Annotated in this window: 44 protein-coding genes (2 of these 44 cut by a window edge); 23 read left to right on the top strand and 21 right to left on the bottom strand. The window is 42.8% G+C overall.

Annotated features, from left to right (window positions below):
* Positions 1–408 carry the 5' portion of a SatD family protein gene (locus LZG71_RS13800; RefSeq protein WP_233821233.1) on the bottom strand. It extends 228 nt beyond the left edge of the window, so 408 of the gene's 636 nt are visible here — the first part of the coding sequence; it begins with the start codon at positions 406–408; its stop codon lies off the left edge, out of view.
* A 248-nt stretch (positions 409–656) separates the two neighbouring features.
* On the opposite strand from LZG71_RS13800, the gene LZG71_RS13795 reads away from it, so the two are divergent.
* Both LZG71_RS13795 and LZG71_RS13790 read left to right on the top strand, forming a co-directional pair.
* Positions 657–1,595 (top strand): ring-cleaving dioxygenase, encoded by a 939-nt coding sequence (locus LZG71_RS13795; protein WP_233821232.1) that lies wholly within the window; start codon positions 657–659, stop codon positions 1,593–1,595.
* 61 nt (positions 1,596–1,656) lie between these two features.
* Positions 1,657–2,280, top strand: coding sequence for an alpha/beta hydrolase (locus tag LZG71_RS13790; RefSeq protein WP_233821231.1), 624 nt, complete (start codon positions 1,657–1,659; stop codon positions 2,278–2,280).
* Positions 2,281–2,310: 30 nt separating this feature from the next.
* Here LZG71_RS13790 and LZG71_RS13785 read toward each other — a convergent pair whose 3' ends face one another.
* Positions 2,311–3,507: a hypothetical protein gene (locus LZG71_RS13785; protein WP_233821230.1), complete on the bottom strand. Its 1,197-nt coding sequence runs from the start codon at positions 3,505–3,507 to the stop codon at positions 2,311–2,313.
* A gap of 226 nt (positions 3,508–3,733) precedes the next feature.
* Here LZG71_RS13785 and LZG71_RS13780 point away from each other — a divergent pair, with 226 nt between their 5' ends.
* Positions 3,734–4,312 carry a Crp/Fnr family transcriptional regulator gene (locus tag LZG71_RS13780; protein WP_233821229.1) on the top strand — a complete coding sequence of 193 codons (579 nt, stop codon included), beginning with the start codon at positions 3,734–3,736 and terminating at the stop codon, positions 4,310–4,312.
* 53 nt (positions 4,313–4,365) lie between these two features.
* A complete protein-coding gene (locus LZG71_RS13775; protein ID WP_233821228.1) occupies positions 4,366–4,755 on the top strand; it encodes a DUF2958 domain-containing protein in 390 nt (129 codons plus the stop codon).
* A gap of 67 nt (positions 4,756–4,822) precedes the next feature.
* Here LZG71_RS13775 and LZG71_RS13770 read toward each other — a convergent pair whose 3' ends face one another.
* Complete coding sequence (locus tag LZG71_RS13770; protein WP_233821226.1) at positions 4,823–5,608, bottom strand: tryptophan-rich sensory protein; 786 nt, start codon at positions 5,606–5,608, stop codon at positions 4,823–4,825.
* 259 nt (positions 5,609–5,867) lie between these two features.
* Here LZG71_RS13770 and LZG71_RS13765 point away from each other — a divergent pair, with 259 nt between their 5' ends.
* Genes LZG71_RS13765 through LZG71_RS13755 form a run of 3 tightly spaced genes read left to right on the top strand, consistent with a single transcriptional unit; the run spans position 5,868 to position 8,531 of the window.
* Positions 5,868–7,037: a glycosyltransferase family 87 protein gene (locus tag LZG71_RS13765; protein ID WP_233821224.1), complete on the top strand. Its 1,170-nt coding sequence runs from the start codon at positions 5,868–5,870 to the stop codon at positions 7,035–7,037.
* Positions 7,030–7,743, top strand: coding sequence for a glycosyltransferase family 2 protein (locus LZG71_RS13760; RefSeq protein ID WP_233821222.1), 714 nt, complete (start codon positions 7,030–7,032; stop codon positions 7,741–7,743). Before LZG71_RS13765 ends, LZG71_RS13760 begins: the two co-directional genes overlap by 8 nt.
* Positions 7,728–8,531: a polysaccharide deacetylase family protein gene (locus tag LZG71_RS13755; protein WP_233821220.1), complete on the top strand. Its 804-nt coding sequence runs from the start codon at positions 7,728–7,730 to the stop codon at positions 8,529–8,531. The genes LZG71_RS13760 and LZG71_RS13755 overlap by 16 nt, the downstream gene beginning before the upstream one ends.
* 72 nt (positions 8,532–8,603) lie before the next feature.
* Here LZG71_RS13755 and LZG71_RS13750 read toward each other — a convergent pair whose 3' ends face one another.
* Complete coding sequence (locus tag LZG71_RS13750) at positions 8,604–10,829, bottom strand: S41 family peptidase (protein WP_233821218.1); 2,226 nt, start codon at positions 10,827–10,829, stop codon at positions 8,604–8,606.
* 426 nt (positions 10,830–11,255) lie between these two features.
* On the opposite strand from LZG71_RS13750, the gene LZG71_RS13745 reads away from it, so the two are divergent.
* From LZG71_RS13745 to LZG71_RS13715, 7 genes are all read left to right on the top strand, one after another.
* Complete coding sequence (locus tag LZG71_RS13745; protein WP_233821216.1) at positions 11,256–11,852, top strand: RNA polymerase sigma factor; 597 nt, start codon at positions 11,256–11,258, stop codon at positions 11,850–11,852.
* 173 nt (positions 11,853–12,025) lie between these two features.
* The gene (locus tag LZG71_RS13740) at positions 12,026–12,976 is read left to right on the top strand and encodes a FecR family protein (RefSeq protein ID WP_233821214.1); all 951 of its coding nucleotides are present in this window, start codon (positions 12,026–12,028) and stop codon (positions 12,974–12,976) included.
* Positions 12,977–13,011: 35 nt separating this feature from the next.
* Positions 13,012–16,551, top strand: coding sequence for a SusC/RagA family TonB-linked outer membrane protein (locus LZG71_RS13735; RefSeq protein WP_233821212.1), 3,540 nt, complete (start codon positions 13,012–13,014; stop codon positions 16,549–16,551).
* Between the two features lie 22 nt (positions 16,552–16,573).
* On the top strand, positions 16,574–18,178 hold the full coding sequence (locus LZG71_RS13730; protein WP_233821210.1) for a SusD/RagB family nutrient-binding outer membrane lipoprotein: 1,605 nt from the start codon (positions 16,574–16,576) through the stop codon (positions 18,176–18,178).
* A 44-nt stretch (positions 18,179–18,222) separates the two neighbouring features.
* Positions 18,223–18,846, top strand: a complete 624-nt coding sequence (locus LZG71_RS13725) for a hypothetical protein (RefSeq protein WP_233821208.1) — start codon at positions 18,223–18,225, stop codon at positions 18,844–18,846.
* A gap of 191 nt (positions 18,847–19,037) precedes the next feature.
* Positions 19,038–21,818, top strand: coding sequence for a M14 metallopeptidase family protein (locus LZG71_RS13720; protein WP_233821206.1), 2,781 nt, complete (start codon positions 19,038–19,040; stop codon positions 21,816–21,818).
* Positions 21,815–24,571: a M14 metallopeptidase family protein gene (locus LZG71_RS13715; protein WP_233821204.1), complete on the top strand. Its 2,757-nt coding sequence runs from the start codon at positions 21,815–21,817 to the stop codon at positions 24,569–24,571. The genes LZG71_RS13720 and LZG71_RS13715 overlap by 4 nt, the downstream gene beginning before the upstream one ends.
* Positions 24,572–24,679: 108 nt before the next feature.
* On the opposite strand, the gene LZG71_RS13710 is transcribed toward LZG71_RS13715, so the two are convergent.
* Both LZG71_RS13710 and LZG71_RS13705 read right to left on the bottom strand, forming a co-directional pair.
* Complete coding sequence (locus LZG71_RS13710; RefSeq protein ID WP_233821202.1) at positions 24,680–26,689, bottom strand: thioredoxin domain-containing protein; 2,010 nt, start codon at positions 26,687–26,689, stop codon at positions 24,680–24,682.
* A gap of 49 nt (positions 26,690–26,738) precedes the next feature.
* Positions 26,739–28,352, bottom strand: a complete 1,614-nt coding sequence (locus LZG71_RS13705; protein ID WP_233821200.1) for a T9SS type A sorting domain-containing protein — start codon at positions 28,350–28,352, stop codon at positions 26,739–26,741.
* Positions 28,353–28,513: 161 nt separating this feature from the next.
* Here LZG71_RS13705 and LZG71_RS13700 point away from each other — a divergent pair, with 161 nt between their 5' ends.
* Both LZG71_RS13700 and LZG71_RS13695 read left to right on the top strand, forming a co-directional pair.
* The gene (locus tag LZG71_RS13700; protein ID WP_233821198.1) at positions 28,514–28,969 is read left to right on the top strand and encodes a hypothetical protein; all 456 of its coding nucleotides are present in this window, start codon (positions 28,514–28,516) and stop codon (positions 28,967–28,969) included.
* 90 nt (positions 28,970–29,059) lie between these two features.
* A complete protein-coding gene (locus LZG71_RS13695; RefSeq protein ID WP_233821195.1) occupies positions 29,060–30,373 on the top strand; it encodes an MFS transporter in 1,314 nt (437 codons plus the stop codon).
* Between the two features lie 31 nt (positions 30,374–30,404).
* Here the strand turns inward: LZG71_RS13695 and LZG71_RS13690 are convergent, their stop codons facing one another.
* The 4 genes from LZG71_RS13690 to rimP form a co-directional block, all read right to left on the bottom strand.
* Positions 30,405–30,803 (bottom strand): response regulator, encoded by a 399-nt coding sequence (locus LZG71_RS13690; RefSeq protein WP_233821194.1) that lies wholly within the window; start codon positions 30,801–30,803, stop codon positions 30,405–30,407.
* 220 nt (positions 30,804–31,023) lie between these two features.
* Positions 31,024–34,164 (bottom strand): translation initiation factor IF-2, encoded by a 3,141-nt coding sequence (infB, locus tag LZG71_RS13685; protein ID WP_233821193.1) that lies wholly within the window; start codon positions 34,162–34,164, stop codon positions 31,024–31,026.
* A 70-nt stretch (positions 34,165–34,234) separates the two neighbouring features.
* A complete protein-coding gene (nusA, locus tag LZG71_RS13680; RefSeq protein WP_233821192.1) occupies positions 34,235–35,476 on the bottom strand; it encodes a transcription termination factor NusA in 1,242 nt (413 codons plus the stop codon).
* A gap of 87 nt (positions 35,477–35,563) precedes the next feature.
* Positions 35,564–36,046: a ribosome maturation factor RimP gene (gene rimP, locus LZG71_RS13675; RefSeq protein WP_233821191.1), complete on the bottom strand. Its 483-nt coding sequence runs from the start codon at positions 36,044–36,046 to the stop codon at positions 35,564–35,566.
* A gap of 162 nt (positions 36,047–36,208) precedes the next feature.
* On the opposite strand from rimP, the gene LZG71_RS13670 reads away from it, so the two are divergent.
* A complete protein-coding gene (locus tag LZG71_RS13670; protein ID WP_233821190.1) occupies positions 36,209–37,309 on the top strand; it encodes an endonuclease/exonuclease/phosphatase family protein in 1,101 nt (366 codons plus the stop codon).
* Between the two features lie 49 nt (positions 37,310–37,358).
* Here the strand turns inward: LZG71_RS13670 and LZG71_RS13665 are convergent, their stop codons facing one another.
* Together LZG71_RS13665 and LZG71_RS13660 are read right to left on the bottom strand one after the other, a co-directional pair.
* Complete coding sequence (locus LZG71_RS13665; RefSeq protein ID WP_233821189.1) at positions 37,359–37,718, bottom strand: DUF4907 domain-containing protein; 360 nt, start codon at positions 37,716–37,718, stop codon at positions 37,359–37,361.
* 6 nt (positions 37,719–37,724) lie between these two features.
* A complete protein-coding gene (locus LZG71_RS13660) occupies positions 37,725–38,741 on the bottom strand; it encodes a kelch repeat-containing protein (protein ID WP_233821188.1) in 1,017 nt (338 codons plus the stop codon).
* Between the two features lie 566 nt (positions 38,742–39,307).
* Between LZG71_RS13660 and LZG71_RS13655 the strand changes: the two genes are divergently transcribed.
* Positions 39,308–40,753, top strand: coding sequence for a DUF4270 family protein (locus LZG71_RS13655; protein ID WP_233821187.1), 1,446 nt, complete (start codon positions 39,308–39,310; stop codon positions 40,751–40,753).
* A gap of 66 nt (positions 40,754–40,819) precedes the next feature.
* Here LZG71_RS13655 and LZG71_RS13650 read toward each other — a convergent pair whose 3' ends face one another.
* The 7 genes from LZG71_RS13650 to LZG71_RS13620 form a co-directional block, all read right to left on the bottom strand.
* On the bottom strand, positions 40,820–41,722 hold the full coding sequence (locus LZG71_RS13650) for a bestrophin family protein (RefSeq protein WP_233821186.1): 903 nt from the start codon (positions 41,720–41,722) through the stop codon (positions 40,820–40,822).
* Between the two features lie 131 nt (positions 41,723–41,853).
* Positions 41,854–45,012 (bottom strand): efflux RND transporter permease subunit, encoded by a 3,159-nt coding sequence (locus tag LZG71_RS13645; protein WP_233821185.1) that lies wholly within the window; start codon positions 45,010–45,012, stop codon positions 41,854–41,856.
* Positions 45,013–45,073: 61 nt separating this feature from the next.
* Positions 45,074–46,213 carry an efflux RND transporter periplasmic adaptor subunit gene (locus LZG71_RS13640; RefSeq protein ID WP_233821184.1) on the bottom strand — a complete coding sequence of 380 codons (1,140 nt, stop codon included), beginning with the start codon at positions 46,211–46,213 and terminating at the stop codon, positions 45,074–45,076.
* A gap of 22 nt (positions 46,214–46,235) precedes the next feature.
* Positions 46,236–47,603 carry a TolC family protein gene (locus tag LZG71_RS13635; protein ID WP_233821182.1) on the bottom strand — a complete coding sequence of 456 codons (1,368 nt, stop codon included), beginning with the start codon at positions 47,601–47,603 and terminating at the stop codon, positions 46,236–46,238.
* Positions 47,604–47,674: 71 nt separating this feature from the next.
* Positions 47,675–48,328, bottom strand: coding sequence for a TetR/AcrR family transcriptional regulator (locus LZG71_RS13630; protein ID WP_233821180.1), 654 nt, complete (start codon positions 48,326–48,328; stop codon positions 47,675–47,677).
* 163 nt (positions 48,329–48,491) lie between these two features.
* Positions 48,492–50,195 carry a sodium:solute symporter gene (locus tag LZG71_RS13625; RefSeq protein ID WP_233821179.1) on the bottom strand — a complete coding sequence of 568 codons (1,704 nt, stop codon included), beginning with the start codon at positions 50,193–50,195 and terminating at the stop codon, positions 48,492–48,494.
* Positions 50,192–50,335: a hypothetical protein gene (locus LZG71_RS13620; protein WP_233821177.1), complete on the bottom strand. Its 144-nt coding sequence runs from the start codon at positions 50,333–50,335 to the stop codon at positions 50,192–50,194. Before LZG71_RS13620 ends, LZG71_RS13625 begins: the two co-directional genes overlap by 4 nt.
* A gap of 239 nt (positions 50,336–50,574) precedes the next feature.
* Here LZG71_RS13620 and LZG71_RS13615 point away from each other — a divergent pair, with 239 nt between their 5' ends.
* Positions 50,575–52,302 carry an alpha-L-rhamnosidase C-terminal domain-containing protein gene (locus LZG71_RS13615; protein WP_233821176.1) on the top strand — a complete coding sequence of 576 codons (1,728 nt, stop codon included), beginning with the start codon at positions 50,575–50,577 and terminating at the stop codon, positions 52,300–52,302.
* A gap of 31 nt (positions 52,303–52,333) precedes the next feature.
* Complete coding sequence (locus tag LZG71_RS13610; RefSeq protein ID WP_233821175.1) at positions 52,334–53,266, top strand: glycerophosphodiester phosphodiesterase family protein; 933 nt, start codon at positions 52,334–52,336, stop codon at positions 53,264–53,266.
* Positions 53,267–53,332: 66 nt separating this feature from the next.
* On the opposite strand, the gene LZG71_RS13605 is transcribed toward LZG71_RS13610, so the two are convergent.
* Together LZG71_RS13605 and LZG71_RS13600 are read right to left on the bottom strand one after the other, a co-directional pair.
* Positions 53,333–54,496 (bottom strand): sensor histidine kinase, encoded by a 1,164-nt coding sequence (locus LZG71_RS13605; RefSeq protein WP_233821174.1) that lies wholly within the window; start codon positions 54,494–54,496, stop codon positions 53,333–53,335.
* A 4-nt stretch (positions 54,497–54,500) separates the two neighbouring features.
* Complete coding sequence (locus LZG71_RS13600) at positions 54,501–55,259, bottom strand: LytTR family DNA-binding domain-containing protein (RefSeq protein WP_233821173.1); 759 nt, start codon at positions 55,257–55,259, stop codon at positions 54,501–54,503.
* A gap of 157 nt (positions 55,260–55,416) precedes the next feature.
* On the opposite strand from LZG71_RS13600, the gene LZG71_RS13595 reads away from it, so the two are divergent.
* From LZG71_RS13595 to LZG71_RS13585, 3 genes are all read left to right on the top strand, one after another.
* Positions 55,417–55,956, top strand: a complete 540-nt coding sequence (locus tag LZG71_RS13595) for a DUF3267 domain-containing protein (protein WP_233821172.1) — start codon at positions 55,417–55,419, stop codon at positions 55,954–55,956.
* Positions 55,957–56,308: 352 nt separating this feature from the next.
* Positions 56,309–57,214, top strand: a complete 906-nt coding sequence (locus LZG71_RS13590; RefSeq protein WP_233821171.1) for an ABC transporter ATP-binding protein — start codon at positions 56,309–56,311, stop codon at positions 57,212–57,214.
* 39 nt (positions 57,215–57,253) lie between these two features.
* Positions 57,254–57,671: the 5' end (the start) of a M1 family aminopeptidase gene (locus tag LZG71_RS13585; RefSeq protein ID WP_233821170.1), read on the top strand. Its footprint extends 3,179 nt past the window's final position; only the first 418 of its 3,597 coding nucleotides appear in the window; it begins with the start codon at positions 57,254–57,256; its stop codon lies off the right edge, out of view.

Genomic DNA, 57,671 nt, shown 5'->3' with positions numbered 1-57,671 from the left:
CTCATTGTCTTTCAGGATAATATGGTAACGGTTCTTGGTTAGTTTAGCTTCTTGCAAAGCCTTTCGTGCATTGGTCAGGCCTTCTCCCAGCATTCCGTAAGCAATTTTATCATTGATGGGTGTATCAATTTGTCCTTCCATTAACACATACCGCAATTTAAATCCTGCTCCTTTGAGAAGAATTTCCTCATCCAGACTGAAAATAAGCTGTAAAGCCGCGTTAACGTCTTTTGCTATGCCCTGAAATTCATCTCCCAAGGTAATAGTCAGAGGTGATTTCAGCTTTTTGCTGTGTTTGCGGTTTACAACCTCTGTTATTGTTTTAAAGTCCTCCATAAGTTGTTTCTGATCTTTTGATCGGCTTGAAACAACATCCGCCATAAGAATGTAATGCTCTTTTTTGCTCATAAATCTGTTTCATAAAAAGTGAAATAATATCATCTATGTCAAATATACTGAAATAAACTGTTTTGTTTCAGTATTAATGAAACAAATATATAGGTACAAATAAATAATTTACTGTATGTGAGTATGTTAACGTTATTTTTTAAATATTTATCCATTTTTTATTTTCTTGTCCTAGTTCAATGTTTTGCCCTGTGGTGGGGTAGTACATTTGTATCATTAAAATTGATAACAGCTAAACAAACAAGACAATGGAAAATACAATCAATGGCATCCACCACATCACCGCCATCGCTGGTGACGCTAAAAAAAATTATGATTTCTATACCCGGGTTCTGGGATTAAGGATGGTAAAAAAAACCGTCAATTTCGATGATCCTAACACCTATCATTTTTATTACGGTGATGAAAATGGTACACCTGGCACGATACTAACATTTTTTCCATGGGGTGATCAAATACCTGCTGGCAGAAGAGGAACTCGTCAGGTAACGGAAATCGGATATTCAGTACCGGAAGGAAGTCTTGATTTTTGGTTGAAAAGGTTGCACGACAATAAAGTGACTTACAACAAAGTTTCTGAAAAATTCGGTGAACAGTATCTTACTTTTCTTGATCCTGATGGCTTGAAATTCGAACTGACAGTACCTAAAACGGCTGACAACCGAAAACCTTACGAAACTGCCGAAGTGAGTGCTGAGTATGCAACCAGAGGTTTTCACCACATTACGATCACAAGTAACAAAATAGAGGAAACAGCTAAAATTCTGACTGATATTTTTGGCTATAAAATGGTGGAACAACATGTAAACAGGTTCAGATTTATAACCGATGCTGTTGAAACCGCCGCTATTGTGGATCTTGTGGAAGCTCCCGGCGAACGCGCCGGACATGTGGCAGGAGGTTCCGTTCACCACGTTGCATTCCGGGTCGCGAACGACGATATATTGATGGAATTCCGTAAAAAAATCGTTGAGGCAGGACATCAGATTACGGATAAGATTGACAGAAATTATTTCTATTCACTCTATTTCCGTGAACCAGGTGGTGTATTGTTTGAGATTGCGAGCGATAACCCTGGCTTTGCTACCGACGAAACGGTTGAGTTTTTAGGATCTGGTCTGATGTTGCCTGCTCAATATGAGCCACGGAGAGCACAAATTGAAAAAGTGTTGCCTTCATTAGTTTAATTTCTTTTTGAAGCGGACCACAACAGGTCCGCTTCAAAATTTTATCAAAATCACTGAAAAGATGTACCAACATACAAAAAGTGTAACAACTGCCGGAGCTGATTTAAATACCGCAAAAAAAGCGATTATCATGCTTCATGGCAGAGGAGCCGCGCCACGCGATATCATTTCACTGCAACGCTATCTGAACTTGGAAGGAGTGGCAATCCTTGCTCCGGAGGCTACGAACAACAGCTGGTACCCATATAGTTTTACGGCACCTGTAAGTCAGAATCAACCTGCGCTGGATTCGGCACTGGAAATTATCGACGGGATTGTGAACGATATTGAAGCCGCAGGAATAAGCAGCGAAAACATATACTTTGCCGGCTTTTCTCAGGGAGCCTGTCTCACGCTGGAATATACCGCCCGTCATGCCAAAAAGTATGCAGGAATTATAGCACTAACCGGCGGTCTGGTTGGTCAGGAATTGATAGAAGCCAATTACACGGGAGATTTTGCAGGTACGCCGGTTTTTATATCCACCGGTGATCCGGATCCACATGTTCCCGTCAGCAGGGTGAACGAAAGTATCGCGATTTTTGAAAAACTAAATGCAAAAGTGACTTCCGCAATATACCCCGGACGACCACATACAATTTCGGGTGAGGAAATAGAAATAGTGAATAAGGAAATATTAGGCTGAGGTAATTCAAGATGCGCTGACTAGTTTATCTCATTTAATGGTTATTGTACTTTTTTGCACAGTACCATTATAGTCACTAATTCGTATCAGGTAATCCCCGGGAGGTAGAATGAGCGACTTTTCACTAAGGTCGCTTACTTCTATCTGATCAATCGGAACACTATCAGCATTACCTTCTTCTTTTACCGCATATGCCGAGACAATACAAGGGAATTTGAAATTGAGTTTTATGCCATCCAAGTTATATAACTTCCAGGTATTGCCACGTAACAACCAACTAGGGCGCTTCGATATATACTGGGTACGGGGATGAGCAATCTTCAAATCAACCAAACTTGAATCTTTTCTGAGATTGTATGGATTACCGGCAGAGTCGATAAACACTGCGGGATAGCCCGTTTGAGTAAATTGATAGTAACGTGATTCATATTCCAAGCTACTTCTTTCTGTCCAATCTACCTGATCAATGGAATAGGGGTTAATGCCGCAAAGTTTTTTTAATGCGCCGGCCATTCTCAGTGGCTCTGCATTGTAATCTTCAAGCAAATGACCAAACCCACAATGTATTAGAATTTTGGCCTTATTATCTTTATCAAGTATCTTCTTAATGTTTTTTGCTTCTCCAATTTCTCTTCCCTCCGGATCATTCAATGCTTCATAACAAAATAGTGTAAACCCGATTTCCAAAGCTTTACGGATCATATTGCCATATTGAGGCTCTCGGGAATAATATCCATCATTCACTAAGGGCCATTTTCGAATGTTAAGCAACGAATCTTCAGCAAGGGTTTCTAAACCCAAGTAGCGATATCCGTTTTTGTAAAGTCCGTCCAACAATGACCCTGTAAATACACGATGTACAGGTTGATGATGAGCTTCATTAATTATGATAATCCTTTCCTTTCTACTTTGCTCAATTACGTAATCGGTGGCTGATCTCGCCTTGTATGAAGCCAAAACATTTTGATCTGAATAAGTAGGCTCTATTCCCCCGGACTTATCATAGACTTTCAGTGCTTTTTGATAGTCACCAATAAAGGAGTACGCCCATGCGGCAAATTGATACTTTGGTGCACCATCATTTAAATAGTCTTGCTGAATTTGCTTGCTATTTTTGTAAATTACCTCATCTTGTGCTTGTGCCAGGTGTGTTAAGGAAAAAGTGACAATTAGCACTAAAACTAATTTGCTATGGCATAGTTCCATTTTTAGAATATGGTTTTTCATTAGTTTTTATGATGATGTGTGACGCAATATACGACAAGTTATTTTTCAAACTAAATTTTTAGTTTATATTAAATTTTTGTTCTGTTGCAAGTGGTAATACGAGCCACAACTTTGATAATCCCGGTGTTTACAACTACCTTTAAAAAGTAAAAACATCCTTCTGCATCATTTTGCAGGAGGATGTTTTTTGTTTATTGATGGCAGTCAGATAGAAGAGACAATTGATATGTTTGAAAAAATTAACGCTTATGCAAAAAGGTGCCTTCCCTTTACGGACGAAGAGCTGGCACATTTCGATTCATTACTTCAATATAAAAAACAACCCAAAAAAACGTTCTTATTGCTGGAAGGCGAGGTTTGCCAGTTCGAGGCTTTCATCCTTAAAGGTTGTATCAGAACCTACCACATTGACCAGTCGGGAGCGGAGGTGACGCTGCAATTCGCGATCGAAGACTGGTGGGTGAGTGACATTACCAGTTTCACGGAGCAAAAGCCGAGTCTGGTTTACATTGAGACGCTGGAAGATTGCGAATTATTGATTCTGACACCAGAAACGAAAGAAAAGCTGTTAACCGCAGTGCCTGGTTTCGAGCGTATGTTCAGGCTCATGGTGCAACGGAATCTGGCGCAGTTACAGGAGCGCCTGTTTAGGACTATTTCCACAACGGCAGTTGAAAAATACCTTGATTTCCTGAATAGATATCCGGCCATTCCGCAACGTGTAGCACAACATTACATCGCATCCTATCTTGGATTTTCACCGGAGTTTTTGAGTAAGGTCAGGAAAAAGCTTAGCGCGCAGTAAATAACCTGGTTGTCAAAACCGCATCGTTCGAGTATCTTTGCCCTATGTCAAAAATGATCCCTGAGAATCTTAGAGAAATAATGATCCACAATGCCATGGAAGTTCAGAACGAACTGGGCAAAGATCATGAACCGGTTGTGAAGCTGCATTCCAAATATGGCAAAGCAATATGGCTATTGTCAGAACTGGATTCTACCAATAATATCGCTTTTGGTGTTTGCGATCTTGGTCAGGGGAAACCGGAGTTGAGTTACGTATCCATCAACGATCTTGAAAGTATTAAACACGCACGATTGAAGGTTCCAATGGTAGAAATAGATCCGAATTTTGATGGTAAATATGCAATGAGTGTTTATTTTGAAGCAGCCAAACTCAATAACAGAATTACCGAAGACGATGATTTACTAAAACTGGCACAAGCCAAATTGTCGAAGACGAAATAATTTTTAGGTTTTTATATAAAAGAGCAGATGGGGTTATGCCTATCTGCTCTTTTTGCTTGTTAGCCTATCAATTTAATTGATGTTGTTTATTAAAATCGTTAAGTATTAGTCCTGCAACCGACGCTGCTAATCCGGCAGCAAGTAGGCTGATCTCCCTGTTTTTATCCTTCTGTTTAACCGCAATTCCTGCAAGTGCGGCGGCAACAGGTAATAAACTAACAGGGTCGTTCAATTGCCGTGAAACCAATACTCCTGCGCCACTGGCAACGGGAAGTAAGGCGCTGGTCCATTGTTTAGTATCAGTGTTTTTTCTCAAATAACCAAACTCGTGAGCAAGCGTAGTAGCACTCACTGCCGATGCTGCGGTAAGCCAGCCTGCATAAATACTGATGAATTTTCCGAGCGTTTTTTCAGGTTCGGAAAGGTCAGCATTTTCGTCAATTTCCAGTGAACGATGCAGACCAATTGCCGCAGGCAACATACCGATGGTTGTCACAGCAGCAGCGATCCTGCTTTTCTTATCTGATTTTGAAAAGAAATAGCCAAACACCATCGTCATGATGTAATTGATCCTGAACCACCATTGCGCCTTCTGATATCTTGGATTGGAAAGCTGGGACGGGAGCGCCTGGTGAACAGCCAAAGCCAATGTACCGGCATAAATTACCGACCACACGATGCCAAAAGTTGCATTTGCAGGCGTCATCAGGTTCCTGTCAATCTTTTTTTGTTGTATGCGATCAAGACGGGTTTTTACGATTCCCTTTTTTGGTCGACTTAAAAACCAGGTTCCAATTATACCTCCGATGACAATGGCGGCTGTGGTATATCTTTCGATTTTTCTGTTTTTCATGGTTTCCATGGAATGGTGGAAAAAATAAGAAATGCTATAAATATTGTTCCGGGGCCGAACCATGTTCAGACTGAAACTTTCTTTCCACAATGTTGTGAGTTGCTGAAGTTCGCTATTGAGGATATTAGAGAAAGATTATAAGAGTTAGGAGTTATTAGGAAAAAATTAGAAAATAGATTGTAGCCAATTCCAACGATTCGTATACATTTCTTGTCACTAACTTTGAGGTTAAAATTTACCCCCTAACAATCATTATTTCATGAAGCGTTTTTATGCATTCTTCTCTCGGGAAAATGTGATCTTATCAGTGTATGTACTGCTCAGTGTGGTTATTGGTGTTCAGCATTATGTAGGTGGCCCACTGAAATACAACAACTTCGTTATTTTCAGGCAGTCGCTGTTCCATCTTTTAGATAAAACAAATCTGCACATCGGCTATCCCGCGGAGTACTTTGATATCTTTCTTTATCATCCCACTTTTTGCATTTTATTTAGTCCGTTCAGTCTGCTTCCCGTGCCGGTAAGCCTGATATTATGGTTGATAACCTGTTCGCTCGTGGTATTTTACGGGATCAAGAGCTTACCATTAACTCAAAGTCAAAAAGTTTTCTTCTGGTGGTTTATTCTCATCGAACTTGTGACTTCGCTCCACAATCAGCAGACAAATCCGATCATTGGTGCACTGGGGCTATTCACATTTTCTTTTCTGGAAAGAGGAAAGTTAAAATGGGCTTCACTGTTCCCAATTCTGGCATTTTGTATCAAAGGTTACGGGCTTATTTTCGCTGCCTTGTTTTTGTTTTATCCCAAAAAAGGTCAGTATATAATGTACTCGGTTTTGTGGCTTGTCGTACTTGCTTTTGTTCCGTTTCCATTCGCGGGCAGTGACCACTTCATCCAGCTTTATAAAGACTGGTTCGCCTGTCTGGTTCAGGATCATAAGGTGAATTTTGGCTTTTCAATTATGGGACTTATTAAGGTTTGGCGGCCATCTTTTACAGACCACGATGTAAGTCTGATCCAATATGCGGGTCTTTTCTTATTCGGACTAACCTGGCTTTGGACATTGATACGCAACCAATACCAGTCGCTGAACAACCGTCTATTGTTGCTGGGTTATGCTTCCCTTTGGGTTATTATGTTTAACCATGCAGCTGAATCTTCAACCTATGTAATTGCTATACAGGGAGTTGTTTTGTGGTATCTGGTTTCGCGCGATGCACTATACCCATGGGCCAAAATCCTGATTTTTGCGGTATTCTTTTTTAGTATTCTTGCGCCAACCGATGTTTATCCACCATCGTGGCGACGGGAGTTTATACAGCCCAACCTGATCAAGGTCATTCCTTGTTTCATAGTGTGGTTATTGTTGCAGATTCAATTATTTAGCCCTGAAAAATCAGTTAATTCTTCGTTATCAAATGATTAGTGTAGTGTTGCCCTGTTATAATCCTGTGGATGGCTGGTGTCAGACGCTACTTCAAAATGTGCATGAGTTGAATGCCGCATTGCCTCAGTATCAGATAGAATATATCGTCTCGAATGATGGTTCTACCCGTCTCAACAGAGGCGTTTTGCCTGAAATAACGGCAACCTCGGGAATACTGTTTGTCGATAATTTGATTAACGAGGGGAAAGGCTCGGCAATCAGAAAAGGTACTATGCATGCAAAAGGTGATATTGTCATCTACACCGACATTGATTTTCCTTTTGGTACACAGCCAATTGTGGAGATGATAAATATTTTCGCAACGGATCCGCAATGCTGGTTCGTTTACGGAAACCGGAACGTGGAGTATTTTCGTAAGTTGCCATTTAAAAGACAGGTAGTGTCCAAAGCGTTGCAACTGTTGAATAAACTTTTCCTTTCCAGGCATGTGACAGATACGCAGGCGGGGATAAAGGGTTTCAGGCGTGAAATACTTCCTGAGATTCTTCAAACCAAAACCAACACTTTTGTATTTGAAATAGAGCTGATCAGAAAGCTGATCAAAAAGAAAATTGAAATCCGTTCTATTGATGTCGCAGCCAAGCCAACGATTGTTTTCAGTGATTTTAGTTATAAGGTTTTGTTCAGAGAAACGATAAGTTTGTGGCGTATAATCTTTATGAGTAGTGTATGGGGCGATATTTAGTAAATCTGACTTTCGATCTCGAAGAGTTTGACATTCCTGAGGAGTATGGTCAGAAGGTATCTGAGCGTGATCAAATGGAAGTAACACTTGCCGGAATGAAGCGTATATTGCCGGTGTTAGACAAACACAATGTAGCGGTTACGTTTTTCACAACGGGCCATTTTGCTCAGAAGAATCCTGAATTGATACGTTTGCTGTCTGACAAACATGAAATAGCCTCCCACGCGCTTTATCATGCTCCGAATCACGACTTTCAGGAGCAGGATATATTGGTTTCGAAGCAAATACTTGAATTCATAACCGGGAAGTTCGTTAATGGTTTTCGTATGCCAAGGTTAAGACCATTTGACGAAGCCAATCTTGCCAAATGGGGCTTTCGTTACGACTCGTCTGTGAACCCGACTTACTTGCCGGGGAGATACAATTTGTTGCATAAAAGTCCTTTACCATACCATGAAAGTGGGATGTGGGAGCTTCCTTGTTCCACCATGCCATGGCTGCGCTTTCCGTTGTTTTGGTTATCGTTTAAAAATCTGCCGGCAGGTATTTATTCCGAAATGTGCCGTTTGACGCTTCGAAAAAGGAAGAGTCTGATGCTGTACTTTCATCCGTGGGAGTTTGCTGATATAGGGGATTACAAGTTGCCGGGTTATGTTAAAAGTCCGGATGGGCAGGCACTGACGGACAAGCTTGATAAATTGATAAGTTATTTAATCAAGCATAAGGGGGAGTTTATCACATGTCAGCAATTGTGCGATACGCTTGATGCCGACAAAGAGAAGATTTAAGATAGCGAACACAAAAAAAACCTCCGATAGGACGATTGTCTTTCCGGAGGTTTTTTTGATGAAAGAAGGAATTTACTTTCCGTCAATAATTGCCAGCGCTTTTTCGAGCAGCTCATCACGACCTTCTCTGATTCCTTTGATGGTCGGCTTCACTTCAATATCCGGGACAATCCCGATCCGTTGGGTTTCACGACCATCCGGATAATAGACGCCGATACCACTGATCATTGTATTAACGTTACCAGGCAGGACGATGCCTGAGACATTCCCGTCGGCTGCGGCCGTGGTACTTCCTATAACATTCACATTGGGTGCTGTGGAAAAGGCCATTGCAGTATATTCCGCTTGACTTTGCGACTGTTCATTCACGATGATTACGATTTTCCCCTTGTAGTAGTTTTCATTGACACTTCCATTTTTAACTGATGATCCTAATGTGAAAGTGCCAGGTCTGGCCAGACTCCCAACTGAGAACTTTGCAAAACCAGTCGGTTCTGGAAGCAAGTAATTAGCCAAAGAAAATACAATGAAATCAGAAGGATAACACCGCAAGTCAATGACAAACCCTTTGCTTTTTAAAAGCTCGGGACTGATGGATGGTAAATAGCTATTCTTTATTTTACCAGGGAACAGGTATGAAACATCCGGACGAATCATTTTAAAACTTGTATCCCTGCTGTTGTAATTGGCATAAATGTTGATCGTTTTCTTGTCATATGCCTTTATTTTCAACTGCTCTGGTTTGTTATCACGGATGTAGGTTATTGTCAACAGCGAATCATTTGTTCGGAGGAGATCCCGGGCGATATTTCTCAGCTGTGTAGGATAGTTGGATGCAGGTGTAAGCGGCATCTTTTCCTGTATAATCTGCTGAATCTTTTTTCCGTTGATGGTCTCAATTACATCACCAATTTTCAATCCGGATTTTTCGCCCAAAACCTGATGAAAGTAATTGGTTACAACAGGTTTGTCTTCCACGAAAGTGAGCTCGACCGGAGCGTATTGGTTTCCGAAAAACTTTTCAAGCGTAGGATCCTGGTAGATATTGGCGTGCGTATCATGGATTCTTGCAATGAGTGCCAGGGCAGCCAGTTTATATTCAGTTTCGTTGGTGGCATTAATGAATTTCGGCACGAATTCTGGTAAGACTTTTTGCCAATCCTGTCCGATCAGATACTTATATGGGAAATAATACTCAATCATATTCCAGTATCTGAACAGAGACAAAAGGCGGTAACCCGCATCCGGATATTTCATAGTTGCGTACGGATTTTCATTTTTGAATTCCGGATTTCCCACATGGGCAGTCAGACCAATATAATAGTGATCATCTATACGCTCAGCCTTTTTGACCGAATCGAGCCTTGACAGCAATTTACTGCTGTAATTGTCTTCATTGATCCAGGAAAAGTCGGGCTCCATTTTATCAACGCCATCCTCAAATTTTTCAACTTCATTAGCCTTGAATGTGCCCAGTTTCGAAGTCCATGTATAAATTGCTTGTTGCTTTTCTTCCTTTGATTTAGTATTGATTATTTTAGGTAAAATTCGGAACAGCTCGTAATCCCAATTGTGTTTCCCGGCGGCAATCGCAGGATGGTAGTATTTCAAAAATCCCCACAACCTTCCGATTTCAGCGAGATCTGTTATTTGCTGAGCAGTAAGCTGGTTCAGTGCAATTCCTGATCCCTGATCGAATTCCTTATCGAGCTCGGCAGCCAAAGGCTGTTTCATGGCAGCTTCCCTAAGTGGTTTTCCATCAACAAACAGTTCCAGGTTATCAACCCACATTTTTCCATCACCGGTAAGCAAAGCGCCTACGTTGATCACTTTCGCACTTTGAGAATATGGCAACTTAATGCTGTATTGTGTCCAATCGGATGTTCCTTGTATATGCTTCTGCTCCATATTGTCGAACTGAAGCATACCAGAGACGCCATCAATACGCATAAGCAAGCCCGCAGATCCGTTCTTTACGTTTTCAAGTTTCAGATAACCGCGTAATTCAATTTCTTTGCCTTCGTAAATGGCGGGGATTTTTGTCGCTACACATCCGAAGGTATCTGTCTTTCTGTCGGCTGGAGATTGAATCAGCATAGATCGTTTTCCTTCATTTGCCTGGGTACTGTCTACCGAGAGCGAATAACCAGCGCCCCACTGAAACCAGTTTTTAGGAAACTGTGAGCCCTTTTGATGATCTTCGAAGCTAAGGTTAGGGTCTGTTGGTTGAGTCGTTGTCTGAGCAGTCAAAATAGAGAGCTGGCAACACAAAGCGAGGGTAAAAAGGATTTGCTTCATAGTTAGATTGGTTGTTTGTCGCCGTCAAAGGACTAAAAAATAGAATTTAGTTCTCAATTAATAAAAGTTAATTTTTCAAATCGTCGATAACCTCATGCACATCATTTTATAAGAGAAATAAAGGAATCAGGACGTCTGTAAAAACAACGGATCAGTATATTTTGTAAAAGAGATTCATTCCAAAAATACCTGTTTTAGTCTTAATTCAATATTAAACTATAACTTTTGTATAATATTTGTCATAAGTTCAAAAAAGCGATATAATTGTTAAGTTCATTTGCTTAAATGCGATATAAAAATTGCTGTTATTTTATAATGTGCAATTATATTGTGGTCTTTAAGCGATGGCGCTTCCCGCCGCAGGAAAGTTAAGTATGGTCTTTAACACGCATCATAAATGTTGATACTTTACAATTCCTAAACATCATGGGTCTTTATTATGACGAAAGATCGTCCATCAGGCAAATCGCTCTGGGTGACCAGAAGGCATTTTCTGAAATGTATGATCGATACAGGCCAGTATTATACCGGTTTGTATTCAATATCCTTAAATCGGATGACCTGACCGACGATTCCTGTCAGGAAGTCTTTATCAAGATTTGGGAAGACAGAAGCAGGCTCCTGGAAGTTGTTTCTTTCCGGTATTATCTTCTCACAGTAGGTAAAAATCACAGCCTCAACATTCTTAGGAAAATACTATCCGAAGAAAAAAATGTGTCTGACTTTATAAGCTCTTATAGTGAGATATCCAATGATCTTGAAGAGTGTGTTCAATCTAATGAATATCAATGTTTTATTGCTTCTGTGCTGAATTCACTGACTCCACAGACTCAACGTGTTTTTAAGCTTTGCCGGCAACAGGGCCTGTCGTATGACGAGGCCGCCGAATCCATGGGAGTTTCGAAAAGTATTATCAAAAAGCATATGGTTAGGTCTATGAAAGTTTTCCGTCTCGCTATGGAAAAAGACCTTGGAATAGCATTCAGCACACTACTTATTACTTCCATATTGTTTAACATCTGATTACTGGTGCCAATCCATTCCGGAAGAGAGTTTGCATATTTTACACCAGCCTGGTGATACAATGGTAATATAACGAGTCATTGTATAAACTTTCTATAAATATTGATTTATTTATAAAATTGGGGGACCCTCCAACGCTTCGAATTTTGTCTTAACAGTAACACTCCGAAATTATGACTGACCCAAAATTGCTGAGCAGGCTTGTGGAAAGGTATTATACCAATCAGGCTACACCGGACGAGCTGGCAGTGTTCATTCATTTACAGAAATCGGGGATGTTGGATGAAGCGCTTGAAGCATTTCTTAGCCATCAGATCCAAAAGGAAACGGAAAATTCGAGTGAAAGAAAGCAGCGGTTTCACTGGTGGCATGGGAAGACAAAATGGGCTGCATCTGTTAGCATACTGATTCTGAGTGGCTATCTGCTTTTCCATTACTCAGATATATTCCGACAGGATGAATATGTAAAGGTGTGTACGAATGCCTATCAGGAAAAAAACATAAAGCTATCGGACGGATCTCAGGTCACACTGAACCGAAATAGTGAGTTTGCCTATCCTGCTGAATGGGGTGGCTTAGAGAGGGAGGTCAGGCTGATTGCAGGCGAGGCTTATTTCGAAATTAAAAAGACAACCGATCAGCAGTCTTTCATTGTGCATATGCCAAACGGAGTTGATGTAAACGTGATAGGAACTCAATTTAACATTGCCAACACGAACGGAGAAGCCAGAATTTATCTTGAAAGCGGAAGTGTGAAAATAAGCAGAAACGGAAGCGAATCGTTGCTGAAACCAGGACAGCTCGCTAAATGTGGTGCTGATAATCAATCAGTAAGCATTTCGGATGCCAACGGCGACGCCTGGTTGGCCTGGAAAAACGATATGTTCTTCTTTGACGATACACCTCTTGCCGAAGTCGGAAAAACATTGGAAGATTTCTATCATAAGAAAGTAATCATAGAGAATAAAGATGTGGCAGCGCTGAGATTTACCGGTAAGGTTTCCAGAAAAGACATGGACACAGTACTTAGAATCTTAGCGAGCACACTGAACATTGATATCATTCATCAGAATAACCGGATTATCATGGAAGATCCGGAAGATATCTTCCAGCAGACCGATTAGAGTCTAACAATTTACCTACATAAACTTTCAGACTTATGAGATCAATGTTATCCAGAAAAAACTTTCTGTGGCTGATGTTTCTTTTGCCGGGCGCAACGTGCCCGGTAAAGGGGCAGGGGTCGATTTTGGCGCGAGGGAATGATGAGCAGAAAACAGCAGTTAAAAAAGCGCAGCCGGCAGCGTTGACTGATGTGCTGATGGAACTGGAAAAGAAATACCATGTCACATTCGCCTATCAAAAAGGGCAGATACAGGGTAAACGTATATCGAAAGCGTTAGGTAAAAATGAGAATCTGGAAACGTACTTAAAAGACATTTTGTTACCTCTCAATTTGTCTTACGAAAAGTTTCACAAAACTTATGTGATCGCAGAGACTGCCAAACCGCCGCTACCCAAACGCCCTGCGCTTCCTGAACAATCCAATCGGGTACTAATGGATATCAGGATTAAAGGAAAAGTGATTGCAAAGGATGATGCATCTGCTCTGGCGGGAGTGAATGTGGTGGTGAAAGGAACGCAGATCGGAACTACAACAGATACAGAGGGAATGTATTCCATTCAGGTTCCCAGTTCCGAATCTATTCTGGTGTTCTCGTTCCTTGGTTTTGCGTCTCATGAGGTTGCAGTTAAAGACAAAACCATCCTGGATGTGGAACTACTGGCAGATACCCGTCAGTTGAGCGAGGTTGTGGTAACAGCTGCCGGTATTGAACGACAGGCAGGTACATTGGGATACTCGGTTTCCACCCTAAAAGCAGATGATCTTGCTCAGAAAAGTGAACCAGATCCAATGCGTGCACTAACCGGTAAAATGGCAGGTGTGAACATACAGGGCGGTGGCGGTGTTGCGGGTGGTTCTACCAACGTAACGATTCGTGGGAATTCATCTTTGGGAAATAACAACCAACCTTTATATGTGGTCGACGGTGTGCCGTTTGACAACTCATCCTACGCTCCTGCGGGAGATCGCCAGACACAGAGCAATCAGTCTACTGCAAGTCGGGCTTTTGATATTGATCCAAACAACATTCAAAGTTTAACAGTACTGAAAGGTGCGGCAGCGGCGGCATTATACGGGTCACGTGCGGCAAACGGAGCGATTATTATTACAACCAAGGCTTCTGCAAAAAAAGGCAAAAAGGGAACCGAGATTACTTACAGCACATCCTATTCAATGGAGGAGATTGCAGGATTGCCAGAGTATCAACATACTTATGGACAGGGCACGAACTTTGATTACCGCACTGCCGTGTATGGTTCTAACGGATCGGCATATAGCAGCCGTGAAACGATCCCACATCCGTTGGCACGTCCAGGTTACAACGCAACAGATTTTCCTGAGTTTTATATGGCCGATGGTGTAACGCCTGCGCAGGTTCCCTATCAATCTTATGCAGGTAAATCTCAGCGGGATTTTTTCAGAACCGGTTCTGTATTTGAAAACGGTTTGACGATCAATAGCGGGAGCGAAAAAGGAAACTTCACACTCGGCCTCGGGCGTACAAGTAACAAGGGAATTGTTCCGGGAAACGAAATTTCACGTACTTCCTTCAATGTGGGTGGCAACATCCGCCTGGATAATAAGTTTTACGCGAGAGGAACGATCAACTATGTCATGACGGATCAGAAAAGCCCTCCGATTGGTGGTAGTGGTGATATCATGAGTAATTTGTACTATCTGCCAACGAGTTACGATCTTTCAGGTCTTCCGTTTGAAAACCCAAACACCGGTTTCAACGTCTATGACCGCGACGGACTCGATAATCCATACTGGTCTGTAAAACATAGTCCTTCCACTTCCAACGTGGATCGCTACTATGGCAATTTTGTACTGGGCTTTGATCCGACTCCGTGGTTGAATATCCAGAACACAGCCGGTTTCAATGCTTATACCGATCGGCGGGTAAGTGTATTGGGTAAAGGTTCTTCGGTTTATGCCAACGGAACGATCAATACGGACAACATCTACCGCCAGGAACTTGACAACACGTTATTATTTACAATCACAAAAAGCTTCAACAAGGATTTTTCGTTGCGCGCCATTCTGGGAAATAACATCAACCAGCGTAAAACAGAACGTACCGCTTTCAGTGGCGACAATATCATCACGGCTGGTATCAACGACATCAGCAATACGTCCACGATTACGCTGGGAAGTCTGCCCAACAACCGCGCGAAGATCAAACAGCGTTATTATGCCTTTTTTACGGATATCACACTCGACTACAAAAGCTTTGCTTCTTTGAACATTGTGGGTCGTAACGATGTGTCGTCTACATTGCCAAAGGCCAACAGGAGCTATTTTTATGGCGGAGCCAACGGATCATTTGTATTTACCGAAGCCTTCAAAATTCAGAACAAAATTTTAAGCTCTGGCAAAGTGAGGTTGGGCTACACAAGGGTAGGAAATGAGGCAAGTCCTTATCTCACGGCTAATGTATACACGGCCAATGCGGATGCAAATGGCTTGGGCGCACCTTTCTCGAATGGAACTGTGACAAACGTAAGTACCCTCACCATGTCGGATGTGCTTGCAAATGCCAATCTGCAACCTGAATTTATCACGGAGTTTGAAACAGGTACCAATCTTGAATTTTTTCAGGGGCGTCTTTCATTCGATTTAACCTATTATCACAAGAAAAGTACTTCTCAAATATTTACCGTCAAATCGGCACCTTCGACCGGGTTCACAGACCGGATTATCAACCTGGGACAAACTTCCAATAAGGGGATTGAGATAACGCTGGGTGCAACACCAATTGAAACTGCAAATGGTTTTAAATGGGATGTGGATGCCAATTTTACCAGGAACCAAAATATGGTTGATGACCTGGGCGGCTATGCGCAGCTGGTATATGGCAACAACGTGCACATAGCCGGACAGCCTTACGGACAGATATACAGAGGGCGTTACGCACGGGATGAGGAAGGCAATATTCTGGTTAACCCGCAAACCGCAAAACCGATTTCTGCCTCAACCAGCGGGCCTATTGGCAACCCCAATCCAACGTTTATGGCAGGATTGAGCAATTCTTTTTCTTTTAAAAAATTCACACTTGGCGTTCTTTTTGACTGGAAACAAGGTGGAGCCATTTATTCTAGTAATGTGGGTGAAGCCATGGCCCGCGGTGTAAGTAAAGATACCGAAGATCGTTACAGAATGCTGATTGCGCCGGGTGTATTGGGAAATATAAACACACTTCAACCGCTATTGGATGGCGAAGGAAACAAAATCCCTAACAACACAGCCATTACGGTCATTGATTACTTTTTCTCTGGTGGCTATGGTCCGGGCGGTGTGGCAGAAGGATCTGTTTTTGATGCAACCGTATTCCGCCTTCGTGAAATTTCTCTCGGTTATTCGGTACCTGCCCGTCTGCTTGCAAAAACACCTTTCGGATCTGCTTCGCTTTCCATCAGCGGAAGAAACCTTTGGTATAAGGCACCCAACTTTCCAAAATACATGAATTATGATCCCGAAGTGAGCACAGGATCATCCAACAATGCCGGCGCGGACTCTTATGGCGTACCAACCACCCGCCGTTACGGTGTAAACTTACGAATCAGCTTTTAATCCAGTCAAAACCGGAAACATTATGAGAGAAAAATTTAAACTATCCGCGTTACTTGTTCTGCTATTTCTGGCAAGTTCATGCAGTGATTTTGTGGACATCAATGATGATCCCAACAATCCGACCCAACCGACATTGAGTTTGCTTTTACCGGCTACACAAACGTCTCTCGCCGGATATTTCAATGGTGCAAATGGTGTAAACGGTGGCGGATCTGCTGTGATGCAGCACTTTGCATCCGGAAGCCTGAACCGCTGGAACCAGACTGGAACTTCGTTTTCTACACCCTGGTCAGGTTTTTACACGGCCACTATTCCTGATCTTGAAACAATAATCCGGGAAGGTACAACTCAGGAAGCCTGGGGATATGTGGCGATCGCTAAACTTGAAAAGGCGTATCTGTACTCGATTATGGTTGACTTGTGGGGAGACGTACCCTACACGCAGGCAGCGGGAGATTTTTCAGACCCCGTTCTGGACAAAGGTGCTGATATATATACCAGTTTGTTTGCCTTGATTGATGAAGCCCTTGCCGATATGAATAAAAGCTTTTCTGTTGCGGCAGGCTCGGACATTTTTTATCAGGGAAACAAGACAAGCTGGACGCGCATGGCAAACTCGCTTAAACTAAAAATGTATAACCAGATACGTCTTTCTGATCCTGCAAAAGCAGCAGCCGGTATCAATGCGTTAATTTCTAGTGGTGCACCCTTGATTTCTGACAACGCCCAGGATTTCACTTTTAAATATGGAACGAATGTGACCCCTAACGCACGCCATCCCTGGTACACGAGCTGGTACAGTGCCGCACGTGGCGGCTATGTGAGTATGCCTCTGGTTAATAACCTTAAAGACAATGACGATCCGCGTCTTCGTTATTATGTGTTCCGCCAGAATTCAACGGTAGGTCTTGCCAACTCTAATAATGGAGAAGGTTACTATGGCCGCGAACCGGGCGATGGGGCTGCCTCTCCGGCTGATGCCAATACGAGAGCATTAATTGGTATTTATCCTGCTGGTGGATTGTATGACAACGGCGTGATCAAGACATTAACAGCTGATCACCTGTATTTGAACAACACAGGTGCGGTTACAACATCCACATCAAATTCGTTTAAAATCCCCCTTTCCACCGCAGGTGACGGAACAGGTGCGGGAATACTTCCAATGATCACGAATTCCATGGTTAAATTTATCAGAGCGGAAGCAGCACTTACCATGGGAACAGGTGAGGATGCTGAGCAACTTCTTGCAGATGCCGTTACTGCTCAGCTGAATACGGTGAGTACGCTTGCCGGAAATAACAAAGGAACAACCATTCCTGCTGCAACCATTACAGGTTTTACAAACAAGATCAAAACCCGGTTTGCAGCTGCTGACAATGCCGGCAAAATGGAGATTTTAATGACGCAGAAATGGATTGCTATGTTTGGGAACGGTGTAGAATCCTACAACGACTTCCGGAGAACTGGTCTTCCAAAACTCGGTGACCTCGTTGCTCCGCTTGATGTATTTCCAATGCGTTTTTATTATTCCGAAACAGAACTGACATCCAATGAGACGCTCATTAACGATAGGGAAAGCATACAGAGAGCGCAGCAGACAACACCTGTATTTTGGGACAAATAAGCTTGTAGATAAAATCTGAGATATCAATTATTAAATTAACAGATATGAAAAAGTTCTTTGTATATGCCATTTTGCTGGCGGCTATCGCGTTGGACTCCTGTAAGAATGTGGAATACGATTGGGAAAAAGCCACAACTGGTGCAGCTCCCAAAGTGACAGTCAACATAGCTAAGTCTGCCTTGCCAACTGTGCAGACCGGAAACGTTTCTTTCTTCAATATGAAGGAGGCCGACTATGCAACCAAACAGCAATTCGAATGGACGCTTGATTATTTCGATTTTGGAAGAACCACGGTAACATCCATTGATGTATACCTTAGTTTTAACAGGAGAGAGTCGAGCCCGCCCGCATTTCCTATTGTGTATTCATTGGCTGGCGAATTTCCAAGTATCCGTCAGTTTCCGCTTCCAAGCACCGTTCTGCCAACAGATAAGTTGTTTGAAACTGTTACATCTTTTCCTAAAACATTTACGCATACACCAGCAGAACTTGCTGCTTTCACAGGAACCAATCTGGCTACGGTTACAGCCAATGATTATTTCCTGTTTAAGTTCATCCTCACGATGGGAGACGGGCGTAAAATTGTCCAGTATCAGGAAAATGCTTGTGATGAATCGCGGGGAGAGCCTTGCGACTGCCGTGTAGGTGTCCGTTTTAAAAATCAATAACTCCGAAAAAACGTGATATGGATCGGATGAGATCAGTTTCGTACGTTAATTCCTTAATGTTAAACGGATATTATCCAACCATCGGAGATGTTGGTTTATTAACCGTTTTTTATGAATCTTACTATTTTTGTTTTAGTCCTCATTTCAGTTTTGAGTTTTAGTTTGTCAGTTAACCCACTAACCAGTTCAATATGATACGAATACGTTTATGTATAGTACTGTTTATTTTTTCAACATCACTAAGTATCGCACAAACGATCCCGACTCCAAAAGAGCATTTCGGCTTCGATATTGGTGACGATTACAACCTTGCGACTTTCTCCCAGGCCGAGGCTTACTTCAAGAAGGTTGCCGGCGTTTCAGACCGGGTTAAGTTTGTAGACATAGGCCCAACCGAAGAAGGCAGACGTCAACCGATGATGATCATTAGCTCTCCCGAAAACCTTAAAAAAATAGATCGGTATAAGGAGATTTCTCAGAAGCTTGGTAGAGCAGAAGTCTCCGAGGAGGAAGCCAGAGCGCTCGTTGCGGAAGGCAAACCAGTGATCTGGATTGATGGCGGTCTTCATGCGAATGAAACCGTGGGCTCGCATCAGCTTATCGAAACTTTGTATCAGCTTGCCAGCAGAAAGGATCCGGAAACAATCAAAATCCTTGATAACGTAATCATTTTGCTTGCGCAGGTTAACCCCGACGGTCAGGAACTGATGTCCAGCTGGTACATGAGCGAAAAGGATCCCAAAAAGAGGAATATGAACATTCCACGGTTGTATCAAAAATACATTGGTCATGATAACAACAGGGATTTTTTCATGATGAACATGAAGGAAACCACCAACACATCTTTACAGCAGTATGTTGAGTGGCTTCCTCAGGTTATTTACAACCATCATCAGACTTCACCGGCAGGTGCCGTTGTTGCCGGACCGCCTTACCGTGATCCCTTCAACCACGTATTGGATCCTCTACTGATTACAGGAATAGAGAGTGTAGCTGCATCGATGATCAACCGGCTGCATGTAGAAGACAAGCCGGGTTATACCCGTTTGTCAGGTTCAGTATTCTCAACCTGGTGGAATGGCGGGTTACGTACTACGCCGTACTTTCACAACATGATCGGTATTCTTACTGAGATCACGGGAAATCCGACACCGGCTACCATTCCTCTGGTTCCCGACCGACTGATACCAAATAATGCGAACCCATTTCCCGTGATGCCGCAAAAATGGCCTTATCGCCGTTCTATTGAGTACTCCGTTTCACTGAATTATGGTATTCTGAATTATGCCATGAGAAACGGTGATGTTCTTCTGTACAATATTTACAAAATGGGCAGAAGTTCTATCGAACGTGGTAACAAAGACAACTGGACACTTTATCCGAAGTTTTCGGAGGCCGTTACCTCAGGATTTGAAGCGTCTAAAAAGGCGGCGGCTGCATTGCCGCCCATTGCACGTCCCCGTCCGGATAGTACCGCTACGGCCAATGCTGGTTTTGGAGGAAGTGTCATTCCGCAAAAATTCTTCGATACCGTTTACACCAATCCGGTACTGAGAGACCCGCGCGGATTTATCATTCCATCTGATCAGGCAGATTTCCCGACTGCTGTTAAATTTATGAACGCACTGTTGAAATCAGGGATTCTGATACACAAAGCAACCGATGCTTTTACGGTTGAAGGGAAAAGTTATCCAAAGGGATCGTACGTCGTGAAAGCCAATCAGGCCTTCCGCCCACACGTGCTGGACATGTTCGAACCACAAAACCATCCGAACGACTTCGCTTATCCCGGTGGACCTCCGATCCGCCCTTATGACGCTGCCGGATGGACACTTGCATTTCAGATGGGGGTTAAATTTGACAGAATTCTGAACGGTTTTGACGGTCCCTTTGAGCGCATACCTTATGGACAAATTCAATCGCCACCAGCAGTAATCAGCCCTGCTTCGAAAGGAGGCTATCTTGTTGATGCAAGAATCAACAATGCTTTTACGGCTGTGAATGATTTGTTGAAAGAAGGAATTGAGGTTTATCGGATTAAAGACAGCACTGCCACATCTCCGGCAGGCTCATTCTTTATTCCTGCAAAAGGGAAAACGATTCTGGAAAAAGCGGGTACAGCTTATGGTGTAAAAGGAGTTTCTATTGCTTCAAAACCGGCAGGTTCAGTTAAAATCACTCCTGCAAGGATCGCTCTTTTTGACAACTATGGCGGTTCAATGCCATCGGGATGGGTACGCTGGATGATGGAGCAATATAATTTTCCTTTCAAAGTGGTATATCCTCAGGATATTGATAAAGGAGATCTGGCTTCCAAATACGACGTGATACTGTTCATTAGTAGTGGTATTCCTGCTCTATCTGCGGGAGGTGGCGAATTCAGAGGCTTTGGAAGACAGCCAAAGCCGGAAGAGGTGGCTGAGGAGTTCCGGCCATGGCTTGGAAGCATTACTCCTGCCAAATCGATCCCTGAACTGAAAAAGTTTATGGAAGCAGGCGGACAGGTAGTTACCGTGGGTAGCAGTACTGCGCTTGCGTATCATTTGGGATTGCCTGTAACCAATGCATTGGTAGAAGTGAACGCAAAAGGTGAAGAGAAAAACCTGACCGGCGAACGCTATTACATTCCGGGTAGTATTTTGAAAGTAGCATTTGACCCGTCAATACCAGCGAACTGGGGCATGGGCAAGGAAGCTGATGTGGTGTTTAGCAACAGTCCTGTTTTCAGAATGGGGCCGGATGCAGCAATAAAGGGATTGAAACCTTTGGCCTGGTTCGCTTCCGAAAAACCGCTTGTGAGTGGCTGGGCGTGGGGTGAAACTTACCTTAAAAATGGCGTGGTAGCATTCGAAGCGAAAGTAGGAAAAGGAAAGCTATACGCGTTCGGACCGGAAATCACTTTTCGGGCACAGTCGCACGGTACTTTCAAATTGTTGTTTAACGAACTTTACAAAACAAACCTGACGCAATGATAAACAAATTTAAAAGCCTGCTTTTAGCGATTCTGTTTTTAGTCACCCATGCAGCCTGGTCTCAGGTTCCATCCCCAAAAGAACATTTTGGTTTTGATATCGGTGACGATTACATGCTCGCTAATTTTACCAAAACGGAAGAGTATTTCAAAAAGCTTGAAAAAGCTTCGGATCGGCTTAAACTGACCGTAATCGGAAAAACAGAGGAAGGCCGGGACCAATACATGCTCATCGTCTCTTCCCCGGAAAACCTGAAAAAACTGGATCGGTATAAAGAGATTTCTACCAAAATGGCGAGGGCAGAAGGTGTAAGTGAAGAACAGGCACGTGCTTTGGCGGCGGAAGGGAAAGCGATTGTATGGATTGACGGAGGTTTGCATGCAACGGAAGTTGTGGGTATTCACCAGTTGATCGAAACAATTTATCAGGTTTTGAGCCGGAATGATGCTGAAACGAAAAGGATTCTGGACAACGTGGTGATTCTTTTCACGCATGCGAATCCGGATGGACAGGAGCTTACCTCAAACTGGTATATGAGAGAGAAGGATCCTTTGAAACGTAAAAATGAAAACCTGCCAAAGCTGTATCAGAAGTACATTGGCCACGACAACAACCGTGACTTTTTCATTCAGAACATGAAGGAAAGCCGCAATATGGGTTATCAGCTTTTTGTTGAATGGATTCCGCAGATTATGTATAACCACCATCAGCGTGGACCTGCCGGTTCTGTTTTGGCTGGTCCTCCGTACCGCGATCCTTTCAATTACGTGTTTGATCCGATGATGGTGACCGGAATTGATGCAGTGGGAGCGGCAATGTACAACCGCCTGAATGCTGAAAACAAACCTGGTTTTACAAGGTTAAACGGTTCCAGTTTTTCTACCTGGTATAATGGTGGTTTAAGAACGACAACCCATTTTCACAACATGATCGGGATTCTGACAGAGATTATCGGTGGACCAACTCCCGAAGAAATTCCCTTGGTTCCGGAGCGTTTGATTCCTAATAACAATACGCCGAATCCGGTAACGCCTCAGAAAAAATGGCATTTCAAACAATCTATTGATTACTCAGTTTCTCTGAATTACGCCATTCTTGATCATGCTTCCCGTAACAGCGACCATTTGCTCTACAACATTTATTCGATGGGTAAAAACTCGATCAAACGTGGAAGCGGGGACTATTGGACGCCATCTCCGAAGCGTGTGGATGAAATAAACGCGGCTTACAAAGCAGATCAGGCGAAGGCGAAAAAGCCGGAGGAAGCAAATTCCTTCAATTCTATGTTTGGTGGAAATTTCCGTGGTGGCAGCGTTCCGACCAAGTACTATGAAACCATTTTCGAAGCACCCGTTCGTCGCGATCCGCGTGGATACATTATTTCAGCCGATCAGTCCGATTTTCCTACTGCTGTGAAGTACATCAATGCTTTGGTAAGAACAGGTATTCAGATCGAAAAGGCGACTGCGGCATTCCAGGTTGCAGGCAAAAGTTATCCTGCCGGATCCTATATTGTAAAAACAGCTCAGGCATTCCGTCCTCACGTACTGGATATGTTCGAGCCACAGGATTATCCAAACGATTTCCAATATCCGGGCGGACCTCCTGTAAGACCATACGATGCTGCCGGCTGGACATTGGCTTACCAAATGGGTGTGAAATTTGACAGAATCCTGGATGCTTTCGACGGTCCGTTTGAGAAATTACCATATGGTCAGCTTCAATTGCCGGTTGGAAAAGCGGTTGCAGGTTCGGCTGGTTATGAAATAAAAGCAACTGTGAACGATGCGTTCATCGCTGTGAACGATTTGCTTAAAGCTGGTGCGGATGTTTATCGTTTGGCAGACGGGACCTTCTACATTCCTCAAAGTGCCAAAGCGAAAGCGACTGTTGAAAAATCGGCTAAGGAATTTGGTGTGCAAGTTGCAGCGGTGAGCAAGAAACCAGCCGGAGCAATGGAGAAAGTCGCACCTTTAAAAGTAGCGCTTTGGGATACATACGGTGGTTCAATGCCATCAGGTTGGGTGCGCTGGATGTTGGAGCAATTCCATTTTCCTTTCAATGTGGTATTCTCGAAAGAAATAGATGGGGGAGACCTTCGCAAGAAATATGACGTGATCGTTTTTGTCACACGTGCTATATCAGCGCCTTCGGCTAGAGACTCGGTGATGAACGCGATGTTCCGCGGCAGAGGACCAAAGGCAGAGGAAATTCCCTCTGAATTTCATGATACGATGGGATCACTTACAGCTGCCAAATCTTTCCCTGAGCTGAAAAAATTCCTGGAAGCGGGTGGCAAAATTGTTACGATAGGGAGCAGTACAAGTTTGGCGTACCACTTGGGATTGCCTGTTCGTAATGCGATAACAGAGCTTACGCCGGAAGGTGAAAGTCGCCCGTTACCAAACGAGAAATACTTTATACCAGGTAGTATTCTCAATGTGTCGGTGGATACAACAGCAAAAGCAAGTTGGGGAATGGCGGCAAAAACGGACGTGTATTTCGATAACAGTCCGGTGTTTACACTCGCTCCTGATGCGGTGGCAAAAGGAACTGTAAAACCGCTTGCATGGTTCCCGAACAATACTCCGTTACGCAGCGGCTGGGCTTGGGGACAAGCATATTTGCAAGGAGGCGTAACAGCATTTGAGGCGAAAGTAGGTGCAGGTAAACTGTACGCTTTCGGTCCCGAAATTACCTTCCGTTCACAATCACACGGAACGTTTAAATGGTTATTTAATCAGCTGTATTAGTAAGTTAATAAATACAGCTTCGGCTGTAAGGATGGATGTTGTTGAAATGGGGAAGAGCGGTTTTGCTCTTTCCCATTTTTGTTGTTTTTAGGCACTCAAATAACAATGCTATCCAATCTGCCCCAAAGCTTCTTCTACATTTTCAACCGGCAACTGGCAGGTTTTGTCGTAACAAACATATATCAAAGCTTTGCCGTTTCGATCTGTTTTTTCCTGAATCAAAGGCAGTTCGGATGACGTGGTTGTCCCTAGTACCACTTTATTGGGAATAAAGAAACGATCCAGATCCTTGCGTAAAACATCCGCTTCATTGCCCACGAATACAATCTCAGCCGTTGGAGCGGCACGCAGGCAATACAATGCACCCCAATTGGTAACCCATTGCACATCTGTTTTCAGGATTTTATCCATTCGGGATAACATGTTGTCCAACAAACTTGTGTAATCGTCCCGGTCAAGAATTTTGCCCAGTATATAAAGGTTGCCTGCCATGATAGAATTGGACGCCGGAATCACATTGTCGAATAGCTCCTTCTTACGTGCAATCAGTGATTCTCCTTCACTATCTGTAAAATAGAAATAGCTGTCCGATTTATCATAAAAGTTAGTAATCGTGTAATCTGTTAATTCCTGAGCGCGGTTAATCCAGCTTTCATTAAATGTGATTTGATACAATCCAAGATATCCTTCAATCACAGCTGCATAATCTTCCAGAAAGGCCGTGATTGTAGATTTGCCGTTTTTAAAGCTGTGTTTTAGGGAGCCATTCACAGTCATTTTATCATGAATAAATTCCCCGCAACCTATAGCCATCGTACGAATGGATTCATCACCCAATGCCCGATAAGTATCTGTTAAGCCTTTTAGCAGCAATCCATTCCAGGAAGTCAATATTTTGTCATCCAATCCCGGACGAATGCGTTCAGTTCTTTTAGTGAACAGTTTTTGAATTGCGTTTTGATATTTTTCCTGAAAGCCCTCAGTATAAATTCCTGATGCTTTCGCAGTTTGCGCTACATAGTTAGTCAGGTGCAAATGGTTGTAGCCATGTTCCCAATTTCCATTTTCGCTTATGTTATACAACTTCGAGAACCAGTCGAAATCTTCCCCCAAGGTTTCTTCCAGTTCACTTTTTGTCCAGATATAAAACTTCCCTTCGACACCTTCACTGTCGGCATCCAAAGCAGAATAAAAACCTCCCTCATCACTTCGCATTTCTGTTTGTAACCACGAAATGGTCTGTCTTAAACGTTCAGCATAAAGCTCATTTTTTGTCAGGGAATAGGCCTCGGAATAAACGCTGAGTAGCTGAGCATTGTCATACAGCATCTTTTCAAAATGAGGTATAAACCAATCTTCGTCAACAGAATAACGCGTCCAGCCGCCTCCAACATGATCATATATGCCGCCCAGTGCAATGCGGTTGAGAGTCAGTTCTATTTGCGCAAGTGCTTCCGGATTTTGTGTCAGATCATAATAGCGGAGCAAAAACTTATAAATCGAAGGCATCGGGAATTTAGGCGCCCGATCCATTCCGCCTTTATGCGTGTCAAAATTCTTTTTAAGCTGTTCAAACATCAAGTCAAGAGATTCGACCGTGTATGGATTATTCGAAGCAATCAGTCCGTATTTCTCTGCCTCCGACTGCGTCATGTTTTGAACAAAACCATCCGCAGACCCAACCAGCTCATCATAATGGTTTGTGTACGCATTGTTGATGCTCTTCAAAAGCTGCACCCAGTTTTGAGGCGGCAGGTAGGTGACCCCATAAAATGGTTTTGCATCCGGTAAAAGAAAGACATTCAAAGGCCAGCCACCACGAACACCCATTGCCTGCACGGCATCCATATATACCGCATCAACGTCAGGCCGCTCTTCCCGATCCACTTTGATACAGACAAAGTACTCATTCATTACGGCCGCGATGTCTTCCTTTTCAAAACATTCACGCTCCATTACATGACACCAGTGACAAGCCGAATAACCAATACTTACAAGTATAGGTTTGTTTTCATTTTTAGCTTTTGCCAAAGCATCAGCGCCCCATGGATACCAGTCAACAGGATTATGGGCATGTTGCAAAAGATATGGACTTGTTTCCTGGCTAAGACGGTTCATGTGATATTGGATTTTGATCAAAAAAGGCGGACTTAGAAAAGAATCGTTCCTATTGGTTGACAATTACTTTACGTGTAATAATCCGATCCTTACTGGCGAATTTCGCAAAGTATATCCCCGCTGCAAGGTTTGGTAATGAAATAAAATCTTTTACCTCCCCGGTAAATGACTTGATGGCTTTCCGGGCAACGACCTGTCCTTTTGTGTTGATCAGTGAAAATTCAACATCACTCATTCCGTTCATACCCACCATTTTTATATTCAGATCCTTTCCAGCCGGATTTGGAAATACCGTAACATCAGCGAGAAAAGATTCAGTACCGCTAACGGTGTCATTCAAATCAAATTTGCACAAGAACACCTCTTTGCCTTTTAACGTAACGGGTCTGTTCCAGTTACCATGGTAAAGATTTACCACAGTTTCCTCATTGTCGCCAGCGTAGGGATTATGGGCTGCAATGAGAATTTTATCTCCCTTCACAACACCTCTCCAAATTGTACCACCCTGCGCCATATTATCTCTTGCCGACATGGGAATCACCAGTTCGTGCTGTCCTTCAAACATGTCTTTAAATTCCGACAATCGGTATAAGCCATAGATAAAATGTTCGTAAGGCGTATAGTTTTCCTGTCTGTCACCGGGTAGAAATGGATTATCCCAAATCCATAAACCTGCTGCACCGGAGAAGAAAGGGAATATTGCTGTGGCCTCGGCCATAAATGGCGTAATGAATGGCGTCTTAGAATCGTAGCTGTCGTGTACCCGAAGCCAAACGAACGGAATAACTGGCTTGTCGCTCCATGCACGATTCACTTCGATGTGAAACAATAAATAGGACAAGTAATCCTTACCAAACGGATTATCAAATCCGTAATAATAGTATGGCGAAGGGGCAAGGATATCCATAGCGTCGTAATAGCTGCCTCCAACTTTTCCGGAATTGTCCTGAGTAAGATAGTGCGTTCTGGCCAGGTCGGTGGTCCAGTTTTGCCAGGAGTTAGTCTCAATATTCAACCAGGTGTTACGCACAGGAACATCACTGTATGCCGAAATTAAGGCCGAATTGCCGATCTTGTTTTTGAGCCTGTTAATTGGTTCTGTGTGCCACCAACGCATGTCACGTTTGTAAGTCGACAAAAATTCAGAATCCGAAAGATTCCTGTATTGCTGAGGAATCTGATTATTTGATTTTAGTGCAAGAATGTCCCTGTCTTCTCTTTGAAAACGCTCCACATCCAAACATACCATATCGGCTTGTACTGTATTTGCATAAGCATCCCAATAGTTGCGATACGCGGTGGTATCATTTCCCCAGGGACTGCGGAGCGTATTATTTGCCCATGGGTGATCACCTGCATTGGTAGCAACGCCATACCAAAGAACAGCACGGTTTTTAACCGGGAGCGAACCCGGCTCATTTCCACTATAATTGGCGATGTGGCTGAAACCATGTTTTAGGGGTTGAGACTGGGTATCCCCGAAACGAGGACCGCTGTAAATCACTTTGAAGGGTAGTGAAAAGTTTGGGAATTTGTTCCAGTCTATTGTGTTGTTCGTTGTCAGCGGTGTGAGCTTGTAGGCTGGTTCACAGTTTTGTGCTTGCAACTGGATCGAATTGATTATCAAAAGGATAATTCCAATAGTGTATTGTCGTGAAGTCATTTTTGTAATGTAGGTCATAAGATTGACGGAACAAATTCGTTAATTTTGCAGAAGCTCATCATTAGCCATTGCAAATCCCATTCTGATTAGCAGCAAATTTGATTGAAAATGAGCAGGATGGTCAACAAATTTTAGTATTTTAATAAGTTTAAAAGAAAAAAATGAAACGAATTTTCACTCTGCTACCGGTATTGCTTGTGTTGTTTTTAGTCTCTGCATGTAAGGACAAAGATAACAATGCAACTCCACAGCCAACCGAAATGGATAAAATACTTGTTAACTATCCATGGGCATTAAAAGATGTAACAGATCTGTCAGGAAAAGCCATACCTGCCGGTCAGTGGGATGCAACGGCCAAGGCGCTACCTAGTATGAATTTTGAATTTCAGGCCGGAAACAAAGTTGTTGCGCGTGGAATTGGTGATGCTCAGGTAGTTAATGGCGGTACGTGGTATATTATTCAGGAAGGTAAGATATTGGATATCAATATTAATGGATTCAAAGGAGAGTTTGGATTACAGGAATTAACGAATAGTAAAATGCGTCTTGCCCGTAAAATGCCCGTTAACGGCGTTGAACAGGATGCCATCATGGTTTTTGAACCGGTAGTAAGATAGTGCGACCATTTGTGGTATGTAAAGAATTTGTTTTGAAAAGCGACGGATATAATCTGTCGCTTTTCTTATTTTGCGTCAAATTTACCTTTCATGCAAAAAAATAATCCCCGTATCATTAATGCCTGGTGTATGTACGACTGGGCAAACTCGGTACATGCATTAGTAATCGTATCCAGTATTTTTCCTGTTTATTTTAGTGCTACAGCGCTGAGTGCATCAGGAAGTGCTGAAATAGACTTTTTTGGTTTCAGTGTAAAAAGCTCCGTTCTCTTTTCTTATACAGTTTCTATTTCCTTTTTAATAACTGCTGCTTTAATACCGCTCTGCACGGCAATTGCGGATTTTACGGGAAGGAAAAAAGACTTTATGAAGTTTTTTTGTTACACCGGGGCAATCAGTTGCATGCTGTTGTTTTTCTTCACAAAAGACACACTTATAGCATCCCTGCTGATTTTTGGACTTAGTTTGGTAGGGTGGAGTGGCAGCATTGTGTTTTATGACTCCTATCTTCCCGAAATTGCTACGGAGGATAATTTTGACAAATATAGCGCAAGAGGCTTCTCTATGGGGTATTTGGGGAGCGTGTTGTTGCTCTTATTTAATTTGAGCATGATTCTCGCCCCTGGCTTTTATGGTATTGAGAATAAAGCCATGCCTGCAAGGATTTCTTTTTTTTCGGTGGGTGTGTGGTGGATATTGTTCGCCCAAATTCCGTTTCGTTATTTACCGGATGGAAACAGATCGAAGGCGAAAAAGGCGGGAAACTGGCTATTTAATGGTTTTTCAGAACTAAGAAAGATTTATTCTGAGTTGCAGGAACAGCCCTACCTGGCCAAGTTTTTATCCGCGTTTTTCATTTATACGATGGGACTCAGAACTGTCATGTATGTGGCAACGATCTTTGGTGCAACGGAACTTATGCTGCCTTCACAGAGCCTGATTATTACCGTACTACTCATTCAGATTGTCGGGATTGTGGGATCATTTGTCTTTGCCTGGCTTTCGGGCAGGATAGGGAACATCTATGCTTTGATGACCGGCGTTGTGATTTGGATCGGTGTATGTGCGGGTGCCTATTACACCACAGAAGCAAAGGAGTTTTATGTTCTTGCTTGCACCGTAGGGATGGTTATGGGCGGTTTGCAGTCTCTGTCCAGAGCGACGTATTCCAAGTTAATCCCTGAAAACACGACGGATTCGGCATCCTATTTCAGCTTTTATGATGTTACTGAAAAACTGGCAATTGTACTGGGAACTTTCATTTACGGAGCGGTGGAGCAATTTACCGGCAGCATGCGAAATAGTATTCTGGCATTGCTGGTTATTTTCGTTTTCGGACTGATACTTTTGTCACGTATTCCTTCACTTAAGGTGTATCGTTACGGGCTAAACGGGCAGGAATAATAAGCCATTGAGAAAATTGAATGAACTGATTTTAGGGACGAAACCAGTTGATAATACGTTTTACGACCTCTAAAAGTCCTTTGAAGGTATTTGGTTTAACCAATACTTCATTCGCACCGGATTTCAATGCTTTATTTGCAAGCTCAGGATCGTTGGAGGTAGACAGCATCACAGCGGGAACATCATCCAGATCCGGATTGGATCGTATCGCTTCCACTGCCTCCAAGCCATTCATAACGGGCATATTCATGTCTACCACAATCAGAGAAGGGTCGGGTATCTCATCACTCTCGATCTTTTCCATTAGTTCTGATCCGTTTTCCGCTTCAACAAAAGTCACGTTGGGATCAATTTCTTTTGCGGCTTCTTTAATCAAAAACCTATCGTCTGCATCATCATCAGCTAAATAGATCGTCTTTGACTTTTCCATAACAGGTTAACTTATCTAAAGTTTTTTTATAAATGTAAGAAAATTGCAGCAAGTATACGCAGAACCAAAAGGCAATTTTGAAACTCTGCTACTCACCTGCCCGGACTAATGACTGAGGTGAAGTGATGGTCATTAAATGGTTTTGTCCCGTTTTAAACAAATGACCCGTCCAAATCAAGTTCAGACGGGTCATCTATATTTATTTGTATCAGACTTCCACTTAAAGAGTCCTTTTTACTTCACGTAGTTCAAAGCTTTCGATGATATCACCAACCTCGATATCATTAAAGTTTTTGATGCTCAAACCGCACTCATAACCATTTCTCACTTCCTGAACGTCATCTTTGTAACGTTTCAGCGAGTCGATCTCTCCTGTTAGCAATACAATACCATCACGAACAATCCTGATCTTATTGCTGCGTTTCACGAAACCATCTGTAACATAGCAACCTGCAATGGTACCGATACGGCTGATCTTGAACACCTCACGAATTTCGATGTTACCAGTGATAACCTCTTCAATCGTTGGTGCAAGCATTCCTGTCATTGCATCCTTGATCTCGTCAATCGCACTGTATATGACAGAGTAGTGGCGTATCTCGATCTGATCCTGCTCAGCCATTTTCTTGGCATTAGCAGAAGGACGAACCTGGAAGCCTATAACGATTGCATCAGATGCAATGGCAAGGTTGACATCGGATTCAGAGATCTGACCCACACCTTTGTGAATGATGTTAACCTGTACTTCCGAAGTAGAAAGTTGCAGTAACGAATCGGAAAGTGCTTCAACCGATCCATCCACGTCACCTTTAACAATCAGGTTCAACTCACGGAAGCTACCAATTGCCTTACGACGACCGATTTCTTCAAGTGTAATATGCTTACGTGTTCTGATCGTCTGCTCACGTTGAATCTGCTCACGCTTCACAGCGATATCGCGGGCATCACGTTCGTTTTCAAAGACATTGAAACGATCTCCTGCCTGAGGTGCTCCGTTTAAACCAAGCAACTGAACCGGCATGGAAGGACCTGCTGTTTTTAGTTTTCTTCCAAGATAATCCGTCATGGCTTTCACCTTTCCGAAATGTGCTCCTGCAAGTACAACGTCACCAAGTTTCAAAGTACCTGTTTCAACCAGAAGAGTTGTAACGTATCCGCGTCCTTTATCAAGTGAGGCCTCAACCACAGTTCCGTTTGCACGGCGGTTCGGGTTGGCTTTCAATTCTAAAAGTTCCGCTTCAAGAAGTACTTTTTCAAGCAATTCGTCGATACCAAGTCCTGACTTCGAAGAGATTTCCTGCGTCTGGTATTTACCACCCCATTCTTCTACAAGAAGGTTCATATTGGCAAGTTCTTCACGAATTTTCTCCGTGTTGGCACCAGCCTTATCTACTTTACTGAATGCAAATACGATAGGTACACCTGCAACCTGTGCGTGGTTAATCGCTTCCCTTGTTTGTGGCATGATGCTGTCGTCCGCTGCAATAACAACGATAACAACGTCAGTCACTTTTGCTCCACGGGCACGCATCGCTGTAAATGCTTCGTGACCAGGAGTATCCAGGAATGTAACCTGCTTACCTACTTTTGTTTTAACACTGTATGCACCGATGTGCTGGGTAATTCCACCCGCTTCACCACTTGCAACGTTTTCTTTACGTATGTAATCGAGTAGGGAAGTTTTACCGTGATCGACGTGACCCATGATGGTTACGATCGGAGCTCTTTCGATCAGACTTTCCTCTGAATCAACTTCTTCTACCACGTCATTCTGTACCTCTTCCTCAGCTGAGATGAAGGCAACCTCAAAACCAAACTCGTCGGTGATGAAAGTGATTGCTTCCGCATCCAGGCGTTGGTTGATTGATACGAACATACCCATGCTCATACAAACCGAGATAACTTCCTGCACTGTAACGTCCATAAGTGAGGCCAGATCATTGGCAGACACGAATTCTGTTACGCGCAATACTTTTGTTTCTTCGTCTTCGTGTGCATTTGGATCGTTCTGATCTGCACGGTCACGACGTCTTAAACCTCTTCCACGTGCACCAGCTTTGGAATTGCTTCCTCCACCACCCATACGGGCCATAGTTGCACGGATGTTATCCGAAACTTCTTTGTCTGAAACTTCTTCACGTTTTCCACCACGACGATTGTTTGCACCACCGCGAGCACCTCCTTTTGAGGCTGCATTTCCACTACCAGTTGAAGCTGGTGTAGTACCAGGAGCCGCAGGAGTTCCGGGAGTACCTGATGCCGAACGATTACCTGTTCTGTTTCCGGTAGCGGGGGGGATATTTGCTTCTTTCGGTCGGGGATTAGGCGTTGTACCTGTTGCTGTTCCGGCCGCTGGTGTTGCAGGGCGCGCATCTCCGGGAGTAACCACTCCGTCTCTGATTCGCTTGCGTTTCCGGCGGCGTTTTTTATCTGCGGCTGTATCACTGCTGGATGCAACCGGATCTTTTTTCTTGAATTTATCAGATGGCAGCTCAATTTTCCCGATAACGCGTAATCCGCGTAACTGCTCACCGCGAGCTTCGATCAGATCGGAACCTGATGCTTCCGCAGGAGCGGCTTCTTCCGATTTTGCCTCAGGAGCACTCACTGGTGCACTTGCAGGCTGAGCAGGAGCTTCTACTGGCTTGGCAACCACTGTTTCTGCAACAACCGGTTCCGTTTTAGCAGGTGCCTTTTCCACTGGCTGAGATTTTTCAACCGGTTCTGGCTTAGCCGCTTCAACAGGAGCAACTTTTGGCTCTTCTTTTTTAGGCTCAGCTACAGGTTCCTTCACAGGCTCTTCTGCTGCTTTTGGCTGAACTACAACTGGCTCAGGCTTTGTTTCTTCCTTCACAGGTTGAACTTCTGCCGCTTCTGGCTTCTTGTCTTCAACTACCGGCTTTGGAGTTTCTGCAACAGGTTCTTTCGCCGGAGTTGCAGGAGCTGTATAAACCGGTTTTTTCCCATCCAGATCTATTTTACCAACAACCTTAATTCCGGGCAATCTGTTTTCCTGAGCAGGAGGTGCGGTTTCAGCCTTTTCCTCAGTCTGAGGTTTTTCATCAGCGGGTTTTGCTGCGTTGTTACGGAAATAAAGTATTCCGTCCACGTCGCTCTTAACCTTATCTTCCTTTGTTTCGACAGGTGCTTCTGTCGGAGTAGGTCTGGGAGCCGTAGAAGTTCTCAGGTCGTCCGATTTGAAGTCCTTTGCAAGAAACTCAATTTGATCCGAATTAATTTTGGTATTAGGGTTACTTTCCACCTTATACCCTTTGGCAGACAGATGATCCACGATCGTAGTAATTCCCACGTTCAGGATCCGTGCCACTTGGCTAAGGCGCATCATTTTATCTTCTGCCATATTAGCAATTAATAGAAAAAGTTTTGCATTTGCGGACTAGTCAACAGTAATGTCAGTTCATCCAAATATATTATTCAAATTCTTTACGCAGGATATCAAGAATCTCTTCAACAGCTTCTTCTTCGAGATCCGTACGTCTTACAAGTTCTTCTTTATTCAGGGCAAGAACACTCTTTGCAGTATCCAGACCGATTTTGTGCAATTCAGCGATCATCCAGTCTTCAATTTCGTCGGAGAATTCTGAAAGATCCACATCTTCGTCATTCTGCTCTTCAATATCTCTGAACACGTCAATTTCCATACCTACCAACTTACCGGCAAGTTTGATATTCTGCCCGCCTTTTCCAATTGCAAGCGAAACCTGGTCTGGCTTCAAGAACACTGAAACGCGTTTTGAATCGCGGTCAATCTGCATCGAACTAACTTTTGCAGGACTAAGCGCTCTGCTGATTAGCAATTCAAGATTATCCGTGTAGTTGATCACATCGATATTCTCATTACCGAGTTCACGCACGATTGAGTGAATCCTTGAACCTTTCATACCCACACATGCTCCAACCGGATCAATGCGGTCGTCATAAGATTCAACAGCTACTTTAGCACGTTCCCCTGGTTCACGAACAACTCTTCTTACTGAAATAATTCCATCATATATCTCAGGAATTTCCACTTCGAACAATCTTTCAAGGAAAACAGGCGATGTTCTGGATAGTGTAATCTTTGGAGAACCATTGTTCATGTCCACTTTATGGATCACTGCTTTCACAGATTCACCTTTGCGGAAACGATCCTTTGATATCTGCTCAGTCCGTGGTAAAGAAAGTTCGTTGCCTTCGCTGTCCATGATAATAACCTCATGTCTCAAAGTCTGATAAACTTCACCAGAGATCATTTCGCCAACCTGATCCTTGTATTTTTCATACATGATCTCCTTTTCCATATCTTTAATTTTCTGGATAAGGGTCTGGCGGGCAGTTTGAACAAGTCTGCGTCCAAATTCAACAAGTTTCACTTCTTCGGCAACTTCTTCGCCTACTTCAAAGTCACCCTGTATAAGACGCGCTTCTGCCAACGGGATTTTATTATATTCCCAGATGTCTTCTGAATTGTCATCAACAATTTCACGTGTCCGCCACATTTCCAAATCCCCGCTTTCCGGGTTGATGATCACGTCAAAGTTGTCGTCAGTGCCATACTTTTTACGGATCATGGTACGAAACACTTCCTCTAACACGCTGATCATCGTTGGACGATCAATGTTTTTTGAACTGGCAAACTCCGCGAATGATTCTATTAATACTCCGCTATCCATTTTATGTTAAAGAATATTTGCTGATACTAAGTTAAACATATTATATACTTCATTACAAATCAGGATTGGATACCTGCCCGTGTAAAGTTATTTAAAAGAAATCTCAATCATTGCCTTCGATATATCTTCAAGACTGATTGTTTTGATCATCTCCGCTGGATCCACCGCTATTTTGGGTTTCTTCTTAGGCTCGGGCAGCTGAATCTTGATCTGATCCTCTTCTGCTTCCGTCAAAGTGCCTGAAACTACCTCGCCGTTCTTTAAAGTTACTTTAAGATTTCTCCCTATATTTTTCCGGTACTGGCGAAATAGGGTGAGAGGCTGGTCAAGACCGGGTGATGATACTTCTAGTGTGTATGCTTCGGTAAATACTTCAAGTTCTTCCAGTTGTTTGGCCAAACGCCGACTAATGGATGTACATTCCTGGATGGTTATTCCTTCGTCGCTATCGACGAGAATGGTTACTTTTTGACTTACCTTGGAAGGTTTTATTAAGATGTTTACAAGAAAAAGACGGCCTTCCTCCAGCATCGGATTCAGTAAAACTTCTAAATGCTCTTTTATTGACATGTATGGCTATGGTACAAATAAAAAAGGGGATTTAAGACCCCCTCAATCAACCGATCAACTTGAATTATGATGCAAAGGTATAACTATTTTATCATTTGTACAAGTTATGGTTTTATCATCTGAAAGGTTAGGCTATTTTTGTTGGTGATTTTAAATAGCTGCATGAAAAAATTAACAAGTACCTTTTCGTTCTTTTATAGATGTTTTGTCCTGTACACACTCGTATGTTTTGCGTTACTTTATTGGTTCCCGTTTGACGGCTGGTTCTGGGGCTTCGTTATGATGTCGTTTCCCATCGTAATTGCGGGGCACCTGGTTATGCTGTTGTTATCATTGTTTGCCAGAAAGAAAAAGAATGTACTGTTGCCAATGGTTATGCTTTTGCTGGGGTGCGTTTTCATGTCCAGGACCTACCAGTTGAGAGATGAAGAACAGGAGGCTTCTCCGGACGAAAAGAGCTTTAAAATTATGAATTATAACGTGCATGGCTTTCAACACAGTTCTGGCAGGAACACCGAGCAGTTGAACGTGGATAAAGAACGCATGAAAGAGTGGGTTACAGGTGTGGGTGCGGATGTACTCTGTTTGCCCGAATATATTAATTACAAGGGTTCGGGGGCTATGGATGTAACAGCTGCGATTGAAAGGGCGGGTTATAAGGATGTAGTATATCTGGGTAAGACCAAATTTAATCAACCGCATAGTTACTGGGGAATGGCGTTATTTTCGAAATATCCGATTGTGGCGTCCAGGGATACTGTGTTTGAAATGCAGAATGGGATGATACAGGCTGATATTAAGATTGGAAAAGATACTGTGCGTGTTCTTTCTGTGCATTTGTTTTCTATGACACTAAGATTGAATAGTCTGTTGAATCAGCGAACCTTCAAAGGATTGATGCGTGAAAGTAAGTTAACGGCCCGACGTATCAAACATGGTTTTTCCAATCATGCACTGGAAGTGACGGCTCTTGCATCCTGGGTTAAGGCATCTCCCTATCCGGTGATTGTGTGTGGTGATTTCAACGAGACGCCTTATAGTTACGTCTATGGCAAAAGCCGGTCGATTCTGAAAAATGCTTTTGAGCAAAAAGGGAGTGGCTTCGGATTTACATTTAATGAGGCACCTTATTTTATCCGCATAGATCACCAGTTTTATGATAAATCGAAACTTGAACTCTTGCAGTTTCGGACCGTGGATTCTGTACGGTTCTCCGATCACTATCCCCAGATTGGTACGTATAAAGTTGTGAGAGGGGATTGAGGTTGGTAAAAAGTAAAATGAAAGAAGCCTGGTGTTTGCCAGGCTTCTTTCATTTGTAATTAATTGAGAGGCTATCCAGCTCCTGGTTGGTAATTGTAGGAGGGAATGTTCCTTTCTTCAATTTCTGGATGACCAGCGAGGCTACGGTTTCAGCCTCGTTCTTTGTTTTAAAAGGTACCATTCCCGGAATCCCCGGTATACCTCGTTGTTCTATAAAAGCTGTGGTGTCCTGCACGATGCGGTATCCCCAGCCACCATTCTGTTCAAATGTCTGTGCTCTTAAATTGCGAAAGCCTTCGCTGTTTGTGCCGTTGTTTACTTCCGAGCGTGTCGAAAAGTAAAAATAAGCTACACCAGCGAAGGCTATCAGACAAATCAGAATTAGTTTGTACTTACTTCTGACGTTCACGCTATATTAGTTATCGTCAGCATTAACAGTAGCTGCCGGATCAAATGCCCAGAAGTCATCTACTCTAGTTGAACCAGCTAGACCCGTTCCGAAATATCCAACATTACCTAATGTGAAACCTGCGGCAGAACTTCTTGCACCACCTTCAAAGTTTGTCATGGCAGTCCAGGTATTGGTTCCTGCCTCATACTGCCAAACATCGGAAGAACCAGTGCCACCTATGATATATGCTTTGTCGTTCAGTACCAGGGTAAAACCAAATGCTCTTGCCGTAAGATTATCATTTGAAGCTTCAAGGCGAGTCCAGCTGTTTGCAGCAGGGTCAAATGAATAAAGATCTTTGGTTGAATTAGTAGAGTTGCTTTGTCCAAACCCAACGTAGGCTTTTCCTCCCAAAACAAATGCATTTGCTCCATGACGCTTTCCACCTGTGAAAGTTGCTACCACATCCCATTTGTTGGTCGCCGGATCGTAGCTGAAAAAATCTTGAAATAAGGTCGAATTATCAACTGATCCTAACCCCACATATCCTTTCGTCCCCAGCGCAAAAGATGAGGCATGGCGACGCGTAGTTGGAAAGTCAGCAATTTGCTTCCATTTGTTAGTAGCAGGATCATACTCATAGAAATCCTTCTTGTAGCCATAATCAGCGGCAAGGCTGTTGTTGTCAAACCCTGTCCCAACATACGCTTTATTGTTTACCACAAAACTGGTTGCATTACTTCTGCCTGTTCCTGGGAAATCAGCAGTTTGAGACCATGTTTTACCCGTAAATGACCACATATCTTTTTTGTATGCCAGGGTAGGTACTTCATTAGAATTACCAGTTCCGATATAACCTTTGTCTCCAATCACGAAACTTACGGCACCGTTTCTTGGTAAACCTTCAAAATCAGGAATGCCCTGTCTGTACCAATTTCCTAATTTGTCTGGCTCAGTATCATCTTTGTCACAGCTGATCTGGAATAAGGAGGTCGATACTACTAAAATGGCTAATGAGGTCTTCTTTAAAGTATTAAACATGAAAAATTATGGTTTGACTAATTGTTACAAATGAAATAATATTATTTTTCAAAAATGTTGTAGTCAGCTTTTGGCTAGCGGCTGTCCCGGCTTCATTTTTACGAAATTTTTTGCAAACATAACATCTTGAACGGGCTAACAGAAATTATATATTTACTTTTTCTAGAAAACTTGCCGAACCTACTGCTAATTTTAACGCCAATACACTGTCAATGTTGTTCAAATCTTCTTTCGGTTACATGGCACACGGACTCAATGAATTGATTGCAACCATTTTGTGATCCATTTTAAAATAGAATACCGGATTTTGCGTTTTCTTTTTTAACTCACGCCACTTTTGTGATAAAGCATGCGTATGGTATAAATAAATGAAACGGAACAGCGTCGGTTGTCAGGTAGAGTCAGGAAGTTATTACCATTCGAACCAGATTACAAGTCAATACGTCGGGTCATCCGGTTTTGTTGCACAACGTTGAACATTCACATTATTTTACTTTTAATAAATAAATCATGTTGTAATTAACGTTACATCTGATAATTTTGCACTTTTACTGTTCTTGCCTTAAATGAAATTTATTTCTTATTGTTTCAAAACGTTCTCTCCGGCTGTCTCTAAATTTCTGGTAGTAACAGGTTTGAGTCTTTCTTTTGCTTCCTGTCAGTGGGGAGATCAGGTGGATGCCTTCGTTCAACCTAACCCGGACGATTTTAGCGCCGTATATTCAGATACTAATTCTGTTGTTTTGTCTACGTTGAAGTTAGATTCGCTAATGACCGGTGCGTCAAGCAGACTTCTGGTAGGGCAATTCTCGGATCCATACCTGGGCAAAATGCACAGTACTGCTTTTATTCAATTCAGTACCACTACCCAAGATGGTGACAGGGCTTTAACCCTGCCGGAAAATGCGATATATGATTCCCTTGGTCTTGCGCTTCGTTATGATGGTTATTATTACGGAGATACAACCCAGGTAATGAATGTCGATGTGTATGAACTGACCTCGGACTTAACACTTAAGCCAGACCTGACACCAATACAGGCAATTTATAATTATCATGCAACGCCTTACAATCCGAAGTCAATCGGTAGTGCAAAGATTTATCCTCGTCCAAGACCTAAGCAAGGATCCGGAGCTATAGGCGATGGAGAAAAGCGGGTAGAGGTCAGAGTAAAAGTTTCGGACGTTTTAGGTAAGAAGATATTTGACGCAGTCAAAGCAAACAAGATTAACAATAATGCGCAATGGATTGAATTGTTAAAAGGATTTGCGATAAAAGCTTCCATGGGAAACCATTCTGTCGTGGGTTTTACCAGAAACAACACAGCATTAAGGCTATATTATCACACTCCTGGCGCAGTAGAAGGAATAACTGAGGACTCATTATCTACGAATTTGTGGGCAAATTATAATCAGACACTGGGTGACAGAACTGGTACTGTTTTGTCCAAACTTCCTGATACTTACAGATCATCATTGCCGTCTTCACAAACCGGAAATATGTCTTTTGTGCAGGCCGGAAGCGGAATCATGACAAGATTGGATTTTCCAGGTCTTAATGAGTACAAATACCTCAACTATACGTTTGCCAATAGTGCCAGGCTGATTATTGAACCGGTACGTGGCTCGTTTTCCAAATCCTTTTTTTTACCGACTGCACTCTATGCATACATAGCTGATAAAAATAATGATTACGTCACTAATAATGGTTCTCCGGTATCCGGACTGACAGGAGTTGGTGCGGCTACTCTGACCACAGACCTTGTCAGTGACCGACAATATTATGTTTTGGATGTAACAGAATTTATCAGGAGTGGTCTCCAGAACGAATCACTCGAGAAGTATGGTTTGTTATTAAGGACATCTTCACCAATACCACCTCAGGGTTTCAGCATGTTAGATGGAAATACCGAATTTTCAAAAAGTTTTGATCGGCTTGTTATTGGCGATCAGGCTAATCCTAATGGCCGGGTGAAACTGGAAATTAAGTATACCAGCATCAAAACGCAGTAGATCTAAAATCTTACAGTTTAAAATATGAGCGATCCGTAGACAATCTGTTTACGGATCGCTTTTTTGCTACATCACAAAACCATTTTTAGGAAGAATTTTATCAGGGATATTTTGGGCACCTATCGTTTCAAGTATGTTTATCTCTATAGTTCGGCAAAGTGAGGTCATCGGGATATCATTAGGCACGTTTTCAAATGGATTCTGCATGACAACCGCAATGCTTTCAACATAAAAGAATAGAAAGGAAATCACAAAGGTGATGGGAATGGCAATGCGTCCAATGCTGTCTATGAGCCCCATTGGCAGAATAATGGTAAAAATGAACACAGTAAGTCGAACGAAGAAGCTGTACTGAATAGGAAACACAGTATTTTTAATTCGCTCACATTTGCCCATTGAATCGCACTGTCGCTTGATGGTGTCATCCAGACTTTGAAACAGAATGTGGTCCATATGACCCTGTTGATAAACGTCGGTCATTCTCGTTTGCATGAGCTGCAATATTGCATTCGGAGCATTGCTATGATTTTTTACATAATCCAATTCTTCGGCATTTAAGTGAAGGTCGGCCTGCAATAATACAGGTTCTTTTCTCAGGGAATTTTTCAGGGCGTAACACCAGGCTATTTGTAAATGAGCCATGTTTTTCACAATCTCCTCCCTGTCGCTAGCCCCGTTACCTATAAAGGAAATGCATTGGCGCACCAGTGTACGGCTGTCATTCACAATGGCGCCCCATATTTGCCGTCCTTCCCACCAGCGATCATAGGCAGAGTTGGTCCGGAAACCCAGCAGGAGTGAAAGAGCTGTACCGAGAATGGAGATGATGGAAATGGGGAAAACAAGAAAATGCCAATTGTGATACTGGTATAAATAGAAGACTAGCGCAGCATAAGCCGTAACCGCCAAAACACCTGGCCAGATGCCCCGAAGCAACCGCCAGATGGAAAACACATCCTTTACGTACATTTGACGAAAATAAAATTAGGTTGTAATAAGTTAACATTCCTGAAAAATAATCGTACCAAAGTACTCTAAAGCAACGAAGCGCAGAACCCAATGTCCCGCGCTTCGTAAAAAATTTAACTGTTCCGGCTATGTTATGCCAACCGGGATTCTCTTTCATTCTTCCTCATTTTCCCTTTGTTAGCTATTTTTTCAATAGCGACAAAAAGAACTGGTACGACGAAGATTGCAAGGGAAGTTGCTGCAAGCATACCTCCAAATACCGTCCAACCGATTGTTTTACGGGATTCTGCCGCTGCTCCGCTGGCAAATGCCAGAGGAAGTACCCCCAGAATGAAGGCAAGGGAAGTCATGATAATCGGGCGAAGACGTAGTTTCACGGCATCCAGTGTCGCGTCAACAATCGGCATACCGCCATCTACCCGCTCTTTGGCAAACTCGACAATCAGAATGGCGTTTTTGGCCGCAAGTCCGATCAGTGTGATAAGCCCGATTTGCGCATATATGTTGTTTGACAAATTCGGAAGGAATGTCAGCGTAAGTATAGATCCAAATGCACCGATGGGCACTGCAAATAACACAGAGAACGGAATGGACCAGCTTTCGTAAAGCGCTGCAAGGAACAGGAACACGAAGATGATGGAGATGGCAAAAATGACAACGGTACTATCACCCGCTTTAATCTCTTCGCTACTCATACCCGAGAACTCATATCCGTATCCTGCGGGAAGCGTACTTGCTGCCACTTCTTTCAGTGCAGTAATGGCCTGTCCGCTACTGAATCCTGGTTTCGGAACACCGTTGATCTCAACCGAACGGTAGATATTATAGTGAGAGATCAAAGCCGGGTTTTCTACAACCTTGGTAGTTACCAATGCACTCAGCGGAATCATGTTACCTTCTCTGTTACGAACGTAGAACTTTTTGATCTGTTCAAGATTAGAACGGAAACTACTGTCTGCCTGAACCATAACACGGAAGTTACGACCGTACAAGTTGAAATCGTTGACATAACTACTACCCAGTAATGTGGACAATGAACTGAATACATCATTCACCTGAACGCCCAATTTCTTGGTTTTATCACGATCTACATCAATCTGATAACTTGGCGTACGGGCATTGAAGAAGGTATAGGCCATGCCAATTTCCGGACGTGCATTTACTGCGGCAAGGAATTTACGCGTTACACCTTCAAACTGCTGTATATTATCTGTACTGGTGGTCTGCTGCAACTGGAATGTAAATCCGGAAGTTGCTCCAAGACCAGGAATAGCAGGAGGAGCGATCGCCATTACACGTGCTTCTTTAAGATCCGCAGTTTCCTGCTGAATTCTCTTAATAACCGCCTGAACGTGCTGTTCAGCACCTTTACGTTCTGCCCATGGGTGCAGACTTACAAACAAGGTACCTACGTTTGATTTGTTAGAGAAACTGATTACGTTCAATCCTGCCAAACCACCCGCTACTTTAACCTCAGGAATAGCTGATACACGTTTCATTACTTCTTTGATCATCGCAATGTTACGTGTCGTCGAAGTTGCTTCCTGCATTTCGTATGTTACAAAAAGACGTCCTTCATCTTCCACCGGAATAAATCCGGAAGGTTTGTTCTGGAACAAGAATACCAGTCCGACGATGAGGCAAACCATCATCACAAGAACGTAAGGTGTTCCTTTAATCCATTTGGATACACCTCTCGTATAGGAATTAGAAAGTCTGTCAAACCAGTTATTGAAACGGTCAAAGAACTTTTCAAGCATATTCTTTTTCTCACCTGCTCCTTTACTTGGTTTCAGCATGATGGTACAAAGAGCCGGCGTTAAGGAAAGCGCGACAAATGCAGACAAAAGAACTGAAACGGCAATCGTGATGGCAAACTGTTGATACAGACGCCCTACAATACCCGGTACAAAACTCACCGGAACGAATACAGCGGCAAGAATAAGCGCGATCGCTATTACAGGACCAGAAATCTCTTTCATCGCCTTCACAGTAGCTTCTCTGGCCGACATCTTGTGATGATCAATATTATGCTGCACGGCCTCGACGACCACAATAGCATCATCCACCACAATACCAATGGCGAGTACGAATGCAAAAAGTGTTAGCGTATTAATCGTAAATCCGAAGGGTATAAAGAATATGAACGTACCGATCAGCGAAACAGGAATGGCCAGGATAGGAATTAAAGTGGCGCGCCAGTTCTGCAAAAAGAGGAACACTACGATCACAACCAGAATCATTGCTTCCGCAAATGTGTGCAGTACTTCTTCAATAGAAACCCTTACAACCGTTGCGGTTTCATTAGGAATTACGTAGTCGATATCTTTTGGAAATGTCTTTTTCATTTCCGTAAGTGCTTTCATTACACCGTCGTAAGTATCTAGGGCATTAGCACCCGGAGCCTGATAGATCAAAACGAATGCCGCAGGTTTTCCATTTACAAAGGCATTGGCGCCGTAGTCGAACTTACCTAGTTCTACACGTGCAATGTCTTTCAGATAAACTACACTTCCCTGAGCAGGAGAGGAGCGAACAATGATATTTTCAAACTGCTCTTTGGTGTTCAAACGGCTGTTTGTCAACACACTGTACTCGAAACTCTGCGAGTTTGGCTGAGGATTTCCTCCGATGGTACCTGCTGCTACCTGTAAGTTTTGCTCTGCAAGAGCTGCTGAGATGTCACTTGGCGTCATTTTCAAGCTGGCAAGTTTATCCGGATTAAGCCAGATACGCATACCAAAATCATCCGCACGTGAAACGATATCACCTACACCTTTAACCCGCTGTAAGGCATCCTTAACATAAATGTTGGCGAAGTTACCGATGAACTGGGCGTCATGTGTTCCATTTGGAGAATACAGTGCCAGTACGATCATGATACTTGGCTGTCTTTTACGAACAGTAAGTCCAAGACGTTTTACCGCGTCAGGAAGTGAAGGTTCAGCAACGCTTACACGGTTTTGCACGTCAAGTGCGGCAATATTTACATCGGTACCCACATCGAAAACAACATTGATACTACTTTGTCCGCTACTTGTACTGTTACTGGACATGTAGCTCATTCCAGGCGCACCGTTCACCTGCGTTTCAATGGCGGTGGTGGTGGTCTGTTCCACGGTCTGGGCATCTGCTCCCGTAAAGTTTCCCGAGATCGTTACCGTTGGTGGGGTAACATCCGGATACTGCGCTACGGGCAGAGTCGTTAGGGCAATCAGGCCGACGAGCACGATCACAATCGAAGAAACGATTGCCGTGATTGGCCTTTTTATAAAAATATCTGCAATCATTTGTTTAGTATTTTAGATAATCAGAAGGAGTGAGAAGCTTTATGCCAACATTCCCGTTATACTATTTGGTTGGTGCAGCTCCCGCGGCTGGTAACGGCTGTGTGTTAATTACAGCTCCTTCACGCAGATTTTGAACACCTTCCACAGCGATTTTCTCGCCTTCTTTCAGTCCTTCTTTTACAATAATGTTGGTTCCGATCGGCTGGCCAAGTACAAGTCTTCTCTGCGTAACCTTGCTGCTGTCGCCTGCAACATATACGAAAAATTCTCCAAGCTGCTCTGTAACCGCTTTGTAAGGGATAATTACTGATTTTGCAGATGCATTGTTAAGCACACGCACAGTTGCAGTCATACCAGCACGAAGCAGATTTTCATTATTTGGGAAAACCAGACGTGCTTTAATTGTACCAGTCTGAGGATCGACAGCGCGATCTAATAATTGAATTTTTCCTGGTTGGGGATAAACGTCATTACCAAATGCCAATGTAAAAGTGGAATCGCTTGCCTTGTTGTTTTTTAGAAGATTGGTGAAACGGAAAATTTCTGCCTGGTCAACGTTGAAGTCAACTGCAAGCTGTCCGTCTGATGAAACCGTGTTCAAAATCGTTTGTCCGGCCGTAACCGCTGCGCCTACTTTAACCAGTGAAATACCAATTGTTCCGTTAAAAGGAGCAAATACCTTTGTGTAACGCACGTTGGTAGAAACTGCTGAAATACTTGCTTTCGCAGCCTCTGCCTGTCTTTTTGCAACTTCAAGAGCGGCGTCAGCATTATCTACCAATTGTTTGGCAACGGCATCGTTCTTATCCAGTTCGTGGTAGCGATCCGCATCTTTCTGAGCTTTCACAACATTCGCCTGCTGCACATTCAGGTTGGCAACTGCCTGTTCGTAGTTGGCCGCATAAAGCTGGGCATCAATTGTATACAGTAATTGTCCTTTTTTTACGCGTGCACCATCCTGGAAGTGAACACCTGTAATGAAGCCGGTTACCTGAGGACGCAGTTCAACCTGATTAAGTGCCGTTATGCTTGCAGGATATTCGTCATGATACCTGGCATCCGTCGCTGCTACTTCGTGTAGGGTAACATTGACAGGAGGAGGTGCCTGCATCGCAGCTTTCTGATCATCTTTTTTGCCACATGAAGCCAGTACAAGTACTGAAAGCGCAGCGGTATAGTAATTCGTTTTATTTAAAAACATGGTATTAATGAGGTTTCAATAATTAATAGTTAAGTTGACCCAATGCTCTTTGTACATCAATCTTATTCGCAAGCACCTGATAAAGTGCATTATAATAATTGATGCGGGCCAGTCGGAGATCCGTTTCAGAAGTAATTACTTCCAGATAAGTTTTAATACCCGACTTGTACTGAAGCTGGATCACATCATAAACTTCTCTGGCCAGGTCAACATTTTCTTTTTGAGCCAATAAGTTGGAAAGACTTCCCTTGTAATAACCCAGTGCATTGGCATACTCGGAATTGACGTTCATCTGCAGATTTTTAATATCAAGATCTGCACGTTTTACCTGCCATTCAGCGGTATTGATATTCGCTTTACGTTTTCCTCCCTGATACAACGGCAACGATAAAGTAAGTGCTGCGAATGAGTTAGGGAAATTGTTAGAATACAAATCTGACAGATTGTTATTCAAATAATTGAGGTTATAAGCGCCATTTACAGAAACCGTTGGCAAGAAGCTCCATTTGTTGTATTGAAGATTCGCTTCCAGCAACCTCTTCTGCGTGCTTAGCAATTGGTATTCAATACGTGAAGTTACTTCCGGATTTTGAAGCGTATCAAGGTTGATGTCGCGTTCCATTTGCAGACTGTCGTAGCTAATTTTTAGCTCCTGATCTGCCGGGTAACCCATCAGCGCTTTCAGATACTCCTTTTTTCCTTTCAAAATTTCTTCGTTGCTCTTCTTAGCCGCTTTGGTATTATTAAGCGAAATCATCGCGCGTTTGTAGTCAATTTTATCCGCTATACCCGATTTGTATTGATTTTCCGCATCGCGTAAACTTCTTTCAAGACGAACAATATCCTCAGTGGAAACGTCGATCTGCTGTGCAGTAGCCAATACATCATAAAATGCCTTGGATACATTCACTGCAAGATCCGTTTTGTTGGCCGATGTTGTCTGGCTAGCCTGGATGCGTACATCATTTTTACTTCTTTTTGCCAGAAGTACATCTCTGTTAAAAAGTGCCTGGTTCAAAGTGAACTGTGCGGCAGATGTGTTGGCAACACCCAGCTTAACTGGATTGCCAGCTATGATGCTCGTTTGTACAATGAAAGCATGCTGAAGATTATAATTAAAGTTAATCTGCGGGTACCAGTCGGCCAGCTTGCTTTTGATCGTGTTCTCAGTAATTGTCTCATCAATTATAGATTGTTGAATCAACGGCTGATTTTTCAGAGCATATTGGATGATATCTTCCAAAGTGCCCTCGTTAATTGTATTCTGTCCGGATCCACTTTGCGTGGCCGTGGTGCCTGTCTGGGCAAAAACCAGTGCGGGTTTAACAAACAGAATTGAAACAAAAAGTGCTAAAAGTCGAATTCTCTTAGCTTCATATTTGAAATTCATGAATAAGGAGACTGTTAATTTGATAATGATTATTTATGGTGTTAAATCTTATGGAGGCTGGTTTATGATCCTTAACTACTAACTGCATCGTTTAATTCCGTAGTGAGCATGCCACGAAACAATTTTTTTAAGTGAATTCTAAGTTTTTCTTTCATGTGCGATTCTTGTTCTTCTTCGGATAATTGTTCCAGACCATACACGACACGGTAAAAGGATTTCGTACTAAGTGCCTGGTTTATTGTGCCAAACAGTGTGGTAGACAAAAGAAGAACGTCTACATCATTTCTGAAAACACCCAGTTTCTGGCCTTCATGAATAATATTTTCCATGGCTTTCAAATTGCCCAGCTTCAATTCCTGCAACAATTTGGAAATGACCGGTGTGCGGCCGTCAGTTGATAACTGCTCGCGGACGACAATGTTATGAAAGCACTGTTTTTCGGTAATCCGGTCTATGATGCCGTCAATCATCAGGTTTACCCTCTGAAAAGGCGACAGGTCGAGATCGGTGAGCAACACGTCTAGGCGTGTACGAAAATCGCGGGATCTTACTTCGAAGAGCGCTTCAATCAGTTTTTCCTTTGAACCAAAATAATAAGACACCATTGAAACATTGATGTCCGCCTCCTGTGATATATCTCTGATTGAAGTAGCTGAAAAACCTTTTGCCGCAAAGAGTCTTTCCGCAACGGCTATAATCTGTAATTGTTTGGGATTGTATTCCATATTGATAGTATATGCGGGCACGAATGTGTGAGCCGGCATAACGAGTCAACAAAGGTAGATTAAGAATATGGGCAAATCAAACGTTTGTTTGAAATTATCAAACGAATATTTGATTTGTAAAAATTAATATTCGTTTAAGTCAATATTTTGTAATATTCCGGGGTTACACGGGTAAAGTAGCAATTTTATCCTCGGGCCATATCTGCTCAATAATCCAGGCAAAAGCAATTACCAGCACACAGCCGATGAGGTTGAGCCACAAGAAAGCGGTCAGATCGAGAATGTAGCTTGCAATGACAAATACTTCTCCAATGAGGCTACCCCAGAAAACGGCCCGACCTCCGATCTTTTTGAAATAGAAAGCGACCAGGAAAATTCCAAGAATGACTCCGTAGAATAATGATCCTAAGATATTAACTGCTTCTATCATACTCCCTAGTCGGGAGGCATATTGTGCTACGGCGATACAGAAAATACCCCAGAAAAAGGTTGCCCATCGGGAAGCTGCCACATAGTTTCTTGAATCGTCATCTTTGCGGTACATGCGTTTGTAAATGTCCACTACGGTACAGGAAGCCAGTGAGTTATATGCCGAAGCGACAGATCCCATAGAAGCAAGCAGGATGACGGCGATGAGTAAACCAACCATGCCCACCGGAAGGTAATCAATCACGAAACGGAGGAAGATATAGTTCACATCATTAACATCACTGCCGCTGGCTTTGGACAGAAGTGTTGTTGCTTCCTTGCGAACTTCTTTCACTTTTAATTCCGTATCAGCCAAAGCAGTGCGGGATATTCCAATGGCATTCTCATCGTCAATTTTGACAGCGTCAGTGAGGGCCATAACCTGCTTGTGCTTTCCACCCTGAATAACAGCGTGTTTGTCTTCCAATAACTGGTACTCAGCAGCGTAGGGGGTATTTTTTATTTTGTCAACTGCCGTTTGGTTAAAAAATAACGGTGGTGTGCTAAACTGATAAAAAGCAAAAACCAGCACGCCCACAAGCAGAATGAGGAATTGCATCGGGATTTTCAATAAACCATTCATGGCTAGTCCAAGTTTGCTTTGTCCTTCGGAGCTCCCGGTGAGGAAACGACCCACCTGCGATTGATCTGTTCCGAAATAGGAAAGTTGGAGAAAAAAGCCACCTATCAGTCCTGACCATACGTTGTAACGATTGTTGAGGTCAAAGGTGAAATCGATCACATTCGTTTTTCCCATCTTGCCGGCGACATGGAGTGCATCCGAAAATGATACGGTTTCGGGCAGAAACTTCACTACCATAAAACCGGCTACCACCATTCCGATGGTGATAATCGCCATTTGTTGCATGTGGGTGTGAGAAACTGCTCTGGAACCCCCAGTGATGGTATAAATCATCACAATGCCGCCCGAAATAATGTTGGTCAGCGTAATGTCCCAGCCCAGAATAGTGGAAAGTATGAGTGAAGGTGCGTAGATGGACAAACCCGTAGACAAACCTCTCTGTAGGAGAAACAGGAATGACGTAAGTGCACGTGTGCGAAGATCAAAACGGCTTTCCAGAAATTCGTAGGCGGTAAATATTTTAAGTTTATGAAACTTTGGAACGAACGTGACACAAAGTACGACCATTGCCAGCGGCAGACCGAAATAGAACTGGACAAACCGCATTCCATCTGTATAAGCCTGCCCGGGTACTGACAAAAAGGTGATGGCACTGGCCTGGGTTGCCATAAGTGAAAGCGTCACATGATACCAGGGAAGCGACTGATCTGCCAGAAGAAAAGAGTCCATTGTATGCTTTTCGCGGCTACGATAAATGCCGTAAGAAACTACAAATATGAGGGTAAGGGCTAATACAATCCAGTCGAGATAATTCATTGAAAATGGGTCATAAACAGATAGAAGAAAACGATCAGAACAACCAGCGTGCCTATGAGTAAGGCATAGAGCTGTGGCCAGTTTTTAACAAATGGCGGGAGCCCGTCGCGGTTCTGCGGCGTATTTTCGTTTTCATTCATGCTGTTCGTCGGGTTCAGGATTTTTGCAGGAAATCCGTTGTAAAGGTTACATCACAAAATTAGAACGCTTTTTAGATTGTTTTAGCATAAATCCCAGAAAAAGGATGGCTAAATTTAACTTGGCGTTAACAGAGTAGTTTTTTTGGAATAATCATTTATAATGATGCCAATCTTGCTACAAACGTAAACCGTAACCAAATTCCTGACCTGTGAAGAAGTCTTTAATTTTATTTTGCCTCATGTTTTTTATGAATAAATCCGGCTCAGTCGCCCAGCAGTTACCACCCGTTTTCGGTCAGGATTATGAAGCGCAAACAGACTCACGGGTGCGCAAGTATCTGCCTGTGAAGCGGATTGTCTGGATGTCGGATCGAAGTGGGCAAAACATTATTGATCCGCAAAATTTATTAAAACCGGGTACAGGACAGGCTGATCTGGTCCATCAGAATATCACAAGGCTTGTCAGTACGGCAGATGTAAAACCGGGTTTGCTGGTAGATTTCGGAAAGGAGATACAAGGAGGCATACAAATCGTGACCGATCAGCCTGCTGATCATACACCTATCAAAATCAGGATTCGGTTTGGAGAATCGGTCAGTGAAGCGATGTCGGATATTGATACGATCAGCGGCGCCACAAATGATCACGCGATGCGGGATTTTATTATAGACGTTCCCTGGCTGGGTGTAACCAATATTGGGAATACGGGCTTTCGTTTTGCAAGAATTGATTTGGTTGATGCCAACCGTGACTTTCAGATTAAAGAGATCAGAGCAATTTTTGAGTATAGAGATATCCCATATCTGGGTTCATTTAAAAGCAACGATGAGCGTCTCAATAAAATCTGGGACACCGGCGCATATACCGTTCATTTGAACATGCAGGAATATCTGTGGGATGGTATCAAACGCGACAGGTTGGTGTGGGTAGGGGATATGCATCCGGAGGTAATGACGATCAACACTGTTTTTGGTAAAAATGAAGTGGTCGCCAAGAGTCTGGATCGTGCCAGAGACATTACGCCGCTGCCCGGCTGGATGAACGGAATAAGTGCTTATTCGATGTGGTGGGTTCTCATTCACCGTGATCTTTACCGAAACCAGGGTGACAAAGAATATTTGCGCCAGCAACAGAAATATCTGATAGCATTGCTGGATCAGCTGTTGTCGAAAGTTAAAGACAACAAGGAGAATCTGGACGGAGGGCGTTTTCTGGACTGGCCTTCGAGCGAAAATCCACAAGGTGTTCACGCCGGGTTACACGCAATGATGGTGATGACCCTGGATGCAGGTGCCGAACTTTGTACAATTCTAGACGAACCAGCGCAAGCAGTGAAGTGCAAAGCTATGGCGACCAATATGAAGCTTTATGTTCCCGACCCAAATCATTCCAAACAAGCTGCTGCTTTGATGGCTCTTGCGGGGCTCATTCCGGCAGATAAGGCTAATACAGAGGTGATCGCTGTGGGAGAGTGTGCTAAATTTTCGACTTTTTATGGTTACTATATGCTTCAAGCCAAAGCGCAGGCTGAGGATTATCAGGGAGCGATGGATTGTATTCGTAATTACTGGGGAGGAATGCTGGACATGGGAGCCACTACTTTCTGGGAGGATTTTGATCTGGAGTGGACCAAAAACGCAGCGCCTATTGATGAACTCGTGCCAGATGGGAAGGATGACATACATGGCGATTTTGGTGCATATTGTTACAAAAATCTTCGTCACAGTCTCTGCCATGGCTGGGCGTCGGGACCAACTGCATGGCTGACCGAGCACGTTTTGGGTGTGTCTGTGGTAGAACCGGGCGGCAAGGTGATACAGGTTAAACCCAATCTGGGCGATTTACAATGGGTAGAAGGTACTTACCCGACGCCACTGGGTGTTGTTAAAGTGCGTCACGAAAAGCAGGCTAATGGAAAAATCAAAACTGACGTAGATGCACCGAAGGGTGTTAAGGTGTTGAAATGAGAATACAGCACAACGTGGGAAACCAATAAATATGAACAAAAGATGGATTTTTACTCTGACGGGTTTGCTTACGCTAATTTTGTCGGACACGATAAAAGCGCAGGAGAAACTGCACGTTCTGAAACTGAAAACAGCGACGGATATGCACGCATTTTTCAGCTTTACAGGAAATGATGTGATGCTGATTGCCGGGCATCGGGGAGGAATGGTGAAAGGTTTTCCGGAAAACTCAATAGCAACCTTTGAAAATACACTCAGACATACGCCCGCATTTTTTGAAATTGATCCGCGGTTAACCAAAGACAGCGTGATTGTGCTGATGCATGACGCAACCCTTGACCGCACTACGACTGCAACCGGGAAATTGTCCGATTATACTTATGAGCAATTGAAAGATGTACGGTTGAAAGACGCGGAAGGGAATGTGACAGATTATAAAATTCCTAAACTATCGGAAGTAATCCAATGGGCGAGAGGCAAAACGATCCTGAACCTTGATCATAAGGATGTTCCTATAGCCATGACGGCGGAGCTCATTAAAAAGCATAAGGCAGAAGCATATGTTATGCTTACTGTTCATAGCCCCGAAGAAGCCAGGTTTTACCTGACCGGGAATAAGGAGAGTATGTTTTCCGCATTCATCAGAAACAAAACAGAATTTGATGCCTACAAAAATGCGGGCATTCCGTTCAGGCAATTGATCGCCTATATCGGACCACGTGTGAAATCAGAAAATAAGGAATTATATGCTTTGATAAATCGGGAGGGAGCGATGTGTATGATTTCTGCTGCATCGACTTATGATAAATTGACAAATGAAGCAGAGCGGCGTGCTGCTTATCAGTCCATTTTACAGGACGGAGCCTCCATTCTGGAATCAGATTATCCTATTGAAGCTGCTAATGCGATTAAAGGACTTTTGAAGAAGGGAAGTGTTAAGATGAAGTGGTTTGGGGTCAAATAGATCAGCAGGATTGTGAGCGAACATATTGAAGGCTGAAATTTACTATGGTTTGAGAAACTGGCAGGATCAGGTGAGTTCTATGCTTAACATCACTTCATACTCTCGTTCTGTTTGTACTATATTTATTTCGTGGCGATCAGGGTAGATCATTTCCAATCGTTTACGCGTATTTACCAAACCAATCCCGGCGTTTTTTGAATCCGATTTTGGGGAAGCAGATTCATTGCTGTCAGGAAGGCTGTTTTGCACTGTGAAGTATAACTTGCTATCCTCAATTACTGCCGAAACGTGCACAAAAGATTCTTTTCTACTCAGATTTACACCATGTTTGAAAGCATTTTCCACAAAGGATATGAGCAGTAGAGGAGCGATTTTGTAGCCTGTTACAGTGCCATCCATAGCAAATGAAATATCGACCAAATTTTGAGAATGTCTGTACTTTTCCAGATCAAGGTAATTTTGGATGTAAGCCATCTCATCTTCTAACGGGACTTTTTCTTCATTTGCTCCATAAAGACTGTAACGCATCAGATCGGAAAGTTTTAGCACGATATCTGAGGCTTGCTCATCCACATCTACGGTACGAGTATAGATGCTATTCAGTGTATTGAAGAGAAAATGCGGGTTGATTTGGGATTTTAGAAAATTTAGTTCGAGGGAGAGGTTATCTCTTTCGAGGGTTAAATTCTTTTTCTGTATAGCCAAAATATCGCGAAATGCTTTTATCGCTAAATACACGGTTACTATTTCAAAACTGAAACCGAAATGCCAAAAAGCCACCCTGCTACTTGTGAAACAGCCTAACCAGCCTGCTTTTTCAATTAAAAGGGTATGAATTTTTACAAGCCATAAGTCCTTTGGTCCATTTGGTTTAAAAGCATCGCTATATGGTAATAATACATTTATGGATAAATAGTTACTCCAATAAAGTACTAAAAAACTAGCTGCTAAAATTAAAATAAAAGGGATTATTTTTCCCGGATATAGAAATTTCGGAAAGACAAAAAGACTAAAAAAATAGTAAATAAATAGGGTTTGAAGAAGGACTAATAAACAAAAATAATTATTAATCAGTTGATTGTCATTTAAATAGGGGCCAACTGCAAAATATTTACTAATAACCCATGTAAGTACTATTAGCAAAAAGTGGGAAGCAAATTGGTGGTATCTTTTGTTATTTGAGATATAGTGCTCAATATATTTACCCTTTACCATTAATAACTCATTCATTTCTCTACTTTTTTAACCTTTGCATCACTGACTCTCTATACGTAATCCCAATATCCACCTTCTTCCCATCCAGTGTTGTTATTTGATTTCCATCAATTTCCCTTATTGTATTGATGCGGATAATCGAAGAACGGTTTACACGCAGGAACTCCGTTTCAGGTAGCACACTTTCCATTTTTGCCATTGTGCTGTGCGTCACAATTACCCGATCCTTTAAATACACCTTAATATAATCCTTCATGGCTTCAACAAGTAAAATTTCACCGGGCAGGATTCGTAGCAGCTTTTTATCTTCTTTGATAAGAATAAAATCATTGGTTTCCTTTCTTATAACCTGGGACGAATTGATTGGCTCAGTTTGAGATAAGTTCTCATTTTTGTCAATTGCTGTCTGGCCGTGTAATTGTTCACTCACCTTGACCATTGCCTTCATAAAACGCTCAAAAGATGTAGGTTTTAGAAGGTAATCAGTGACCTGGCGCTCGAAACCATCTATGGCGTATTGAGGGTAAGCAGTAACCATGATGATTTTTGGAATATGGCCATTCAAAGTCCTGATGAATTCAAAGCCAGTCATTTCAGGCATTTCTACATCCAGAAAAATAAGATCAGGTTTGGTTACCTGGACCTGAAACAACGCGTCTACTGCATTACCAAACTCACCGACTATTTCCAGAAATGGAACCCTTGCTGCAAATTTTTTAATGAGTTCCCGGGCATCTGGTTCATCATCAATTACAAAACATTTAATAGTTTTACTCATCTGGTGATTTCGTGTATTCGTCTGCAATTTTACTTCTATTGAGCGAAATGAGTTATTAATCAGTCGAAAATGTTTTAAGCCCTTGGTATGATCCGCTTATTTTGAAGACAGCATTTAAGAAAACCACTCGTAAATTTTAAACTTAATTCATCTAAAAATGAAACACATTGAGCTTACCGAAAAATCAGGAACGGTGCAATTATATGGATTTGTCGTGTCAATAGCCCTGTACCTCGTACTTTTAACCCCTTTTGAAAAGCTATATGGAAAGACAGCCGGGATCGGAGATAAACCCGCATTGGTGTGGATCGGGGTTCTTAGCGTATTTCTTTTGGGCATAGGAATTCATGAGCTCATTCATTACCTGACAGCTATTTGGTATGGACGTATAAGTCTTACCGATGTGAAGTTAGGAATCAAATGGAAAACTTTGACTCCTTATTTTCATAGTAAAGTACCTGTTTTGGCGAAAAAATACCGGGTGATAACGGTCATGCCACTGGTTGTAATGGGGATTGTTCCGTATATCATTTCGATGTTAATAGGGAATGGGTGGGTTTTGGCATTTGGAATCGTATTCATCTTGACAGCATTTGGCGACCTGTTTATTCTTTGGTTAATGCGACATGTTCCCGGGGACCAACTTGTTCAGGATCATCCCGATAAAATTGGACTAATTGTTTTGAGTGAGGAATGAGCTATAACATTTTATGTTTTTACTCATCTGGTGATTTCGTGTATTCGTCTGCAATTTTACTTCTATTGGTCGAAAAAAGGTGCTTGCTTGTCTAAAAAAAATCCGCACCGTCCTTCCGTGTGCTTATTTCGTTGCATCAATCACAATTAATCACACGGAAACCATGATAGCTACCAACATCATTTGTCTCATTCATTTTCTTTATCAGGTTCTCGAAGTCGCCTTTCAAACCTTGGTCAGTAATTGAACCGGGTTTGTCATTAAATTGGTTTGGCTCAACCCAAATTTTGGGTTAGTGACGTAAAAATAGTTTTAATTTACAGCAGTACTTCTAAAAACAAACAAACCTGACATGCAGCTAACAATACAAAACCTCTCCAAAACTTACGACAACGGAGTTAAAGCACTGAATGACATTTCTCTGACGATCAATAAAGGTCTGTTTGGCTTATTGGGACCAAATGGCGCGGGGAAATCTTCTCTGATGCGAACGATATCAACCTTGCAGCAACCAGATGAGGGCTCCATTACCATTGGGCCATTGACAAACGGAAACACAATTGATGTGCTTACTCAGGCTGACGAAGTTCGTAAAATACTGGGTTATCTGCCACAGGATTTTGGTGTATATCCTAAAATTGGAGCCGAGGTTTTGCTTACGCATCTTGCTCAGCTGAAAGGCATTGGCAACGCAAAAGAACGTAAGGAAGTGGTGGAGTCATTGCTGCATAAAACAAATCTTTACAATGTTCGCAAGAAGGATTTAGGAGGCTATTCTGGCGGTATGCGCCAGCGTTTCGGTATTGCTCAGGCTTTACTTGCCAATCCCAAACTGATTATTGTGGATGAACCAACAGCGGGTTTGGATCCGGCTGAACGCAACCGCTTTCTTAATTTACTGAGTGAATTGGGAGAGGAAGCAATTGTGATTTTGTCGACACATATAGTGGAGGACGTTAGAGAGCTTTGCCGTGATATGGCTATTATCAATAAGGGCAGTGTGGTGTACAAAGGTCATCCGGAAGAAGCCGTTGAAACAATAACCGGACAGGTTTGGCGCAAAAAAGTATCACGCGAGGAGTTGGAAACGTACAAGACAAAATATACGGTTATCTCCGACCGAATGATTGCCGGAGAGCCTGTAATCCACGTTTTGAGTGAAATTGGACTGGAAGCAGACGGATTCAGACCTGTGGAGCCGACGCTTGAAGACGTCTATTTTGCCAAACTGCACGAAGTAGCAATACTGGCTGTTTAGTTTTCATTTTCCTATTTTCTTACGACAACTTCTATTATTATGTGGAAACATATAGCTCTTTTTGAGTGGCAATACCGCCGCAAGCGCCCTGCTACGTATTTATATTTTGGTATTTTGTTTCTGATTTCTTTTCTGTTTGTAGCCACAGACGCCGTGGAAATGTTTTCAGGTGGACAAATTAAGCAGAATGCAACGAGTGCGATTGCAGGCCTAACAAGTGCAATGTCCCTGATTTGTATATTTGTTATTTCCGCCATAATGGGCGTTTCTATTGTCAGAGACTTCGAACATCGCACCGAGGCATTATTTTTTACAGCGCCTATCGCCAAAGTTAATTATCTCTTTGGGCGATTCTTAGGCTCATTCCTAATCCTTTTATTGGTATTAACAGGCATTCCGCTAGGATTAATGCTTGGTGAATTTATGCCGTGGCGTGACGCCGATAAACTATTGCCAT

The sequence above is a fragment of the Dyadobacter sp. CY312 genome, from assembly GCF_021390535.1.
Classification (GTDB): Bacteria; Bacteroidota; Bacteroidia; order Cytophagales; family Spirosomataceae; genus Dyadobacter.
The sequence above is the reverse complement of the archived record's forward strand: the minus strand, read 5'-3'. Positions and strand labels throughout refer to the sequence as shown.

Coding starts and splice junctions, on each gene's coding strand:
- LZG71_RS13795 (WP_233821232.1), top strand. CDS start 657: ATGGAAAATACAATCAATGGCATCCACCACATCACCGCCATCGCTGGT.
- LZG71_RS13790 (WP_233821231.1), top strand. CDS start 1,657: ATGTACCAACATACAAAAAGTGTAACAACTGCCGGAGCTGATTTAAAT.
- LZG71_RS13785 (WP_233821230.1), bottom strand. CDS start 3,507: ATGAAAAACCATATTCTAAAAATGGAACTATGCCATAGCAAATTAGTT.
- LZG71_RS13780 (WP_233821229.1), top strand. CDS start 3,734: ATGTTTGAAAAAATTAACGCTTATGCAAAAAGGTGCCTTCCCTTTACG.
- LZG71_RS13775 (WP_233821228.1), top strand. CDS start 4,366: ATGATCCCTGAGAATCTTAGAGAAATAATGATCCACAATGCCATGGAA.
- LZG71_RS13770 (WP_233821226.1), bottom strand. CDS start 5,608: ATGAAAAACAGAAAAATCGAAAGATATACCACAGCCGCCATTGTCATC.
- LZG71_RS13765 (WP_233821224.1), top strand. CDS start 5,868: ATGAAGCGTTTTTATGCATTCTTCTCTCGGGAAAATGTGATCTTATCA.
- LZG71_RS13760 (WP_233821222.1), top strand. CDS start 7,030: ATGATTAGTGTAGTGTTGCCCTGTTATAATCCTGTGGATGGCTGGTGT.
- LZG71_RS13755 (WP_233821220.1), top strand. CDS start 7,728: ATGGGGCGATATTTAGTAAATCTGACTTTCGATCTCGAAGAGTTTGAC.
- LZG71_RS13750 (WP_233821218.1), bottom strand. CDS start 10,829: ATGAAGCAAATCCTTTTTACCCTCGCTTTGTGTTGCCAGCTCTCTATT.
- LZG71_RS13745 (WP_233821216.1), top strand. CDS start 11,256: ATGGGTCTTTATTATGACGAAAGATCGTCCATCAGGCAAATCGCTCTG.
- LZG71_RS13740 (WP_233821214.1), top strand. CDS start 12,026: ATGACTGACCCAAAATTGCTGAGCAGGCTTGTGGAAAGGTATTATACC.
- LZG71_RS13735 (WP_233821212.1), top strand. CDS start 13,012: ATGAGATCAATGTTATCCAGAAAAAACTTTCTGTGGCTGATGTTTCTT.
- LZG71_RS13730 (WP_233821210.1), top strand. CDS start 16,574: ATGAGAGAAAAATTTAAACTATCCGCGTTACTTGTTCTGCTATTTCTG.
- LZG71_RS13725 (WP_233821208.1), top strand. CDS start 18,223: ATGAAAAAGTTCTTTGTATATGCCATTTTGCTGGCGGCTATCGCGTTG.
- LZG71_RS13720 (WP_233821206.1), top strand. CDS start 19,038: ATGATACGAATACGTTTATGTATAGTACTGTTTATTTTTTCAACATCA.
- LZG71_RS13715 (WP_233821204.1), top strand. CDS start 21,815: ATGATAAACAAATTTAAAAGCCTGCTTTTAGCGATTCTGTTTTTAGTC.
- LZG71_RS13710 (WP_233821202.1), bottom strand. CDS start 26,689: ATGAACCGTCTTAGCCAGGAAACAAGTCCATATCTTTTGCAACATGCC.
- LZG71_RS13705 (WP_233821200.1), bottom strand. CDS start 28,352: ATGACTTCACGACAATACACTATTGGAATTATCCTTTTGATAATCAAT.
- LZG71_RS13700 (WP_233821198.1), top strand. CDS start 28,514: ATGAAACGAATTTTCACTCTGCTACCGGTATTGCTTGTGTTGTTTTTA.
- LZG71_RS13695 (WP_233821195.1), top strand. CDS start 29,060: ATGCAAAAAAATAATCCCCGTATCATTAATGCCTGGTGTATGTACGAC.
- LZG71_RS13690 (WP_233821194.1), bottom strand. CDS start 30,803: ATGGAAAAGTCAAAGACGATCTATTTAGCTGATGATGATGCAGACGAT.
- infB (WP_233821193.1), bottom strand. CDS start 34,164: ATGGCAGAAGATAAAATGATGCGCCTTAGCCAAGTGGCACGGATCCTG.
- nusA (WP_233821192.1), bottom strand. CDS start 35,476: ATGGATAGCGGAGTATTAATAGAATCATTCGCGGAGTTTGCCAGTTCA.
- rimP (WP_233821191.1), bottom strand. CDS start 36,046: ATGTCAATAAAAGAGCATTTAGAAGTTTTACTGAATCCGATGCTGGAG.
- LZG71_RS13670 (WP_233821190.1), top strand. CDS start 36,209: ATGAAAAAATTAACAAGTACCTTTTCGTTCTTTTATAGATGTTTTGTC.
- LZG71_RS13660 (WP_233821188.1), bottom strand. CDS start 38,741: ATGTTTAATACTTTAAAGAAGACCTCATTAGCCATTTTAGTAGTATCG.
- LZG71_RS13655 (WP_233821187.1), top strand. CDS start 39,308: ATGAAATTTATTTCTTATTGTTTCAAAACGTTCTCTCCGGCTGTCTCT.
- LZG71_RS13650 (WP_233821186.1), bottom strand. CDS start 41,722: ATGTACGTAAAGGATGTGTTTTCCATCTGGCGGTTGCTTCGGGGCATC.
- LZG71_RS13645 (WP_233821185.1), bottom strand. CDS start 45,012: ATGATTGCAGATATTTTTATAAAAAGGCCAATCACGGCAATCGTTTCT.
- LZG71_RS13640 (WP_233821184.1), bottom strand. CDS start 46,213: ATGTTTTTAAATAAAACGAATTACTATACCGCTGCGCTTTCAGTACTT.
- LZG71_RS13635 (WP_233821182.1), bottom strand. CDS start 47,603: ATGAATTTCAAATATGAAGCTAAGAGAATTCGACTTTTAGCACTTTTT.
- LZG71_RS13630 (WP_233821180.1), bottom strand. CDS start 48,328: ATGGAATACAATCCCAAACAATTACAGATTATAGCCGTTGCGGAAAGA.
- LZG71_RS13625 (WP_233821179.1), bottom strand. CDS start 50,195: ATGAATTATCTCGACTGGATTGTATTAGCCCTTACCCTCATATTTGTA.
- LZG71_RS13620 (WP_233821177.1), bottom strand. CDS start 50,335: ATGAATGAAAACGAAAATACGCCGCAGAACCGCGACGGGCTCCCGCCA.
- LZG71_RS13615 (WP_233821176.1), top strand. CDS start 50,575: ATGTTTTTTATGAATAAATCCGGCTCAGTCGCCCAGCAGTTACCACCC.
- LZG71_RS13610 (WP_233821175.1), top strand. CDS start 52,334: ATGAACAAAAGATGGATTTTTACTCTGACGGGTTTGCTTACGCTAATT.
- LZG71_RS13605 (WP_233821174.1), bottom strand. CDS start 54,496: ATGAATGAGTTATTAATGGTAAAGGGTAAATATATTGAGCACTATATC.
- LZG71_RS13600 (WP_233821173.1), bottom strand. CDS start 55,259: ATGAGTAAAACTATTAAATGTTTTGTAATTGATGATGAACCAGATGCC.
- LZG71_RS13595 (WP_233821172.1), top strand. CDS start 55,417: ATGAAACACATTGAGCTTACCGAAAAATCAGGAACGGTGCAATTATAT.
- LZG71_RS13590 (WP_233821171.1), top strand. CDS start 56,309: ATGCAGCTAACAATACAAAACCTCTCCAAAACTTACGACAACGGAGTT.